A 54,072-nucleotide genomic window follows, 5' to 3' on the forward strand; every position below is an offset into this window, starting at 1 on the left:
CACCCGCGTGCGCTCGTGCCCGTTGCGCAGCCATACCTTTTGATAATCAAATAGTGAGTCTTTAAAGGCTTCAAACAGCTTGTCGCGTTGTTCTTCGCTGTAATCGTTCCGTGTCGGCTTTTTCTTTGGCCCGGCATTACGGTTTGCCAGCTTAGGATTCAAATCCACTTCATTGCCGCCAGGCGTTTCATACTTGCGCACGCGTGACGTTTGCACCACCTGGCGCATCAGCAAATCAATCTCTTTATAATCCCCGCCCGTTTTTTCTGTTTTGGCTATCAACTGAATCAGGCGCGTTTCCAGACATGATTCAAGCTTTTCTATCAGCGGCGTCTTGTCCCACTTTTCACGGTCACACCAACTCTGCACAGTCGTGCGCGCAATGTCCAAATGGCGAGCAATAGACGATATCCGCCAGCCTTGCCAGTACAAGGCCTGCGCTTGCTTTTTTATGTCGTAGGTAGGCGCGAAAGCCGCGCCATCAGCAAGCGCGTCTATCTCGTTTTCTGTTGAAGGTTCAGCGGTGATTACGTCATCAAGATCAGTCATACCGCCAGCTTAGGGGCATCGCGCACGCGAAGGCACTCCCAGCAAGTTGTTATCAAACTTAACAACTCCCTTGTCATTGATGGTTATGACAGCAAAGCAGAGTATGGGAACCTCACAGCCAAACCCGATTAAACCTTACACCACCAGATCATGACCAAAAAATTCAAATCAAAATTCTTTCGCGTGGCGCTGGAAGGCGCAACAACAGATGGCCGTCAAATTGAACGAAGCTGGATTCAGCAAATGGCTAAGAACTTCGACCCGCAAAAGTACGGTGCGCGCATCTGGATGGAACACATACGTGGCACCCTGGCAGATAGTCCATTCCGCGCCTATGGTGACGTGACGGCGGTAAAAGCCGAAGAAGTCACCATTGACGGCAAAAAGAAACTGGCCTTGTTCGCTCAAATCGAGCCTACAGACGATCTGATTGCCATGACCAAGGCCAAGCAAAAGATTTATACCAGCGTAGAAATCAATGACAAGTTTGCCGATACCGGCGAAGCCTATCTTGTCGGCCTGGGCGTAACAGACAGCCCCGCAATCCTGGGCACCGAAGTGCTGGCCTTTGCAGCACAAAACCCCGCAGCAAATCCTTACGCGTCACGCAAAGCCAGCCCCGGTAATCTCTTTTCTGAGGGCGCAGAAACCGTTTTGGAATTTGAAGAAATCGACACTGAAACGACCGGTCTTGCTACCAAAGTCAAAGACCTGCTGAAAAGCTTTGGCAGTAAAAAAGCTGGTGACGATGCCCGTTTTAACGACATGGGCCAGGCTTTAGAAACAATGCTGGAACACACAACAGACCAGGAAAAACGCTTCAGCGAATCGAACAAGCGCATTGCTGAACTCGAAAAAGACCTCAAAACAGTCACAGGAAATTTCAACAGCCTGAAAGAACAACTGGACAAGGAACCCGGCAAGCAAACCACCAGGCCAACAGCCACCGGCAGCAGCGGAGCGGAACAGACCGACTGCTAAATCTAAAGCCGACGCAAAAAACCGCAGTAAACAAACCTAATAAATTTTGGAGTTTCACGCATGAAAAATAATACCCGCCTTGAATTTAATGCCTTGGTTAAACGCCTGGGTGAAATCAATGGCATTGACAACGCCACGGAAAAATTCAGCGTCACCCCCAGTGTTCAGCAAACACTGGAAGACAAGATTCAAGAATCAAGCGAATTTCTGAGCAAAATCAACATCATCGGCGTCACAGAAATGGAAGGCGAAAAGCTGCACCTGGGCATTTCCGGCCCTGTTGCTGGTCGCACTGACACAAACACAAAAGACCGCCAGACCCGCGACCTGACTGGCTTGGACAGCAATAAATACAAATGCAGCAAAACCAACTATGACACCCATATTCCGTATGCAAAACTGGATGTCTGGGCTAAATTTAAAGACTTCCAAACGCGCATTCGTAATGTCATCATCCAGCGCCAGGCACTGGACCGCATGATTATGGGCTTCCACGGTGTCAGCATTGCCGCTGATACTGATATCGTCGCTCATCCTCTGCTGCAAGATGTGAACATAGGCTGGCTGCAACACATGCGCGAAGATGCACCACAGCGCGTCATGAACCACGGCGGCACACCAGGCAAAGTCAAAATTGGTGTCAATGGTGACTATGCAAACCTTGATGCCGCTGTATTTGACGCCATCGAACTGATAGACCCATGGTTCCGCGCAGATGCTGGCCTCGTCGTCATCGTCGGTCGTGAACTGATGCATGACAAATATTTCCCGCTGGTGAACACAAAGCAGGCACCTACAGAAACACTTGCGGCAGACATCATCATCAGCCAAAAACGTCTTGGCGGCCTACAGGCAATCAGTGTGCCGTACTTCCCGGCAAATGCATTCCTGATTACGCGCCTGGATAACCTGTCTATCTACTTCCAAGACAGCGCCCGCCGTCGTCAGATCGTCGATAACGCCAAACGTGACCGTATTGAAAACTATGAGTCGTCTAATGATGCCTACGTGGTAGAAGAATACGGTATGACAGCGCTGGTAGAAAACATTGAATTGGTCTGATTATGAAACCTACTAGCCCAGCTCAACGACACATGGCCCGCGTCCTGGCAGAAAAGGCGGCGGCCACATCAGTACACGGCGAACCAGTGCAAGGCAGCGCCTATGATTTGATGTGCGCCAAGCTCATTACAGATCGCCAGCGCCTGAAGCAAATTCAATCCATCAAAAAGAAAATCGAAGTAAAACGCGAAATTCTGCCGGATTACAACGAATGGGTAGAAAGCACCCTCAAGTATGGCAAAGGCGCGCAAGACACCGTACTGGTCACCGTGCTGGTTTGGTACATCGATACCGGCGACTATGCCCGCGCCCTGGAAGTCGCGCATTACTGCATGTTCCATAACCTGAGCCTGCCAGACCAGTACAACCGCAATCTTGCCACCATGCTGCTGGATGAAATCCCAGGCGAATACCTGGCTGGCCGGTTTGAAAACCCCAAAGAGGCACTTGCAACCCTCAAGGCCGTGCAATTGATGACGGTGGATGAGGATGTACCGGACCAGGCCATGGCAAAGCTGTACAAAGCCCTGGGATATGCACAAATCGGCAAGATAGGTAACGGCGATATCGAATTTGATCAGTTGAGCGAAGACGATACCAGCCGCGCCCTTGACTACCTTCGCAAAGCCCTGGACCTGACCGACGGCATAGGCGTCAAAAAAGACATTGAACGGCTGGAACGTCGTTTAAAGCAACTGGCTGACGCCAAGACACAAACACAGGCGCAAGCCTAACTGAGCACCCCAACGTGCCGGGCGGCGCGGGCTGATTGCCAGTGACTAGCCATCATGCAGCATGAAGCCCGCCCACCGCCCACTTTCTTATAGCGAAAATCGACCATGCCATCATTTAGCGCAAATCCACCCGGCGGCGGTACACCACAATCAATCCCAGTAACCAATGACGGTTTTTTTCCAGACATTGACCTGATCGCCATGCGCGACGCAATCCGACTTGATGGAACCGTGACAGACACGCGCCTGCGTGATGCCACTGTGGCCGCCATCATCCACGTCAACGGTGAAGTAAGAAGCCTCAAGGCATCAGCCACTAGCGCAGGCAATACACGCCTGGCGGATATCCTGGCTGACCAGGTGGACGGCAAAAGCATTCTCGTTGCCCACTACCTGCGTGCTGTCTACTGCACTGCAAAAGCAGACCTGATTGAACGCTACGCAGACTACGACACCACCGCCACGTCACTGGACGATAAAAAACTGGTCGGTTTCCTTGGCAATGGCCCGGATGAACAGCGCCGCAATGCGCAATGGGCTATTTCTGATCTGCTAGGCCGGCATCACGTCACTGTAGAACTGATCTAGCAATGATTGTCCGCGCCCAACAAAATGACACCTTAGACCTGCTTGTATGGCGGTATCTGGGCAGCACCAGCAGCATTGCCGCCGTGCTTGCCATCAATCCCGATATCGCCAGCCTGGGTGCGTTTCTACCCATGGGCAAAGCCATCAACCTGCCAGACCGCACACCGGCAGCGCCCGTGCTGCAAATGATTAATTTGTGGGATTAACAATGAATACCAACGTCATGGAACCTTTGAAAGCATCGCCCCCTGTAGCCATCAGCGCCATCACGTTGCTGGGCATCCCGCTGAATGAATGGGTATTCATCCTCACGATCATTTACACGGTCCTGCAAATCACCTTCTTTGTGCGTGACAAGGTAGTAAAGCCTTGGCTGCACCGTCGCGCAAATGCGCAGAAAGGAAAATCACAACAATGACTACAAGCATAAAGCAAAGATTGATTGCTGCCGGTATAGCAGCAGCATTGCCTCTCATCGTGTTATTTGAAGGCACCAGGCAAAACGCCTACCTTGACCCCGTAAAAATCGCCACGATATGCCGAGGCCACACCAGCGGCGTCAAAATGGGCCAGACAGCAACCATGGACGAATGCGATGCAATGACAATAGATGACTTGCTCATTGCTAAAGCTTCTATGGAAAGCTGCCTGAAAGTCCCGCTAAACGACAACCAGCGCGCCGCATTCACAAGCTTTGTCTACAACACAGGACCAGGCAAAAAAGGTGGCAAAGATGGTTTTTGTGTGCTGAAAGACGGCAGGCCGTCCACCATGATTACCAAACTCAACAATAAAGATTACACCGGCGCATGCAACCAGCTTCCATTCTGGAACACAGCTGGCGGCGTGGTCTACCCAGGCCTGACAAAACGCCGCGCCGCAGAGCGTGAACTCTGCTTGAAACCCATATAAACAGCAAAGGTGCATCATGCCCAAATTCTTGACCATGCTTGACCCACGCCCATGGATAGCCCTTGCAGTCGTTGCCGCTGTTCTCTTTTGTATCGTCAAATACAAAGACGCTATCAACGAAACAACCAAGCTCAAGGCACAAATATCCCAGGACCAGGCAGAAGCAACAGCCAACACACTGGAAAACGAAAGGCTGATGTCCCGCAGCCTGGCCGCCATAGCCTCCAACCACCAAAAGGAAATGCAAGATGAAAAGGATAAACAAGACAAATTTATTAGTGGCGTGCGCAATGGCACTGTGCGCCTGTCAATCCCCGTTAAAGCTTGCCCAACCAGTGCCGGTGCAAATTCCGCCCCTGGACCCGGCGATATCCCAGAAACGCGAGCCGAACTTACTCCAACGGCTGGAAATGCTCTTGCAGCCATCGCCACAGACGGCGACAACGCAATCAGGCAATTAAACGCCTGCATAGACAGTTACCAGGCCATCAGGACCGTCATCAATGTACAAGCCAAATAGTCTACGCAACCACCTCACAGCAGCAAATCCAGACCTCAAGCGCAACCCAGACAAGCTGCTTGTCTTTGCTGATGAAGGCCGCTTAATTGGCACCGGCACTGCTTCACGGTCATTTGAATACGCTTACAAGCTCAATGTCATCATTACCGACTTTGGCGGCGATGAAGACGGCTTAATGGTGCCATTGCTCGACTGGGTAGCGGTCCACCAGGCAGACTTGCTGGGCAACCCAGACAAGCGAGAAAAGGGCATTCGCTTTGTGGTGGACTTCAACAATCACGACTCTGTAGACATTTCGCTTGAACTGGAATTGTCTGAACGCGTCATCGTTAAGCAAAATCAAAACCGGCTTGATATCACCCACGCAGGCGAGATAGCCCCAGCGCCTGACTATGCCGCACCATATTGGCAACTGTTCAATGGTGACAATCTGCTGGCTGAATGGCAGGTACTCAAAACCGAAACAGCCCAATGAGCGACGACCTCAAAACCCTGGAACAATGGGCAAGCGTCCTGCTTGCCCAACTCGACCCCGCACAAAGACGTAAAGTGAATTTGCAGGTTGCCCAGGATTTGCGCCGCAGTCAGCAACAGCGCATCAAAACACAGATGACGCCGGAAGGCATCGCGTACACAGCAAGAAAACCGCGCAAGGATTTACGCGGTAAGAAGGGGCGAATCAAACGGCAGAAGGCCGCTATGTTCAACAAGCTGCGTACTAATACACATTTGAAAGTGAAAGAAGACGGTAATGAAATTGCTGTTGGATTTTTCGGGCGGGTGGCGAGAATTGCGCGAGTGCATCAGTTTGGGCTAGGTGATCGTGTTGCTAAGGATGGACCAGAAGTCAGATATGCAGAACGTCGTTTGCTTGGTTTTAGCACAGCAGATAGAGAAACGATACAAGACGCTCTGCTAAAACATATCAAATCATAAAGAGAATTGACGAATTCAAATTGGCGGCTGAGACAGACATCTGCGTTACGAGTTAATTTTTCATCATTTTTCAGGGTAGAATATGATCTTTTAAACATCTTTGTTTGAATGCGACTTTGCGCCCATTGAAGCACTCATCTATCTTACCCCTCCCGAAACATGAAAAAAAATCGGCTATTGGCCTTATTTGGTATTTTCTTTATTTGCAGCCTATTCTTTCAGAATAGTGCTTTAGCACAATCAACACCCAAAGTACCAACACCCCCATTCAATTATCTAACAGACCCAACCCTTGGTGATAAAGTCGTTTCGGTTACTGATAGTAAAGGCTTGCTTATTGAGTCATATGTATGGGCACCACTGCCCGACTGCGTATCCCTAATTTCTGTCAATGTGCTGCAATCCAATGGCACCTATAAAACACTGTACGCACACAATAATAATCCTTGTGGATCGCTCACGACATTGACCGATGATAAAGGCAACATAGCTGGCACACAGAATTTTGACGGATTTGGAAATCTGATCGACTCACAAGGCGCAACGGCTTCTGATAAATTCCCTATTTTGCTGGGTTACCGTCAAGAGCAGCACGATCCGGTTGCAGATTTAGTTTATATGCATGAACGGTGGTATGACCCTAAAACCGGCAGATTTATTAGTCCTGACCCCGATCCTGGCAAGAAAGAAAAGCCAGCCTCCCTGCACAAATATTCATATGCTCAAAATGACCCCATTAATAAATTCGACCCTACTGGTCGAATAACATTGATGGATCAAATTGTTGGAATGAATCAAAACGAAATGCAAACGGCAGGGATGTCGATGAAGCAAATCAGCAACTTAAATAAAATTATTCAGAATTTGTGCAAAACTACATCTGAGCTTGGAGGAACAGTTGGAAGAATAGCTGACCATCACACATTGCCGAAATTTGCGGGCGGCAAGGTCGCTGCCAAGCAATACGCGGAACTTCCGGAGCCTTTGCACGCAGCTATACATAGGCTCTTAGAAATCGCTTTTGTAGTCAATGGCTTTGCGCCGCCAAACCAAGGCAGAGAAGCTTTTAAATTGATTTTTCAAAACAAAGCCGCGAAGGTTAAATATCTAGAAGTCATCAGGGATGTCGCAGGCTATGTTGATAATGTCTGCAAATTAGAGCAAGCAAACGTCAAGGAAATAAAGCCAATATTTGACAAAATCGTGAATATCTACAAAGACTTTGATTTTTAGGAAATTCGATGCTCAAGACCCCTTTTTTAGAATTTGTTCGTGATAACGCGCCAGAGAACAAAAACTTTGTTGTAGGCCTGCCTGAACTGCACTCAGAAATTTCAAGTGATGCTGCGTCTGTGATTACTGACGATGAAGGAAGAACGATCATTCGTGACTTACTTCTTGATAATGTAATACGACCACTTATTAATGCTTCTTCAACAGTGAAATTCTTCCACACGAAATTTTCTGATGACAGTTTTGGGGGGGAAGGTGCAAATCTTAAGTTGATAATCAAACAAAATAAACAGTATTTCGATTTGATTCCAGGGGTTGACCCAATAGATAATTTTCGCAAATTCTGGGGGGGATGGCATGGAGAACCTGGTAACGAAAATTGCCGAGGATATGTTCTGTTTAAAATTGACGACCCTGATTATGATTTGAGGAGAATTTTTTCTTACTGCTATGACCCAGCAGTAAAAGCATTAAGCAGTCTTCGGTCATCAGTTGGATCCTCCAAACTAAATGGAATTTTAACGACCGTAGAAGAAAACCCTCAATCAACTTTAATCCTGCTTGGCCACATGGCGACTCTTAGCAGTCTAGTTGTATTCCCAGGCATGAGCATATTTAAGGAAAGATTAGAAGAGGCAATTTCATCAACAAGAACGTTCGTTCGAAAATAGAACTACCGTAACTAGAATCTTAAGATGGATTTATCTGTGCAATTTAACAAGTAAATTCTCAGCGTCGACTCAAATGGACCCTGGTCCTTAAATTTAAATAATCTTGATAACGTTCATACCATGTTAAAAATGTTTGACCCCAAAAAAAGCTTGTTGGAACTCAGGATTGTTCAATTAGCGTTTGTAATCCCGCTTATATTTTCTGTAGCAATTGCCATCGCCATTATCTGCAATACAAATCTATATTTTAAGTTTAGTGCAGACGGCTTTAACGAAATGTTTAATTTATTCAAAATCCCTTTTGGGTTTTTGGGCCTGATTATCCCTTTGGTTGCGTTGTGCGCGTCTAATCATCGTTCTGAACAAACAAAGGCTCAAATTAATCAATCAGCAGAACAAAATCACTTTTCAAACCGTTTTAAGCATCTTGAAGAATTCGAAAAACATTGCACAAAAAATTATTACGAAGAAAAAGAAAAAAATGAAAACAGTATAAAAACATCACCTCCCGCATTAGCTTCGTTTTCACGCAATATGGCACCTCACATTCATCCGAAATTTGTTAGAAAAATCTATGCAAAAATTTATGGCGAAAAACCTGATGTAGATTTTGTTATGAGAGAGAGTTTGCAAAATGAAATTAACGAATATATCCAAAATATTCTTGTGCAGACTGAGTCATTTAAGGGGAAAAACCAATACGAATGGCAAGATTCTATATCCAATTTATATTGGTTAAGAAAGGATTTTTCGGAAAAATATAATGTAACTTTGCCTCCTGAGCTTCAGAAAATTTTTATAACTCACAATGGATTTCATACGCCGTTTCCTGTTGATGAACTTTCCAGTTATTTGGACAATATCTTTGACGTAATCGAACCATTGGTAGTTGCGATGGAATTTGATACGCATTACAAACAAAGTTCATTAATACTACAGGCCCTGGAATTTCAAAAAGGTGTAGTACCTAAATGTAAAATTGAACCAAATGCAATCGTAGAAATAAATCAGTTTGATTTTGTTAATATATTTTGGCATGGAGATGATGAATATTTTGAAAAGATCAGGTCTGAGATAAGACATAATCACGAATAAAAAATAGGAGGTTGATAATCTACATATCAACCCTTAGACGCGTGACCTAAACCTCGCCAGCCGTCACCATAGACGGCATGAATTTCAATCTTGCCGACCTCTCTCGCCGCTTAGAAAACATCGTCCGCTACGGCGTCATTGCTGAAGTAAAGCATGGACGCGTACCGCTGGCGCGTGTCAAATTTGGCGACATTACTACCGCATTAATCCCAATTGCCGCCACACGTGCAGGCGCTACAAAAACATGGTGCCCGCCAACAGTTGGCGAACAATGCATCATCTTTTCGCCGTCTGGTGATCTGGCCGCAGGTGTCGTATTTCCCGGTGTCGCCAGCAATCACAACCAGGCACCAGACGACAATCCAGATAACCACCGCATTCAATACCCAGACGGCGCGACTGTCGATTACAACCACGCCGACCATCACTACATCATTACCTTGCCCGCTAATGGCAAGTTTAGTTTTGCTGTTGGCAATACCACTCTGGAACTGACCACAGAGGGCACCACGCTGCGCACGCCCAAATTTGAGGGCGTCAAGTCATGAGCCACGGCATTGCTGTTAAAACCCTCGACCGTGCAGGCGGGCCGCACCGTGCCGGTGGTCAAGACTTCTTTGCTGTTGATGGCTTGCCTGTCGTTGTCCTGGGTGACCGCATCGTCCCGCATGGCCCTGTGCCACACGCTAACCCTGTCATGGTTGAGGGTTCCACATGGATGACCTTGAACGGCATACCTGCATGCCGTGAAGGCCACCACGCAAGCTGCACGCATCCCAGCACAGGCCGTGACTGGTTTGTCATTCCAGACTGAAGCAAGGAATTTAAAAATCATGGCAGGCATGAATTTAAACACCGGAGAACGTATAGCAGGCCTGGCGCATTTGCGCCAAAGCATTGCCGACATACTGACCACGCCCATAGGTAGCCGCGTCATGCGCCGCGACTATGGCAGCTTGCTGTTTGAACTGATCGACCAACCAGACAACGGCGCGACACAAGTACGCCTGTATGCCGCCACGGCTGAAGCATTGCTCAAATGGGAACCACGCATCAAATTGACGCAGGTAAAAATGTACCGCACCGGCATACCAGGCAAAGTCATCATTGAATTGAAAGGCCAACTGGTGCGCGCATCAAAAGCCTTTAACCTGTCTTTGCCGCTGACCATCCGGGGGCAAGCATGATTGATCTAAAGGTTGACTTAACTAAGTTGCCACCACCGGCTATCATCGAAGAACTGGATTTTGAAGCCCTGGTCACGGCGCATAAGCAAGACTTTCTGCAACGCCAGCCAGGTGCGGCCAATGTGCTGGCCTTGCCATCTGAACCACTGGTCAAACAGATAGAAGCATTTGCCTACCGTGAAATGCTTTTGCGCAATCGCGTCAACCAGGCCGCACGCGCCAACCTGCTGGCATACGCCACCGGCACAGACCTTGACCACAAAGGTGCATTCTATGACCTGGCCCGTATGCCAGGCGAAGCAGACGACCGTTACCGCTTGCGCATTCAATTGCGCATTGCTGCCCTGGCTGGCAATGGCACCCCTGAGCAATACCGCCTGATCGCCATGTCTTCAAGCCCCAATGTAAAAGCCGCCAGTGTCAGCAGCCCCAGCGCAGGGGTGGTAAGTGTTGTACTGTGGTTGATCGATGTCAGCCTAGCGGAAACCACCAGCGCTGCTGTTTTGGCTGCACTCAATGCACCCAACGCCAGGCCGCTGGGGATACCTGTACTTATCGCCGTGGCCCAGCCCTTGGCCTTGAATGTGACAGCAACACTGTGGCGTGATGCCAGCGCCCCGGCTGATATCGTCACAAAAATTACCGCTGCTTTTACGGCATCGCTTTCAACTTATGCCAGCCTGGGCCGCAGTGTGCCGCTATCCTGGGTAACAGCACAATTGCAGCAACCAGGTATAAGCCGGGTGGAATTTCCAGTAAGCGGCCAGCCCGCAGGCAATACGGTGCTGGCTGCTGATCAATACGCCGTGGCCGGGGCCATACAGTTGACTGATGGCGGTGTCGCATGACTGCGCTTACAACTGCTATTGCGCAACTCTTGCCACCCAATGCCAGCGAACTGGAACGCAATCTGGTGCGCGTTGCCCCGCGTGCTGTCCTGGACACCGCAGCAGATGCACCGGCCAACCTGTTCACCAGCTTGCCCGCCAGCTTTCAGCCATGGCTTGCGGCAGAGTGGAATTTATCGCAATTCTCGCTGCACTTCGACAGCACAGCAGAATTGATCAATGCAGGCTTGCCCTGGTTGCGTGAACGCGGCAGCGCGGCCAGCGTCTTGCGTATCCTTGCTTGGATTGGCTACGACAATGTAACGATAGAAGAAGACGAGTTCTATATCCACATAGACCCAGGCACTACGCTGGCAGCGCTGGACCTGGCACGTATAGGCCAGGTGGTGAATGCATCCATACCAGCGCATAGCCGTTTTTATCGCCTGTATCACGGTCTTGACCTGCGCGCTGGCCGCTTTGATGGCACCAGCTTTGATCAGTGCTTGTTTGATGATGATTCTGGTATCTGGTCCGGTGACCCCGCTACAGACGGCGTAAAACTGTCTTTCGGTGAAACGCACACGGCCACCGTCAACGCGCCGCCAGCATTGGCACCCATTGCAGCACACCGCCCGCGCCAGTTAAACACCATCGTTGATGATTCAATGATGCAGTTTGATAGCTGGGTACTCGATAGCGAAATCCGCTTAAACAGCGTGGTAAGCATCAGTGACCTGTCCACTGGCCTTGTCAATCAACCGGCATTGCAGCCCCTGAGAAACGCGCATCACGCGACCTATTGCGCCGTATTGAACGCCCAGCAAATGCCAGCACCGATTAAAGCGATTGCGCCAGGTACAGCACTTAGCGTCTGCAATCCTGCATTGCCAGTGTATGGCTGGGCAGACCAATGGGCAAGCGGCTGGGCAGTGACCTACCCATTAATTGCTATTCCAACGAATCCACAATAAGGAACTGACATGGCAACCCTGCAAGACCAAGGCCGCATAGAACTGGCCGAACTTTTTAAAAATCGCCCATTGCATCTGGCCTGGGGCCGTGGCCTGGCTGCATGGGACGCCGCACCAGATTCTGAAGCTGTCACAGCCACAGCCCTGGTAGATGAGATAGGCCGCCGCCTGGCATCACAAAAGCAATTCGTGGTCCCAGAAACAGACCCCAACGCGGCCAACACCATCAAAGCGCCAGGCGGTGACCTGTACCGCATCGTCAATACACCATCCCGCTGGGTACTTGTTGAATTTGTTTTTGATTACTCAGACGGCACCGGCGAAAGCATCCGCGAACTGGCCTTGTTTGCAGGCACAGAAGTGGCCGCAGGCCTGCCAGTTGGACAACGCTATTTCACACCGGCGCAAATCACAGCACCGGGCCGCATCTACATGCTTGACCACATCCCGCGCCTCATTCGTTCCGGCGCTACTGAGCAAGTCTACCGTTATGTATTGCCATTCTGAACAGGGAACCCATGGACCAAAACATTAATTTAGCTGGCTACCTGAACCGGCACGACCCGGCCAAGCAGTTTGATACGGTGCTGTATCGCGCAGACAAAGTAATTCAATCTGATGAAATGAACGAAGTGCAAAGCCTGCTGCAGGCCCGCATAAAAGGGATTGCAGATGTACTGATGGCTGACGCTGCTGTTATCCGTGACGCCCGTATAGTCGTCAATCCGCTGACTGGAGCCACTACTTGCGAATCTGGCGCTTTGTACGTTGATGGCTCTGTACGTGGGGTAGCCCCGGCCACTTTCACTATTGCGATTGTCGGCCTGGTCACTGTTGGCGTTTACCTGCAACCGCACATCATTACCGAACTTGAAGACCCAAGTTTGAGAAACCGCGCCAAGAATGTACGCGGCGAAGACAAGCCAGGCGCAGGCCGCCTGCAAAAGCTGCTTGTATGGGGCTTTGCCGGTGATGGCAAGACAGGTGATTTTTTCCCAGTCTATACGGTCGAAGACGGCACAGTACGCAGCAAAGAACCACCACCGCAACTGGATGGCGTGACCCAGGCACTGGCCCGCTATGACCGCGATTCATCCGGCGGCAGCTATGTGGTGAACGGCTTGAACGTCAGCGCTGCAAATGACATACCGAGCGGCGAACAGGTCTATACAGTCAGCGAGGGCCGCGCCCGCGTGTCTGGCTTTGCGGTTGAATTACCCACCAGCCGCCGCCTGGTGCGCGCTGTTGCACCTGATTTGCGATTTATTGAAAATGAGCCGCACCAATCCACCGGGCCAGCCGCCCAGCGCGTGAACTTTGATCGCGCCCCGGCTGCGAATGTCACGCATGTGACCATCACAGCGCAAAAGACCATAGATGTGGCACACGGCGGCTTTACCGGCGCGCTGGACCCGCTGGAAGATGGCTCTGTCCTGGTCGTATTGTCAGTCAAACAAGGCGCAACCACTTACGCCAAGGATGTGGACTGGAAATTCACCGCCCAGCAGATAGACTGGTCTTTACCAGGTGCAGAACCAGCACCCGGCACCACCTACAAAGTAACGTACCAATACCTTGCCACAGTGCCAGCAAGCGTGATTGATGCCGACGGCTGCACAATCACTGGCGCGGTAGCTGGCACTGCTATCCTGATCAGCTATAACCGCATGCTGCCCCGTATAGATCGTCTTTGCATGGATAGCGCCGGTGCGCTGGTCTGGCTGTCTGGTGTCGCTGCTGACCGCAACCCACGCCCGCCCACCGTACCGGCCAACCTCTTGCCGCTGGCGTCAGTATTCCAAAATTGGCGCACCGGACCGCGCACTGTCATGACCGACAGCGTACGCGTAGTTCCCATGGATACCCTTGCTGCCTACGCAAAACGCCTTGATACGCTTAGCGAATTGATCGCACAGCAAACGCTTGTAAGCAATACCCAATTACGCGACGCCACTGCAAAACGCGGCATGCTGGTAGACCCTTTCATGTCTGACAGCGTGCGCGACCAGGGCTTAGCCCAAACCGCCGCCATCTTTGGCGGTGAACTGACCTTACCGGTGGCCGTGCAGCCTAACTTGCTATCCATCAGCCTGGCTGCGCCCCAGACACTGCCATTCAACCCGGTAACGCTGCTGGAACAGCCATGGCGCACCGGCAGCATGAAAATCAATCCATATGATGCGTTTGACCCGTTGCCATCAGACGTAACTCTAACGCCAGCAATTGACCGCTGGACAGACATAGACACGCAATGGAACAGCCCGGCCACAGAAACCATCACAGAAAACATCACTCGCCGCGTGGGCCTGTGGATTGTCGAAAACGGCGAAGCCTACGACACGACAAACGAAATTACCCGCGACATCAGCCACACCAGCAAGGCAGCGGAATTCATCCGTCAAATCAGTGTCGGCTTTACCGTGAAGGGTTTTGAAGCAGGTGAAACCATCCAGACTTTGCGATTTGATGGCATTGCCGTTGTACCCGGCAACGTAGCAACGCCAACGCCTGGCACGATTACCGGCACATTTCAGATCCCGGCCAAGGTGCCAGCAGGTAGCAAGCGCGTTGAATTCGTGGGTAGTCATGGCAGCTTTGGCGTTTCTATCTACAGCGGCACCGGCGTAGAAATTCAGGACGTGAAACAACTGGTGACCGTCCATGCATCCGGCTGGGTGACATTTTTGAAAGCAGACCCGCTGGCCCAGACATTCACCCTGGCAGCAGATCGCCAAATTGCCGGGCTTGACCTGTGGTTCACCGCCAGGGGCAATTCTCTACTGGCCGTGCAGATACGTGAAACCAGCGTAGGCATACCGAATCAAAAAGTAGTAGCCCAGGCACGTATTGCAGCATCCACCATCAACGTGGACGGCCAGGCCACAAGGATTAATTTTGATTACCCGGTAAGCTTGACCGGTGGTGTGGACTATGCCCTGGTTATTTTGTGTGACGATGCCACCACGGCCACCAGCATTGCCGAGCTGGGCAAGTATGACGACCACAAAGGCCAATGGGTAGCAAGCCAGCCGTACACCGTGGGCGTGCTGCTGTCATCGAGCAACGCCACTACCTGGACACCGCACCAAGACCGTGACCTGGCGTTTCGCCTGCTGGCTGCTGAATTTACGAACACTACGCGCACCATCGCCCTTGGCAATGCAAACCTTGCCAACGTCACGGACTTGATGCTGTTAAGCCTGGTAGAAACGCCAAGCGCACAGACCCGCGTTGAATATCAAATCACTTTGCCAGGTGGCAGCGTATTGAACGTGGACGACGGCCAGCCGTTACGCCTGGCTGCGCCTACTACCGGGCAATTCAGTGTTACGGCCAAATTAACCGGCGCTGCCAACTTGTCGCCGGTACTTCACCCAGGCGTCACGCTACTGGCCGGTACGGTGTCCAACCAGGGCAACTACATCAGCCCCTTGGTACCCGCTGGGCAAAACGTCCGGGTACGCATTGTGGTGGATTGCTATTTGCCAGCCGGTGCAGCATTGACAGTCGGTGTGGCACCAGAGGCGGCAGGCGCACCGGTCTACACAGCAGTGCCTTTTCTATCCAGCCGGGACATCGCTGCTGACTGGCACGAATTGACCTATGAATTGAACGGTGTCAATGCAGACCGGCTGCGCGCCAAGTTGGAATTAAGCGGCAACACAGCAGCACGGCCACGTCACCGCAACTTGCGTGTCATCGTCATTTGAGGATATCCATGATTGATCAAAAGACCGCTAACCGGCAATACCCTTTGCCCCACATCCAAAACCCCGGTGCGCAGGAGGTGGACCGCATGCGCACAGCCTTCACGGCGATAGATGCCGACGTGACCGCGCTGAATGCGGGGCTGGGTAACAAGGCCAGTAAAACCACCACCGACAACCTGCAAGCGCAGCTTGACGACCTGTCTACCCTTATTTTTGCAGGATTGATCTGATATGAGTTCAACTAATTTAGCCGACTTCCGTGACCAGTACATTGCCCGCGCTAGTACCCTGCTTAAAAGCGCGGATTTGGCACAAGCCAACATCAACACACTTGTGATTAATGGCGCGCTGTTTGGTGCCCTGGATAAAGTGATTAATGCGCCCCTGATAGGCCGCGACACACTGGCCTTGTTTGACGCCATGACCAGCGCAGATATCGATGTCTGGCTGACAGACGCAAGCCACCGCAGTGTATGGCAGCGCCTTTGCAGTGACGAAGCCAAGACCATACAAGTGGCGCTGCAAGACGACGTATTGCGCCCCAAGCTGCTGGGCAGTGCCTTGGCCTGGGAAGACATCATGGCATCCAGCGTTATGCAGACATGGATACAAACTAAAGCGGCCTATCTGGTTCCATACATCGCCGCGATACCAGGTTGCCTGACCCTGACAGTCGCCAGCCGCACCACAATGGACAAATTTGCCAGCGTCCAAGCCGCTATGACGTTGATCTATGCGTCTACCAACTGGTTAAACGCGGTTGCAGCCAACACACCGGCACAAGATGCAATAGGGGCAAGTCTGACGGCATTGCGCGAACTGGCTAAATCAAGTGTTGCTATGACGGCGCTGTACACCAAGTTGACCACGATCATGGCATATCTGTTTGCTGATGCCACCGCATCATTAGACGCCTGGAATTTTGTTTCAAGTGAAATCACCGCAGGCCGCACGGCAATGCCTACGGCGTTCTTTGCTGACGCAGGCATACGTAATGCACTGCATGGCAATACCGGCATTTCTACAGCCATGACCACCACGGCAACAGCACTGTATCAATGGCTATTCACCAACAAAATGACGGTGGTGCAACGTAACTACAACGCCACGACAGCACAACAAGGGGCTGGAATAGGTGGCAAGTTCTTAACACTGGCAATTGCAGGCACCTATAACAGCACGGCAGGCAATTTCTACCTTATCAGCACCACAACCCAATACACGGCTACCCCGAACGGCTCCACTTCGCTCACATTGACGACTGCCAATAAGCAAGTAGGCAGTCAAAACGGCGCGATGTACTTCACTGATGTAAGCACAGGCACTTTCTATATGTCTATCGGCTATCTCGCAATTTAAGGCACACCATGACACAACTGATTATTGACACTGCAAATCAAATCACTGGCTATTCACAAGACGATAGCCTGCAAGCCTGGGAAGGCGTGCGCCTGATCCCGGCACCAGAAGGCTTTAACCCGGCCTTGTTGGCTTTCTATACGGTCAAAGTGTCCAAAGGCAAGACCACAATCACCCTGGACAACAGCGCCGCCCTTGTGGACGCCAAAACCGCACGCTGCAAGCTGATTAAGGAAGAAGCAGCCAGGCTGATTGCTTCAACAGACTGGAAGCTGCAACGCGCCAAAGAACGCGATACAGCAGGCTGGGGCAGCCTGGCCGACATTGACCAGGTACTTGCCGAGCGTGAAGCGATACGCCGCAGCAATGACGCAGCAGAACAAGCCGTAAACGCCCTGACAGACATTAATGCAGTGCAAACCTTCACCTGGGCTGTAGACGTGCCTGTAGCGACTCCCAATCGTCTGACGCGTGGCGAATTCCTCGACCGCTTCACCAGGGAAGAAACAGCCGCCATCCTGGCCGCAGCAGATGCAAACGCCAGCCTGAAAGCCTGGGTAATGCGCCTGGAAAACTCAGACTGGATAAAAACAGCAGAAGCAACGCCAGGCCTGCAAGCCCTTGAAATTGCCGGGCTGATACAGCCAGGCCGCGCCGCAGCCATCCTGGCTTAATGATCAGCCTACCCATTGTTTCATCACCACAGGAGCATATAAACGATGTCTACAAACACTTACCACCACGGCGTTCGCGTCATTGAAGTCAACGAAGGCACGCGCCCGATACGCTCAGTGTCTACCGCCGTCATAGGCCTGGTTGCCACTGCTGACGATGCAGATGTAACAGTATTTCCCCTGAACACGCCGGTGCTGATTACCAACGTCCTGGCCGCCAAAGGCAAGGCAGGACACACAGGCACGCTGGCAAAGGTGCTGGATGCCATTTCCAAACAAACCAACGCCTTGACAGTTGTTGTACGGGTAGAAGAGGCAGACGACGAAGCAGCGCAAACCGCCAATGTGGTGGGCACAGTCACACCAAGCGGCCAATACACCGGCGCAAAAGCCTTGCTGGCTGCACAAACCAAGTTCGGTATCAAGCCGCGCATCCTTGGAGCGCCTGGCCTCGATACGCAGGCGGTCACCACAGAACTTGCCAGCATTGCCCAAAAGCTGCGCGCCTTTGTGTATGCCAGTGCCTGGGGCGCACAGACCAAAGAAGCCGCCATAACTTATCGTGGTCACTTCGGCCAGCGTGAAGTGATGGTGATCTGGCCGGACTTTGTGAACTTCGACACTGCCACCAATGCCAGCGCGTCAATACCGGCGGTAGCGTATGCCCTGGGCCTGCGCGCCAAGATAGACAATGACATAGGCTGGCATAAATCCCTGTCCAACATCGTCGTCAATGGTCCCACAGGCATTGCACGAGACGTTTTCTGGGACCTGCAATCACCGGCGACAGATGCCGGGGTATTGAATGCCGCCGGTGTAACAACACTGATTAACAAAAACGGGTACCGCTTCTGGGGTTCACGTACCGCTGAAGAAGCTGAATTTTTCTTTTTCGAGAACTACACCCGCACGGCCCAGGTGCTGGCAGACACCATTGCAGAAGTGCATTTCAGCTTTGTAGACAAGCCCTTGCACCCGTCCTTAGTGCGTGATCTGATTGAAGCTATCAACGCCAAATTCCGCGCACTCAAAACAGCCGGGCTGATCATTGACGGCAAAGCCTGGTACGACGAAGCAGCAAACGGCAAGGACAGTCTCAAAATCGGTTCACTGACGATTGACTACGACTACACGCCAGTGCCGCCGCTGGAAGACCTGGTATTGCAACAACGCATTACAGACAAATACCTGGCCGACTTTGCCAAGCGCATCAATACCTAAAGACTGAATCTCGCCCGCCGTAGTGGCTGGCCATCCACCAAACAACCTGGAGCAAACATGGGATTACCAAGCAAACTCAAAAATTTTAATCTGTTCAATGATGGTGCCTCATACATTGGCCTCGTCCCTGAACTGACCTTACCCAAATTGTCCCGCAAGATGGAAGACTATATTGCCGGTGGTATGTCTGGCCCTATCGAAATCGACTACCACAATGAAAAAATTGAACTCGACTGGACGGCGGGCGGCCTGCTGGTGGACGCGCTGGCGCAATACGGAGCAATTACCCACGACGCAATCATGCTGCGCTTTGCCGGTGCCTATCAAAACGATCAGGACGGCGCAGTAGACGCAGTAGAAATTGTTGTTCGTGGCCGCCATAAAGAGATTGAAATGGGTAATGCAAAAATGGCCGACAAGAGCGAACAAAAATACAAGACCACATGCAGCTATTACAAATTGTCCGTCAACGGTGAAGACATCATTGAACTGGATTTCATCAACGGCGTGGAAATTATCGGAGGCATTGACCGCACCGCAGAAATACGCGCCGCCATAGGCATGTAAGCAGCAAATCAACACCGGCAGTACAAACTATCCATTCCACACATTTAGAAAGTAGACAACATGAGCGACACTCAAACAACACAAGCAACAGCAGTTGCAGCCTCTTTTACAAAAGTCATCGTTCTGGATGAGCCGTTGAAACGTGGCGACAATGAAATCACTGAAATCACATTGCGCAAACCAAAGTCTGGCGAACTGCGCGGCGTATCCTTGATTGACCTGGGCAATATGAACGTAGTGGCCTTGCAACAGGTTTTGCCCCGTATCACCGCGCCTATCCTGACAGCACAAGACGTTGCCAACCTCGACCCGGCAGACCTGGTGGAAATTGCCTCGGAGGTGTCGCTTTTTTTAGTCAAGAAAGCGGACCGCATGGCATTCCCCCGCACATAGAAGACGCCATGGCAGACGTGGCGGTAGTGTTTCACTGGCCGCCTGCCGCCATGGATGATTTAGGTGTCTTGGAATTAATGGACTGGCGCGAACGTGCCAGAGTACGCAGCACAACGGAGTAAAGCAGATGTCTGAACGTGACCTGAAACTGCAAGTCGTTTTTAACATGATAGAGCGCATTACAGCGCCCCTCAAACGCATCATTGGCGAATCTACCGCCAGTAGCAAGGCCCTTAAGGCATTGCGTGATCGCTTGAAGGACCTGGACAGCCAGCAAAAAAACCTGTCATCGTTCAGGCATTTGCATACCGACATCAAACACACCGCTGGCAGGCTGGAAGAAGCCCGCCAGAGGGCAAAGAGTCTGGCTGAACAGCTACAGGCCACAGAAAACCCCACGCGCACCATGACGCGGGAATTTGACCGGGCAACCAAAGCGGCCCGGCTCATCAAAGAACAGCACCAGCAGCAAGGCCAGCAACTGCAAGCCCTGCGCGACAAGCTGAACGCCGCTGGTATCAGTACCAACAACCTGAGCAGCCATGAACGCAGCTTGCGCAGCAATATAGCATCCACGAATAGCCAGATAGATGCCCAAAAGCGAAAATTAGCAGAACTGGCCGCCGTCAATGACAAGGTAGCCGCTGCACAAAACCGCATGAAGAAAACACGCGGCACCGCTGGTGACATGGCGGTATCCGGCATGGGCATGACCATGGCCGGTACGGCCATGGGTGTACCCGTTATCAAAAGTCTGGACCAGGCCGCCCAGTTCCAGCAACAGACATCCCGCCTGCGCGCCCTGGGGATAGGTGAGCACATGGTGCAAGAAGGCGTCCAATTCGCCAAAGGCATGGACATCATGGGCAGCAGCAGTCTAGAAAACCTCAAGCTGTTGACTGAGGCGCAATCTATCTTGCGCGACTTCCACCATGCGCAAGAGGTCACACCACTGCTGGCAAAAATGAAATTCGGTATCGAGGGCGTCATGCAACAGCGCGGAGGCGGTGAAGGCCACGGCGAAGCAGCAGAACGCATGTTTATGGATTTAATCAAAGTTGCCGAGCTGCGCGGCGCGTTAAAAGACATGGACACCTTCAAACGAGTGCTGGATTTCTCTACCAAGGCTTATGTAGCATCGGGCGGCCTGGTCAAGCCGGAAGACCTGCTGAACATGATCAAGACTGGTGGAGTGGCTGCAAAACAATTGTCAGATGACAGTTTTTTCTTTGGCATGCTTCACAACATACAAGAGATGGGCGGCGACCGCACCGGCACATCCTTAATGAGCGCTTATCAGAATTGGGCAGTGGGCCGTACCACCCAACAAACTGCCGAAGAACTGCACAAAGATGGCCTGATAGACCCAAACTCCATCAAGTACGGCAAGACTGGCCACATCACCAAAATGCGGCCAGATGCCCTGATCAATGCCGATAAATACAAATCTGACCCCTTCAAATTCTTGATGGAAGATGTGTTACCTAAAATCCAGAAACCGGGCATGACAGACAACCAGGTCATCAGCAAAATCACAACCTTGTTCTCAAGCCGCAGCGCGGCAAACCTAATGTCATCCATGTATCTAGAGCGGACCAACATACAAAAGCACAGGGACGCGGCCAAGGGAGCTTATGGTATTGACCAGTTAAACAAAGAGTCAGGCCAAGGCGTCAACGGCCAATACCTTGCCCTGGTCGCCCGCCGCAACACGCTGGAACAGCAATTAGGTGAACATCTGCTGCCCTTGGTAAATAAAGGGCTGGAAATGCTGACCAGCACCATACAAAGCCTGACCGGCTTTTTTAACCGGCATCAGAGCGTAGCTAAAGCGCTGACCATCACGTTTGCCGGTTTGGCAGCAGTGCTGTTGGTAATGGGGACGGCCACCCTGGGCCTTGCCGCCCTGATAGGCCCGTTTGCCATGCTTCGCTTTGGCATGGTCATGCTGGGTATCAGGGGTGGCTTACTCGCTGGTACATTCGCCAGGCTGGGTGCGGCATTTGCGCGTATTGGTCCCTTCCTCGCCCGCGTGGGTGGCTGGCTGCGTGGCTTGTTGCCAGCCTTGCGCCTGGCTGGTAATGCCGTCATGTGGTTGGGCCGCGCCTTCCTTGTGGCGGGCCGCTTCTTGCTCATGAACCCTATAGGGCTGGCAATCACTGCCATTGCTGTGGCCGCGTATCTGATATACCGCAACTGGTCCAAAGTAAGCGCATTCTTCATAGGACTATGGGGGGAAATCAAGCAAGCCTTTAACGGTGGCATCGCTGGCGTAGGTTCTTTGCTGGTGAATTGGAGTCCTTTAGGTTTGTTTCATCGCGCCATGGCGGGCGTGCTGGGGTATTTCGGCATCGACATCCCGGCCAAATTTACCGAGTTTGGCAGCTTCATGATGCAAGGCCTGGTGAACGGCATCACTAGCGCGGCCAGCACCGTGCGCGACACCATCAGCAGCATGGCAGATAACGTGGTGACCTGGTTTAAAGAAAAATTAGGCATCCATAGCCCCAGCGTTGTGTTTGCGGAGTTAGGGCAATTCAGTATGGAAGGTTTGGCCGTCGGCATCGAGCGCGGCCAGTTGATGCCCTTAAACAAGTTGAACGCCGTCACCAAGCAAATGACAGCCCTTGGCACCGGCCTGGCCTTTAGCGCAGCTATGACGCCTGCTTTTGCAATGGACATTCCACAGCCACTGTTTAACCCGCAGCAAGTCGCCATGATGCAGTTTGCAGCACCACGCCAGGCAATAGAGGCAACGCGCCAGCCTGCACCTATCCAGTTTGACCGCCGCCCGCCAGTGGCTCAGGCTGGCAATGCTCCGGCAAATCAATACCACAGTGCAGACAGCATACAAATCATTATTAACCCACCGACAGGCATGGACCCGCAAGCCATCGCCAAAGCCGTGGCCGCTGAACTGGATAAGCGCGAACGCCAGAAGGCCCAGCAAAAACGATCTGCCATGCATGACTATGACGAATATTGATCAAGGACTATAAAAATGATGATGTGTTTAAGTCAGTTTGTATTCAGCATGTCTACAGCTACCTATCAAGATTTTCAGCAGCAAATAGAGTGGAAGCACCCTAACACCTCCCGCGTGGGGGAACGCGACGCCCATCAGTTCACCGGGCTTGGTGATAACACAATTAACTTAAGCGGCTGGATGGCACCGGCCTTTGCCGGTGACCCGGCTTCTTTGGATGATCTGGAAGAAATGGGAGACATTGGCGACGCCTATGTATTGGTGGAAGGTACTGGCCGCATCTATGGGCAATTTCTCATCACGCACCTGACAAAAGGCAAAAGCCTGTTTTATGCAGATGGCTTGCCACGCCGAATAGAATTTTCTATTAGTCTGAAGCGGTGCGACCTGGGCGACCAGGTAGACCCGCATGCAGGCGGCCCAGATCAGGGCGAAGAAGTTATTGACTGGGAAGACATCGACTTAGAATAATGAGAACTCCAAAACCTGCATTTGCCGTGACGCTGGACGGCCAAGACATCACCAGCAAAATATATTCTCGTCTGGTCAGCCTGACGCTGACAGAATCACGAGAAGACGCCGTGGACGAATTAAACATCACCATTGATGATAGTGATGGCCGTGTGGCGATACCCCGTAAAGGCGTCAAAATCACTTTACAGCTGGGCTGGCAAGGTAGCCCCATGGTGGACAAAGGCACCTTTGTGGTGGACGAAGTGGAACACGAAGGCGCGCCCGATATGCTAGTACTACGCGCCCGTAGTGCCGAGATGGCAAAGCAGGTACGCACCCGCAAGGACCGCAGCTTTGATCAAATAACAGTTGCCGACATCGTGGGCCAGATCGCCAAAGACAACGGCCTAACGACTCGCGTTAGCCAGTCGTTGCAAGGTAAGGTCATTGACCACATCGACCAGACTAACGAATCAGACGTGAATTTTTTAAACCGGCTGGGCAAGCGGTTTGATGCTGTTGCCACGGTCAAAAAAGATGCATTGCTGTTCCTGCCTATTGATGAAGGCAGCAACAGCAAAGGCGAAAGCTTGCCCACCATCACCCTGGAACGCCGCGACGGTGACAAGCACCGCTACCATACCGCCAGCCGAGACGCTTACACCGGCGTGCGCGCCCAATGGCATGACCCCAACGACGCGAAGGAAAAAAGCGAGTTGATAGGCGAAGACGACAACCCCAAACGCCTGCGGCACACCTATCCCAATCAGGAGGCAGCAGAGCAAGCAGCAAAGGCAGAAATGAACCGGGTAAAACGTGGCAAGGCAAGTTTGCAATTTACACTGGCGTTGGGCAGGCCAGACATTACCCCCATGATGGGCGTCACCATTCCAAGTCTAAAAGCGCCTATCGGAGACACTGACTGGATAATTGTCAAAACCACGCACAACATCACGGCACAGGGGTTTACAACCCAATTGGAGATGGAAACGAAAAAAAAGCAAGAAGAAAGCAGTACAAAATGAAGAAGTAAAATAAAAAAATGAAGTTACGGTTTCACAAATTCTGAAAAATGAGGGTGCTCTTTTATTCCCACATATACGTTATAGGAATAACCAATCCTGCCATCATTACCTCTGCCAATCAATTCTTTGTAAGAAGTAATAAATCCGGAGGACGTTTTCCAATTTCTAAAGTCCTCATAAACACCTCTTTGATCCAAATATTTATTGTAGATATTATTAATGCCATAGTATGAAGAAATATCTGCATAGTCTGATTCACTAATTTGACAGCTCACACCAATAAAATTGCTGTCCCGGTCAAAAGCAACACTCAAGACCGCCTTAGACTCGTATTTGGGAATTAAACAAATAGGAGTGCCCCCATTTTTTTTTAACGGAGAATTATCAGGGCTGATTTCTAGAACACAAATAGAAGACGTGCAATTATTGTGATACTTTCCTTCAAAGTCTGAAGAGTTGTTTGGACCATCATATATTGCGTAGTCGACTTGTTTTTTTACTTTAGCACTCGACTCCTTGCTAGAATTATCGTTTGTTCCACTACAACCAGATAAAGTGAAAGACAATATTGCCAATACCTGTATTGTGTTGAGTTTAGAATTTTTCATATTCTTGCACCAAAAAGTGAATAATTAACCAGTGTCTATGTCCCTGGAATAATCTCACCTGGGCCAACTATACGAACAACAATGTTATAGATTAGCTTTTGTGTACCAATCTCAATTTTTGCAGAGCAACTCATTCCTGAAAGCGCCCTAAAGTTGAGTTTTCTATCGAGAAAACAAAAACCTTCTATTCCATTGACTACTTGTGGAACCTTAGGATTACTTGCATGCGGAAGGTAAATTCGTTCAAGTGGCAAAGTTGTCAAATTAGGATTTATCTTAAGATCAAATCTAGAACCGGCAAATCCCAATGGGGTTAAATCACTCTTTTTATCAATTATGCTGATCATGATATTTCCATTTTTTGGCATGGAAACTACAACAGAATCACAGTTAATAGTGCGCCCATTTATTTTTGTTAAATCCTCACTCTGTTCACCTTGTTTTGAATATGATTTCTCGCAAGCGGCGGGGTAAAGATAATTTGCCGCACCTGCATTTCCAGAAATAAATACTACTGAAGCAATCACGACTGAGAATAGATTTTTCATACTTGTCCCTCTGGATTTATCGCTACAAGAAATTCATTCATATTCAGATTGTGGAGGTCTTTTTACAGGTGATCTAGAGACAGCCTTTTTAGTTTGCTCTAATTCTTTCCAAATTGAACTTCCATCAACTAAAACACATTGCATTAATGAACCGTCTGGATTTTTTACTTTACCGCCAATACTAAATCTATCGCCGGAGTGTTCGCAGACTTGAGTGCTGTTTTGCACTGTCTTGGCTTCGGTCGCAGTACGATCACTAAAAAATGCCCAGGCAAAACTAGATACAGAAACTGCCAACAACACAGCAAGAATTTTATTTGTTACCTTTATTTTTTTTAAACTAGCCTGCGACTGTTCACATTTTTTACATGGCTGCGGAACTGCTTTAATCTGGTGAACTACTGTTTGAGAAGAAACCAGCACAGAATCAGGTATTTTTTTGGTTTCAGGTATTGATATGTTAGTCGTTGATATTGACGGTTTGGAGTTAGAAACATCCGTATCTTCATCAATCTTTTTGCTGTCCAATTTTTGCTTTTTACTGAATTTTTCTATCTCAATATCGAGAAATTCACAAACTTCTTTATATTTTGAGACCGGCAAAAATTTAATTTTCTTTATTCCATAGCCACGTAGAAAATCATTGTAGATGTCAACTGTTTGTCGGTTTGTTAAGGAAGCTAATTCTTCTGCGCGTGCAAACATATTTTTCCGCTGAATACCGTTGACAGTTTCAATCTCCCTAGGTTCGTCTGGAGTATTAAAATTAACTGTAACTACATTTCCATTCGATGTCACGCTACTAGCGTCACCATTTGCTACCTGACCGACATTACCTCTAAATTCATTATTTGCTGTCATTTGAAAATTACGCTCATTCATTCCAACACTTTAAACGGTGTTTATCTAAAAAATTTTTGCTGTGCTGAACATGGGTAGAAAACGCCATGTTGTTTGTGGCGACAGTTTTGCCGCGCCTTTCAAAAATCAGCTTCAAATCAAATGGCCGGTAGTCGAACTGAAAACAGTTCATTGAATCGGAAGACCAAGTGCCTTGTATGCAAGCCCCAAAGCCATCGCTTCGTCAACGGCAAAACTTTCTGCTGTGGCGTTCATCCTTTTAACCTGTTCGATGTTCCCTTTTGATAATGCGGCTATCTTTGCTTGCATGGTCAGTGCCCATTTTTTATGAGCGTCAACTGCGTCAGTCATATAGCGTCTTGCATCAGCTTGAGTAACATCAGGCACTTTGATGCTATTTGATTTTTCTAACGTTTCGAGTATTTCTCCGAATGTCATATCAACGGGCTTAGTCCGCTCTAAATCAGGGACTTCCTTTTTTAAAAGGATACGTTGCAATACACCGGAAAAATCATCCATCTGCTGAGCAAATTTGTTTTCAATTGCACCAATTTCAGCATGGAGTCTCTGCAATTTGACTACATCCGAATCTTGCTGAGAAATCGTTGATGTGGCCTCACCAGGTGAAACTGCATATCCAACACCAGACAAGATCAACGCTACGAAAATAAAGGTGAAAAATATGCTTTTCCTTGTAGGAGCAGGCTGATCATTCTCCGCGAATTTTTTCGGGGAAATCATGCCAATAATCACCGCTATCAGTGAGAGGAAAGCAAATAAGAAGGCTATGCGGGATATAAACTCGCGCATTATTTATCCTTACCGATATTGAATGTCTGAGGCGCAGTAATATTGCCTTCGACGTTTTGACCAACGCCACCATGGAAAACATTTTTTGGTTTTGGTTCATGCGGGGTCATTCCGCTGATCAAAGCAAGGACACCTGCTTTGCCCCGTAGGTCTAGTGATCGCAGACCAGTAATAACATCGCGTTCATCATTACTTAAAGTGTTATCACTTCTCTTACCTGTAATAATGTAATAAATATCCGCGCCTAGCTTGTCCAAGCCTTCGAGATAAAGTAAATCTGGTTTGGTATCTTCTGACTCATATTTAATCTGCGTCATTGACGTTTTATCAAGAAAAGCAGCTACTGCTTTTTGTGTAAGCCCTAGCCGCTGACGCTCTGCCGCAAGCCTGGCCCCAAAACCAAACAATTCTTTAGTTTTTTCTGTTGACATCTAAATTATTCTTTACTATGATTGCGTTACTCGATAACGTAACACAATGATACATTATGTCAGTTGACACACGCACATCATTTAGACGCGCACCTAAAATTAAAGGTGCTACGCGCACCCCTATATCTCTTTCCTCGCATGAAGTGGCGCAGGCAAATATGTATGCCATTGCTGAGCAACGTTCCTTTGCCTTCTTTCTGCGCATGATGTATTTGCGCGGTCTCAAGGACTACGAGAATGAATTAGCCAACAACAAACAACCAGGATAGGACGCACCATGTATCCAGACCCTAAACGCCTAAAAAATAACAGACTCACAGTTCGTTTTGACGACTACGAGTTTGAATTGATCATTGCTATTGCCAAGTTTCAGGGCGAACAACCGGCAGCACTGCTGCGTGAATTGGTGCTGAAAGAAGCTGCCAAGCTTGATCAAAATGGCAACCTCATAGTAGCGACAAAGTAATTTTATTGACAGTCGCTAACAAGACACTTTAGAGCCGACAAAAAGATGCCTTCAATGAATTTGGATTTGAACGACGAAGAATTAGCCAAGCTGGAAGCGGTACGCGTTCAATGGGGGTTGCGTGATCTTGATGAAACGGCTGTCTTCCTGGCTAAACGTGTTTTGCGCGAGAGCATGAAGAGTATTACCGGTCGTGGCCGGGCAATGATTTTAGTTTCACTTGAAGATTTTGAAAGGACAACGGAATGAGAGTAATCGGTCTGCCATGCCCTCATTGCACGCAAAGTGTGCGCGCTATTAAAAGCCGCACGATGTCACCCATGTTTAAAGAAATCACATACCGCTGTCAGAACGTCGATTGCGGTCATGTCTTTATCGCAGGCCTGGAAGTGCTGCGCACAGTATCACTCTCTGCTGTACCTAACTATGACGTGAAGATACCTATTTCTAGGCACGTCAGGGCTTCAGCCTTGAATCAGTTGTCGTTAAACCTGACCGCTGCATGACGCTGATCTAGCCGCAGCAATTTAAACAATTTGTAGTTGCCAGCATGCCTGTTCCCCAGGCGTGAGGGACTTTTTTTATCTAAAACTTTAGAGGGGTAACCATGCGTTTGACATTTGCAACCCGTTTTGTCCTGGCGCGGGAAATTCACAAGCTTCTGGCGTCATCACGACGCGGGCCAACAATGAGCCGCCTGTATTGCCGTAGCCTGATAGGCGAAGTCATCCACGATCTGGGCGGCCTGGCCGGGGAGTGGTGATTATGAAACAGCCTGGCGATGAATTCACTATCGACATCTTCAACAAGCCTGGTCCTGGCCGTCCACGCAAAGCCACGGCCAAGAGTGCAGCCCAGCGCGCCAAGGAGTACCGCGACCGTCAGAGAGCGCGCAAATTCAACTTCTTACGAGGTAATCGCAATGAGGCTGCCTGATGACGTGTATGTGGCATTGCTGGGCGCGATTAGCACCGGCATTGCCGAAAGTTCCCGCTTGTTGGCGATTGCCATTCGCCTGGAAGATCTGGAAGCAGAAAGGGAATACTCAAGAAACATTAATCTGCTTGAAGAAGCCCGGCGATTGTTAAGCGTTGAACGGCATTATTTTCGTGACGCGTTACCAAAAACATGACCCTGCCACCGCCCACACAAGACGAATTGCGCATGGTGCATGCCGCTTTGCACCTTGAAGTGCCATTTGACCAGGCATCGCCCTTGATTCTGGCGACCCTAACAACGATTGCACATTGCTGGAGAGGCCGTATACCGGCGCATTTGTGGGGAAGGTCTGAAAGCCCGGCAAGCGCAAGGAAACAGCCACAGGGGCGCTTTGCTGGCTTTGGTGGCCATCCAGATGACAAACAAGCAGCAACAACCGATTTTAAACGCCGCGCAAGTGGTGATTTTGACTGAATGAATATGACTATTACACCCACCACAATAGATTTATCTGAGCGCGACCGCCAACCCATCATACGGATTGAAGCGTTTTTTTATCCCTGCGAGTTATATGCAACAAGGGACAAGCTCTTCAACATCCTGACCCAGATTGACGGAAATAACCCGGCAAATATAGATATATATCAAGGCTTATGCACGCTTAGTTACAGTCTCAAGCATGCAAACAGCGACATGGAAGCAGCGGCCAGAAGAGTTAAGGCGGGTGCGTAATGGATGCATCGTTACAGCAAGAAATACTTGGCCGTCTTCTGAAGGAATTCAGGTTTAAAAAAGAAATGAAGGGCTATTTGCGCGGCGGTGAGTGCCCGACCTGCAAGAAAAAAGAATTGTTTGTCCATGCGGGCAATCCCTGGGTAGTCCGTTGTGGCCGCCTGAATAATTGCGGTGAAACATGGCATGTCAAAGACCTGTATCCAGAATTGTTTGATAACTGGTCTGACCGTTACAAGCCACTGCCAGAGAATAACAACAACCCCAACGCAGCAGCAGACGCTTATCTGAGGATGAGCCGTGGCTTTGACCTGTCAAAAGTTCAAGGCATGTACACGCAAGAATCCTATTTTGATAGCAAGCTGAAGCTAGGCAGTGCTACGGTCCGCTTTCCATTTGCTAATGGATGGTGGGAAAGGCTGATAGATCAGCCGTACCGCTTTGGTAAGAAGAAAGCCAATTTTCAGTATGGCATGAAGTATTACGGCCATTGGTGGAAGCCTGACAATGTGGTCATTCAGTCGGTGAAAGAAATATGGCTTGTAGAAGGCATTTTTGACGCCATAGCACTGATGCATCACGACATACCAGCGGTAGCCCTGGGTAGTTGCAATAACTACCCAGAAGAGGCTTTACGCAATCTGGAGATATCACGCGGTAACAAAGACTGTACGCTGGTCTGGGCCTTGGACGGTGATAACGCTGGCCGTTCCTATACAAAGAAACACGTCGAGCAAGCCCAGGCAGCAGGCTGGAATTGCGTTGCAGCACAGATACCGCAAAAAGGCCGGGGCAAAATTGACTGGAACGATTTACACCAGCGCGATGGCCTGACCGAAAAGGACATAGAGGAATACAAGTATCACGGTGCTTTGCTGATCGCCAAGACAGCACAGGAAAAGGCCTTGCTGATCTATCGCCACGATGGTGACCAGACTGAATTCTATTTTGACTTTAGCAACCGGTTGTACTGGTTCCGCTTGGATTTGGAGCAATACAACAAAGCCAGGCAGATTCAGGAAGACTCTGAAGACAGTACAACAATGTCTGAATATGCATTGCGTGATCAAGCCTTAGTTACATCGAGCACGATACGTCAAATAGCCAATTGCATGCCAAGGGCTTTGTACTTTCAAGAGAACCTGATTACCAACGAAAGCTGGTACTACTTCCGGGTGTCATTCCCGCATGACGGTGCGCCGGTGAAAAACACATTCACTGCGGCCCAGATCGCCAGTGCAGCGGAGTTCAAAAAGCGTTTGCTAGGTATGGCCGGTGGTGCGATGTATAGCGGCAGCAGCATGCAGCTTGACCGCATCCTTGCTGACCAGCTTTACAACATCAAGCGCGTGGACACCATTGATTACATTGGTTACAGCATTGAGCATGAATGCTATGTGCTGGGTGACGTGGCAATGAAAGATGGCATGTTGAATGAAGTCAACAGCGAAGATTTCTTTGATATTGGCAAATTGTCGATTAAGTCACTGAACAAGTCTGTACATCTGACGATAAACCGCGACCGGGACGACTACCGCACAGACTGGATAAACATGCTTTGGACTGCATTTGGTGCCAAAGGCCTGGCCGCGCTTACTTTCTGGTTTGGTTCCCTGTTTGCAGAACAAATCAGGGCGTCTCAGAGTTCATACCCATTTTTAGAGGTGGTTGGCGAAGCCGGTGCCGGTAAATCAACCCTGATTGAATTTCTTTGGAAACTGTTTGGCCGCAATGGCTATGAAGGATTTGACCCCAGCAAATCAAGCCTGGCTGCACGCGCACGAAATTTCAGCCAGGTTTCCTGCTTGCCGGTGGTGCTGATCGAGTCAGACCGTGAACGCATGGGCGACGATAAGAGCCACGTAAAGTCATTTGACTGGGATGAACTCAAGACGGCGTATAACGGGCGCAGCACTCGCGCCAGGGGCATGGCAACGGGCGGCAATGAGACTTACGAGCCACCTTTTAGGGGTGCCATCGTGATATCGCAAAACAACCCGGTAAACGCGTCTGAAGCCATCCTTTCGCGCATTGTCCACCTGTATTTTGACCGTTCAACCCAGACAGCCGAGTCAGGCGAAGCCGCCGACGCACTCAAATACATGGACGTTGAAAACGTTTCTGGTTTCGTGCTGGCCGCCACCAAGCGAGAAAAATCCATCATGGAAATGATCAAGAAACAGACGCCGGTGTACTTGAAAGAATTGCGCCAAAACCCAGCCGTAAAGATGCCACGCCTGGCGGAGACGCATGCACAAATGCTGGCAATTGCCGATGCCCTAGCCCTGGTAATAAAACTGACTGATAGGCAGCTTGATGCTTTGAAAGATCAAATCCGGGCGATGGCAGCAGAGCGTCAGCAAGTCATCAATAACGACCATGTACTGGTACAGGAATTCTGGGAGGCCTTCGACTACCTGGACAACGGTGATATGTCCATCCTGAATCATTCCCGTGACCCTAACTTTATCGCTGTCAACTTGAACCACTTCATGCAAGTAGCCGCCGAGCGCCGCCAGCAGGTGCCGCAATTGCGCGACCTCAAAAAAGTGCTCAAAACCAGCAGCCGCCGCAAATTTGTAGAAACAAACAGGGTAGTAAATAGCGTCATCCGTGGCACGCAATCTCCCCTGGCCACACCGTCAACATCCGTTAAATGCTGGATTTTCCAGACAGAAAAATAAACCAAGAAAGGACGAAATATGAGCTTTCAAGTCAACGTAAGAACAGTCACCGGCAAGTACCAGTACATTGCCATCGCCCAGGATGCCTGCGCAGTGTTTGGCGCGGCCTATGACTTTTTCGGCGCATGCGGTGTCACCGTCAAACCATGGCGGGGTGACAAATGATTGTGCCAAAACACCGCATTTTGCAGTTATTCGCCATCACTTACGCCCCAGGCAAGGACGCTGCAAGCCGCTATAGCGAGGTCGCAGTAATGCTGGGTATCGATGCAGACACAGTAGCCGCAATCGTGGCTGAAACCGTGGGGGTGCAGTGAAATGAAAGCCGTAAAAATTACGTCATATATGAATGATGACCAAGCCCAGGCGCTGACACAATTTCTTAAGCGAGTCAGCTTTTCGGACTTCAAAAAGCTTGCTGTCAGTATGGATGAAGCCTTTTTGATGCAAGAAGGTGCAATGAAAGTTGCGGATGCACTGGCAGACAATGGCTACAACCCCAGGTAATTTACTATAATTCAGGAATGTTAAAGACTCAAAATCCGCAAGCCTGGCAGCAGCTAATCAAGCTGCTTGCCGAGCAGATCGCAGACAAAATTTTGTCCGAAGATGAGACGGGTGCCGACTTGCGTGATAATCTTTACAATCAAAATCATGCAGAAAATCATGCGCGCAACCATTTACGCCCGGTACTCAACCGATAAACAACGCGAATCATCCATAGATGACCAGGCCCGCCAATGTCGGCGTCTGACAGAATCAGAAGGTTTTACTGTCGTCTCTGTCCTTGGAGACGACGGCATTTCAGGAAGTACCCCCGTACAACAACGCCCCAACGGTGCAAGGCTTTTAGCTGACGCACTCGCTGGGCGCTTTGACGCCCTGGTAGTTGAGGGGCTAGACCGCTTATCCCGCGATCAGGTAGAGCAAGAACGTATAGTCCGCAGACTTGAACACCAGGGCATCATTATTCTTGGCGTGTCTGATGGCTATGACAGCCGAATGGGTGGCCGCAAAATCATGCGCGGCGTCCGGGGCCTTATCAATGAACTGTATTTAGATGATCTTCGACATAAAACCCATCGCGGCCAGGCTGGCCAGGTAGGCCGAGGATTTGTCGCCGGCGGGAAATCCTATGGCTTTGACATAGTGAAAACTGATGCTGGTAGTACCTACGTCATCAATGAACAGCAAGCCGGGTGGGTGCGCTTTATCTTTCAAAAACATGCTGAAGGCATCAGCGCACAGCGCATTGCAGCAATTTTGAATGAAAAAGGTGTCCCTTCGCCCCGCAATAGTTCCTGGGCAGTTTCTGCTATCTATGGGTGTGCAAATAAAGGTAGTGGTATTTTAAACAATGAACTTTATATTGGCCGTTACGTATGGAACCGTAGCCAATGGGTAAAAGACCCGGATACAGGCAAGCGTCAGCGCATCGACAGACCTAAGAATGAATGGACCATTACCGAGGTGCCGGAATTGCGCATCGTGGCCCAGGAAGTATGGGACAGTGTTCAGAGCCGCTTGTCTGGCCATCGCTTGCGTGGCGGTCGGGGTTCTGGTTCCCCAGCTCGTACTTTGTTTGGTGGCATGATGAAATGCCCTTATTGCGGCGGTGCGATGATTGCTATCAATACCAGGCTGTATGGATGTAACAACCGCAAAGACCGGGGCACGATCGTATGCAAGGGGCTGAGCATATCGAGGGAAAAGACAGACAAGCGTCTGCTGGGTGTCATCCGTGACGAATTGTTGTCCCCATCAGCACTTGATGAACTTCAAGGCCAGGTACAGAAAATCATATCTGAACGCAAGAAGCAAGAATCAGCCGGTTTATATTCCGGCAAAGCACGTATACGCGAATTGACTGAGGAAATTGCACGTCTGGTGGACGCTATAGCGGCCATAGGACTTTCTGACGCCTTAAAAGCGCGCCTGATCGCCGCAGAGAGCGAACAGAAGCGCATTCAAAAGGAAATAGAACAAGTAGCTGGGCCGACTGCACAGGCCAGCGCAAAAGATGTACAGTCACGTATCAAGCGTATTCTGATGGATTTGCAAAACACCCTGGACACTGACACACAGCGCGCCCGTAAAATTATTGGTGATCTGTTTGGCGATATCCAAATCCTGAAACACAACGACGGAATCTACGCTGAATACAACAACGCCACCGTATCGCTATTAATGCAAGCCGGTGGCGTGTCGTCAAAAGTGGTTGCGGGGGCAGGATTTGAACCTACGACCTTCGGGTTATGAGCCCGACGAGCTGCCAGACTGCTCCACCCCGCGTCTGAAGAATGAAACTATACATGATTTTGCTGCTCCGCGCAATTCTTTTATGGGATCAGGACTTTTGCCGCACTTTTGCGGACAGGTGTTACACTTTGCAGATTCGCCAATTTTGACTCTTTTTGCTCATGAAATTCTGTTCTGAATGCGCGTCCCCGGTGGTCTTGCAAATTCCTGTTGATGATACCCGCGAGCGTTTTGTTTGCCCGGCTTGCGGCACGATCCATTATCAAAACCCAAAGATGGTCGTAGGTTCTATTCCTGCTTGGGAAGAAGATGGTGTCACCAAGATATTGTTATGCAAACGTGCGATAGAACCACGTCTGGGCTTCTGGACCCTACCTGCCGGCTTCATGGAAAACAATGAGACCACTGCACAGGCAGCGCAACGCGAGACTGAAGAAGAAGCTGGCGCTAATATCAAATTGCATGAGCTGTTCTCTATCCTAAACGTACCGCATGTGCATCAGGTGCATTTGTTTTACCGCGCCACCTTGCTGGATTTGAATTACGTTGCAGGAGTCGAGAGTCTGGAAGTGGCGTTATTTTCTGAAGAGCAAATCCCCTGGGATGAGATCGCCTTCCCCACCATCAGCCACACGCTGAAATTTTTCTTTGAAGATTTGGCGGGAGTTAAAAATGGAGGACGCTTCCAGATACATGAGCATGATATTTTCAAGCCCATGCGAGATGGTTGAAGTCAGGCTAACATCAAAAATGGGCAAATTTTTATTTGCCCATTTTTTTTGCCATCACCAACTGGTTTCGCGTTCAGCAGTCGATGAGATTTTATGTATAGCCAAATCTGCACCTTCAAATTCCTCTTCAGGATCCAGGCGTATGCCCATGAGTTTTTTCAGACTCGCGTAAATGATATAGCCGCCGACAAAGGCAATTGCAACGCCCATGAAGGTGCCTAGCAATTGCGACATGAAGCTGACACCACCAAGACCACCCAGAGACTTCAAGCCAAAGATGCCGGCAGCTATGCCACCCCATGCGCCGCACAGGCCATGCAGGGGCCAGACGCCGAGTACATCATCGACCTTCCATTTGTTTTGGGTCCAGGTGAACATCCAGACAAAGATGGCACCCGCTATCCCACCAGTGACCAATGCACCCAGTGGATGCATGAGATCGGAACCGGCACAAACGGCAACCAGGCCAGCCAGGGGGCCATTGTAGACGAAGCCTGGGTCGTTCTTGCCGAAAATAAAGGCGAGCAGCGTGCCGCCCACCATGGCCATGAGAGAATTCATGGCCACCAGGCCATTCATTTTGTCCATGGTTTGTGCGCTCATGACGTTGAAGCCGAACCAGCCTACGGTAAGTATCCAGGCACCAAGCGCCAGGAAGGGGATACTTGATGGCGGGTGGGCTGCAATTGCGCCATTCTTCATATAGCGGCCACGGCGCGCGCCCAATAACAGTACGGCGGGCAAGGCCACCCAGCCGCCAAAGGCATGTACGACAACGGAACCGGCGAAGTCATGGAATTCTTCAGAAAATACGACTTTCAGCCATGCCTGTATGCCAAAACGATGGTTCCATGCTATGCCTTCGAAGAAGGGATACAAGACACCAACCAGCAAAGCTGTAGCGATAAGTTGTGGGTGAAATTTTGCCCGTTCGGCAATCCCGCCTGAGATAATGGCGGGAATGGCAGCGGCAAATGTCAGCAAGAAAAAGAATTTGACCATTTCAAAACCGTTTTTGGCAACCAGCACCTCGGCACCGGAGTAGAACTGCACGCCATAAGCGATGGTATAACCGACAAAGAAGTAAGCGATGGTGGATACGGCAAAATCAACCAGTATCTTCACCAGGGCATTGACCTGGTTTTTCTTGCGCACGGTGCCCAATTCTAAAAACGCAAAGCCCGCGTGCATTGCTAGTATCATGATTGCGCCAAGCAAGATAAATAAAGCGTCTGCGCTGCTATTTTGTGCATTCATGCAAAATGTCTCCCAATATAAGTGCAAATTTGTATCAAAGGTGCACTGATAAAGCAAAATACATTCCAATTTGGTGCAATATATAAGTAATTGATTTAATGCGATTTTTTAAACCAGGTTATTTAATGAGTAAGTTTGATGCACTGAAATATAGCGCTTTTTTAGTGCGACCTGTGTCGGAGGCTGCGTGATCCCCTGGCTGGAATCGAATAGCCCCTTCCCTCACCCCAGCACCGCACTGACAGAAAAAGATGGCGCTGCAGGTTTGCTGGCAGCAGGCGCAGACTTGTCTGCCGAACGTCTGCTATATGCATACAAGAATGGCATCTTCCCCTGGTTTTCTGACGGGCAACCTATCTTGTGGTGGTCTACCGACCCGCGTATGGTCTTGCAGGTGCAGGATTTCAAACTATCGCTCAGCTTGAAGAAGCGTTTGCGTCAGGTCAGTAAAGACCCGCGCTGGGAAGTGCGCTTTGATACTGCCTTTGAAGTCGTGATGCGTGCCTGTGCCGCGCCGCGCAAAGAAGGTACTGGCACCTGGATTTCTGAAGATATCGTGGCTGGTTATAGCGACTTGCACAAGCTGGGGTATGCCCATTCCATAGAGGTGTGGCTGGATGGGGAATTGGTGGGTGGTGCTTATGGCGTCTGCATAGGCCGCATGTTTTATGGTGAATCGATGTTTGCCAGGGTCACGGATGCATCCAAAATAGCCTTGGCACACCTGGTATTTTTCTTGCGTGAACATGGGGTGAAAATGTTAGACTGCCAGCAAGAGACGGCACATTTGGCATCTCTGGGCGCAAAAGCAATCAGCAGAACCGAGTTTTTGCGCTGGGTGGAACATGCCAGTGCCTTGCCCGCGATTAGCAATTGGAAAATAGTCAACAAGATCAGCCCGTGACCCAGCTTAACGAACTCCCCTTCGCCAGCATACAGTTTTATGCGACAGCGCCCTACCCTTGCAGTTATCTGGAAGGCTTGCAGGCGCGCTCGCAAGTGGCAACGCCTGCACATCTGATTAATGCCGATGCATACTCTGAGCTGGTGAAAAGTGGCTTTCGCCGTAGCGGCATTTTTATTTACCGGCCGCATTGTGATAACTGCCAGGCTTGCACACCGGTGCGTGTGCGCGTCAATGAATTTGAAACTAACCGCAGCCAGCGCCGCGCCTGGAAAAAGCATGGCCATCTGCATGCGCGCGTTAGCAGCCTGAGTTATGTGCACGAACACTATGAGTTGTATCAGCGCTACCAGGGTGAGCGTCATTCTGGTGGCGGCATGGACAATGACAGCCGCGACCAGTATGCGCAGTTCCTGCTGCAAAGCCGGGTGAATACACGCCTGGTTGAATTCAGGGATGACAACAATATCCTGCGCATGGTCAGTATCATTGATGTGCTCACGGATGGCTTGTCATCGGTGTACACCTTTTATGACCCGGATGATGCGACTGCATCCTACGGCACCTACAATGTGTTGTGGCAGATAGAGCAAACACGTTTATTGAAGCTGCCTTATGTCTATCTGGGTTATTGGATCGCAGCTAGCCCCAAGATGGCTTACAAAACCAATTTCCACCCCCTTGATGCCTTGATGCAAGGGCGCTGGCAGACTTTACGGGAGCTGTGAAGCTGTCCTTTCTGTTTGTGTCTCAAAATTTATTTTCAACTCTTCTTCACCACCTATTTACATGTCTGCAAAACTTCTTTACTCCCTGATCCGCCCTGCCCTGTTTGCCATGGATCCGGAAAATGCCCATCACCTGACCTTACCTGCGCTGCAGCGTGCCAATAAACTGGGCCTGGGTGGTTTGCTGGGCAATAAACCTGCAGAAGATGCGCGCACTGTCATGGGTGTGCGTTTTCCCAATCCAGTGGGTCTTGCTGCTGGTCTGGACAAGGACGGTGCGTATATTGATGGCCTGGCGACAATCGGTTTTGGTTCGATAGAAATTGGCACGGTCACACCGCGTGCGCAAGCGGGCAATCCCAAACCACGCATGTTCCGCCTGCCACAGGCTGATGCGATTATCAACCGCATGGGTTTTAATAATGGCGGCGTCGATGCCTTTGTCAAAAATGTGCAGGCTTCGCGTTTTTACCAGAACAAACAAGGCGTGCTTGGCCTCAACATAGGCAAGAATGCAGATACACCGATAGAACGCGCCGCCGAGGATTACCTGCATTGCCTGGCCAAGGTCTACCCCTATGCCAGTTATGTGACGGTGAATATCTCATCCCCCAATACCAAGAACCTGCGCCAGTTACAGGGGGCGACTGAGCTGGATGCCTTGTTGTCGCAACTGAAAGAAGCACAGCAAAAACTGGCTGATGAGCATAAACGCTATGTGCCAGTTGCCCTGAAGATCGCTCCTGATATCGACGCAGAACAGATCAAGACCATAGGTGAAGCTTTGTTGCGTCATAAGATAGACGGTGTCATTGCGACCAATACCACTATCGCCCGCGATTCTGTACAGGGCTTGCCGCATGCAGAAGAAACTGGCGGCCTTTCTGGCAAACCGGTGTTTGAATTATCCAACCGCGTGATCCGCGCCTTAAAGGCCGAGCTAGGGAATGAGATACCCATTATCGGCGTGGGCGGGATTTTTTCAGGCGCAGATGCAGTAGCTAAAATGCGGGCGGGAGCGGCGTTGGTGCAAGTGTATTCTGGCCTGATCTATCAAGGCCCTGCGTTAGTCAAAGACTGCGCTGATGCTTTGCGCGGACACAAATAATTTATCTATACGATCATGAAGAAAATTTTACTCGGCACTAGTCAACTGAATGTATCCACTATCTGCCTGGGCACGATGACCTTTGGTGAGCAAAACACTGAAGCAGAGGCGCACGCACAGCTTGATTATGCGCTGGAACGTGGTATCAATTTTATCGATACGGCAGAAATGTATCCTGTCATGCCGCGTGCGGCTACGCAGGGCAAGACAGAGCAATACATAGGCAGTTGGATAAAAAAATCCGGCAAGCGCAGCGAAATCGTGCTGGCCACCAAAGTCGCAGGCCCATCACGCGGCATGGGCTGGATACGTAATGGCGAAAATGACTTGAATGAAAAAAATATTCGCGCGGCCATTGAGACCAGCTTGCAACGTCTGCAGACTGATTATATTGACCTGTACCAATTGCACTGGCCCAGCCGCAATGCACCCATCTTTGGACAAAAGCAATTTGATCCAGCACTGGAAAAACCCTGTACAGATATCGCTGAAACAGTGGCAGTATTGAATAGCCTCGTCAAGGAAGGCAAGATACGCGCTTTTGGTGTATCAAATGAAACCTCATGGGGTGTCAGCGAATTTATCAAGCAGGCAGAACTGCAAGGCGCGGCAAACATCGCCAGTATACAAAATGCCTACAGCCTGGTGAACCGTTCATTTGAACAAGGACTGGATGAAACCTGCTTCCGCGAAAATGTCGGCTTGCTGGCCTATAGCCCACTGGCATTCGGGCAGCTTAGCGCCAAGTATATTGACGATGCCAAAGCTCCTGGCCGCCTGACGATATTCCCGCCAACCTGGAGCCCGCGCTACATGCGCGCCAGCGTATTTGACGCCAGCAAACGTTATGCAGTACTGGCGCGCGAACATGGTTTTACCCCGGCTCAACTGGCTCTTGCCTGGTGTTATTCACGCAGTTTTGTCGCCAGTACCATCATTGGTGCAACGAACCTGACACAGTTGAAAGAAAATATTGATGCGCTGGATGTGCAACTCAGTGATGAGCTCCTGCAAGGCATCAACCGCGTTCACGAGGAACTGAACAACCCTGGCCAATAGCACTGTAGCGATGGGACATCTATAAAATGACAGCTCCGGCAAGAAGTTTTCAACAGGCATAAAATACAAGCGCAATTGCAACAAATGCCTATTGATCCTTTTACCGGAGAATCGAGATGTCTCAATGGCGCATTAATATTTTCAAACCCTTCATCTGCTTTTTTTGCCACAGGTGCTCTGTTAGTCATTGTTCTACAAAAGCTCGTAGCCAATATTTCCACCTCACATACATTCCCTTATGTAGCACTGGGTATTTTTGTCTTTGTCTTTTCTTCGTATCTGAACATCCTCGTCAGAAGCGGCTTTAATCAACCGGGCATTAATAACGCCGCTATTGACCCAACCGGGTCTTGGCTTGCAGCGAATTCATCTGGACAAGTATCCATCATCAGTAGCAATAACCCCGCGACACTAACGCAAGATGTAAGCGGTTCCAGTTCAGTCTCAATTATTGCTTGCAGTATTGACATAGCCAACCCCTGCCCAGTATCAGGCATGGACAGTGCGAGCTATTAGTAACGTCTGTTAGAGCAAACATACGTGACGTCTGAACAGGGCATCACGTAGATCATGCCTATGATTACTTTTGTGGCCTGACCGGCAGCGGCACGTTACACAGGTCAATATGCCCTGCCGGCACCTTGTACCAGTCACCGCCACGGTTTCTTTGTGCTTCGATAATCGATTTGAATGCTGCAGTATCGGTGCGTATGATTTCCAGCTTGCTGCGTTCAGATTCTGGCACATCGGCGGCTATTTTCACGCTCTTGATGGGCGTACGCTCCTCGGCTTTTTCATAAAAGCCCAGAGGCCCAGTACCACGGGGCAAGGTGGTCAATAACTCCATGCCTTGCACGACACGGCCTACGACTGTGATATTTCTATCCAGCTGTCTTGGAGCTTGACCTGTCACTACATACAATGATGTGCCATCGCCGCTATTGGCATCCGTGCCACGAGCCACACCTACACTGGCATAGCAATGTGCCAGCCATGCTGTGCCCGCTTTAGGATCGCGCCCTGCCGGAAAACCATTTGCATGGCCCACTTGCGGCGCATAGCCATCGACATCTGGCAAGCGCGTAAACGGCAGGTTGGCGGGATATTTGACAGTGAATTCACCATTGAGTTTGCGCTTGGCTGTTTTGACTTCCCGTTTTTCGTCCGGGTCTGCCCACTGTGCTACATAGTTTTCTTGAGAGCGCACGATAGCCAGGCCATCAAAATAGCCTTCCCGTACCAGTGTCTTGATATTTTGTGCATGATGGGGGGCGAAATTTGGTGCAAGCTCTATGACAACACGACCTTTTTCCAGATTCAGATACAACGTGTTTTCAGGATCAAGCGGCCTCCAGTCAGTGGCCTTGGAATCTTTAAGGATATCACCAAGATTCAGTTTGGATGCCTGCACTGCCTTGACAGGCGGGTTCTTGGCTTTAGCTGCTGCAGCTTGTACAGTAGCAGACAAGCACAGGCCTGCGACCAGGCAAGCTATCAAGGATTTTCCAGCGGGCACAGCAACAAAACGTAAAGACATTATTCGACTCCGGTAAAGTGCACAAAAAACAGAAGACCATTGCCGCTCAGGCAAGAATGGGTGACCTTACGCGAATGAGTTAATTTTGTCCATATACCCCCAATATATCTAACCACCCAATTAACTGATTATTTGGTGTGAATATCTTATTTCCTGGCTCTTCTCATTGTAATATTGCAAAAATCCAGCGAATCCGGTAAAACCTGATTCAATCTTTTATTTCAAGGAGTCCCTGTTTGAAACCTCAACTTCACGCACCTACTGGTGCATTTGTGGGCGCATCATGGGCCGCATTGTTCATCGGTGCAGCCACTTATTTTGCTGGCGTCTGGAATGCAGAGATGCAATTGAATGAAAAAGGTTATTACTTCACCGTATTGATGTATGGCTTGTTTTCTGCGGTTTCCCTGCAAAAATCGGTACGTGACAAACTTGAAGGCATTCCTGTTACCGGCATCTACTTTGGTCTGTGCTGGCTGTCGCTGGGTTTATCTATCCTGTTACTGGCTGTGGGCTTGTTCAATGCCACTCTGGGCTGGAGCGAAAAAGGTTTCTTTGCCATGGCGTTTTTGCTGAGTCTGTTTGCAGCTGTTGCAGTACAAAAAAATGTACGCGATATCAATCTGCTCAAGCCAGATGTAGATACGTTGCCCATGCATGACGGTCATGAAAACTGATAGTTATGTTTAAAACTACTTACCACTTTTACTCATCGTGAATCACAATACCCCTGACAATGGTGATTTTGCCGCCTATCTGGGAAATTTGGAAAGGCAGAACAAAATGGGGTCGCCACCAAGTTCTGTGCAAGACCTGGTCATTGAGGATTCAACGGATAAAGAAAAGCAGCAGATTCAAGAATTGGCTGAACTGCCGTCATTATCTGATGATGAATTGATGGCGCAAGCCCTGGCATCAGAGGGCTATGGCAATGAGTACGACCTTGATGACAGTATAGAAAACGATATTGACGCCAAACTAGAGTCGACAGATGGCCAAGAAACTGGTGAAGTTCACTTGGCATTTTTAGGTGAGCATGCACTGGCATTGGCAGATCAAGCAACGCTTGAAGAGCTGAATGATATAGCACCCATCACTGACGAAGAGTTAGCACAGCAGGCACTGGCAGCAGATTCTGATGAGCCTGAGGCGAATGACACAGATGACGTGGATAAAGATACGGCATCAGCATAAACCGGGAGTAGCAAAGAAAAACATCTGCATTTGATCAGCAAATGCAGATGTTTTTTATCTGGCTTGAAATTTCTTAACCATAGGCCAGCGACAAATGACCGGCACGCACTGCCGCCGACGATTTGACTTCTGCCTGCATGCTGTTTTGCAGTGATGCAATAGAACCACCAGTACGGTACTGAAAACTGACTTGCAGCAGATCACCTTCTTTTACCGCAACCGGTTGCGCCAGTGGCAAGGCCATATAATGATTCAACCAATCTATGGTGGATGAGGTTTCCATCAATACAGCCAGGATATTTTTAGTCACAAAACGCAAGGCACTGACCGTACCTGCTTTTTCTATCGTGAAGCTGCCTTCCCACTTGATCTGCATATCATTGGGCTGGCTGAAGTCAATAATGCTGTATAAGGCCGGTTGTGCCAGTTCCACTGTGTCTGCGGAAAATACGCCCGCTTGCTGGAATTGGATGATCGGCGCCTGGTAGCCAGAAAAATCATAAGTTTGCTGCAAAGGCTGCACGGCCATGACAACAGCCTCTGGAATAAACACAGGCATGGGCCCTCCGAATTTGGCTGCATAGCGTTTTTTGAAATTCTCGATCACCTCCACCTGTTTTTCGCGCAGCATGGCAACATGAATCATCTCGCAGATAACTACATCTACTGGCTCTGGGGGAAGGTATTCAAAAGCGTCAGCGTGAATGACTTCAACTTTTTCACCATCACGATTCATGGCCAGCAAACGACGTGCTTCATCCACCATGTCAGGATTGAATTCTACGCAATATATCTTGGACGCAGCTTGTGCAGCAAACCAGGACAGCACGCCTGTGCCACCGCCAAGCTCCAGCACTTTTGCGCCTTCAAATACCTGGCGCCGTATCGCCGCCTTGAAATTATCCATGCGGTTTAAATCCATCAACATATTGTGATGGTATTGCAGGGGGATAAACTGTCCGAGGTAGCAGCTCTCTGCTTCACGTTCAATCAACATGCTCACTCCTTCATTTCCTGGTTTCATCATGTGGCTGCCATCTGAAAGTAATAGGACAGTCATCTCTCTCGCCATCAATTAAACAAATACTGTATTTGTTTAATGATGGCTCTGGAACCTGATTATCCTAGTGTTGCAAGGAAATGAATCAGGGAGTTGAACAGCGAATCTGTATCAATTCTTGCTTATGGTAAAGACAGGAGCCTGCAAGATAGATGTAATGTCAACTTATGCGAAGAAGCGCGTATTTGCAATACCTGTTTTGAAAAAAGAAGTTTCAAAAATCTTGCTCGCGATCCGGCAGATGCGGACCCCTCAGCCTTTTTTAAGGCGCTCGCAGCGAGCGTCAATATAAGCCTTCGGTTGCTGCTCCCACCCCTCGCCTGGCGAAGTTTGAGAGCAGACTACATGCGCATTGAGTTTGCTATGCCACTTATACCAGGCGGCAGGCTCGGCATGCACCAGAGTGACGACCAACAACATGGTCAGCATCAATACTTTTCTGAATATGTTCATGCTCGCCCCCTGATATCAATGCGCTCTATGTAAACTTAGAATACTACACAGCAGTAGATGCGCGATAGCTGGCTAATTCATCGATAGTGAGTATCACGATATCGTGGGTCACTGCATATTCTATGATTTGCGCGCCCTTCGCCATGCTGCCATCGGTATTCATCAATTCACATAATACGGCTGCCGGTGCCAAACCTGCCATGATGGCCAGTTCAACCGACCCCTCAGTATGCCCCCGCCTGCTGAGTACGCCGCCAGGCGCTGCACGCAAAGGGAAGACATGACCGGGCCGCGCCAGATCATCAGGCCGGGCATCTGGCGCAATTGCGGCAAGGATAGTGGTAACTCTATCAGCGGCAGAAACGCCGGTAGTCACGCCTTGTTTGGCTTCTATCGACACTGTAAAGGCTGTGCCATAGCGGCTTTCATTACGGCTGACCATCGGTGGCAAATCAAGTTGCTGCAACTTGTCGTCAGTCAGGCACAGGCAGACGATGCCGCTGCAGTCGCGGATTAGTCTGGCCATGGATTCAACGGAGATTTTTTCTGCTGCGACGATGAGATCCGCCTCATTTTCTCTATCAAAGTCATCCATGAGCAACACGGGGCGGCCGTTACGCAGGTCTGCCAATGCTCTGGACAGGCGCTGATCAAATGGCCTAAGGGAAAGTAATTCCAGCTGGTCGGAAGTGGTGGATGGGAAAGTAGTGCTAATAGTATTCAACATATTGAAACGCTCCGGCAAAAGTAAATGTGCAAAAGACGTTTCAGGGAGCAAAAAACGAATAGCCAGACGCAAGCGCCCCACGGCAGAAGCCAAAGGCGCTTTACATGAGGCGCATCTTCTCTCATCCGGACTATGACCGTCGGCCCTGGAATCTCACCAGATCTGCTGACCTTGCAAACCGCTGCAAATTGACTACAGCTATTTTTACTGCAAGCGCTCGCGGGCTTGTTCACTCGCATTACCAGGGCAATGCTGTGAATTTACCGCCGGTGGGGAATTACACCCCGCCCTGAAGACGTACAACCTACCGATATATTCGGCCAGTGAATTATACGCAAAAATAAAATGACTGCTTGAACAGGCTCAAGAGCAAACCTCAACTATCTCTAAATACGAAAAACATATATGAAAAGAAGAATTATCGAAATATTGTTTGAATTGCCTCGCATTTCCACAAGGCAACAACTATGCTTGTTTGTAAAGAAGCTTGCCAACTCCCTCACACATTTCGTCGCAATATGTTTCTGCTTAGATACGCGTAAATTTTTCAAGCAGTGTCAAGTCAATAAAAACACATCAAAAAGTGCAAGCTGCCTTGCATAAGTTAACTCTGAAACAATTAATTTTTATTTTACGAATTAAACTAAAGGCAATAGCAGTCTAGCGACTTTATATATATCAAATACGTATATAAGCAAATGAATACTAAGTAGTTTGGAATAAAGCCTGAATTCATTACGATGCACTTACTTTGCGCGAGGCGACATGACGTTAACCTATATATTTTCGGGATTTGCAGTAGGCACCCTGGTTGGTTTGACGGGCGTAGGTGGCGGCTCGCTGATGACTCCCTTGCTGACCTTGCTGTTTGGTGTATCACCAACAGTGGCGGTTGGCACCGACCTCGCCTTTGCCTCGATTACCAAGGCCGCAGGCACCTTCACACACAGATTGCGCGGTACAGTTGAGTGGCATGTGGTGCGCCTGCTTTGTTATGGCGCACTGCCCGCTGCCGTTGTTGCCACGCTATTCCTTAAGAATTTTGGTGCGCTGGATAAAGAAATTGGTCAACTCATACGCTATTCCATTGCTGTTTCAGTCTTGCTGACCGTGGTTGCTTTGCTGTTCAAGGGCAAAATGTTGAATTGGCTCAACAAGCATCCTGAAAAGCAATTGCAAGGAAGGAATCTGGCGATTGCGACCATAGTCTCCGGTGCGGTGCTGGGCACACTAGTGACCATTTCTTCCATAGGTGCCGGTGCAATAGGTGCAACTTTACTGGTCATGCTGTATCCACGCATGTCCGCTGCCCACATCGCAGGCACAGATATCGCCTATGCTGTACCTTTGACAGCCATTGCTGCTTTTGGTCACTGGTGGCTGGGCTCGATAGACTGGGTCTTGCTGGGCAGCCTGCTGATAGGCTCTTTGCCTGGCATTACTTTTGGCTCGATGGCGGCACGCGCCGTACCAGAAAAATTTTTACGTGGCCTGTTGGCAACCACTCTGACTTTGGTTGCTGCCAAGCTTGTCCTTTGACTCTATTTGCAATCGCGTACTTACAGACGCATTTTATGGATAATTAAAGATGTATCGTTACGACCAGCACGATCACCAAATCATCAAGGAACGTATTGCACAATACCGCGATCAGGTAACGCGTCGACTTTCCAATGAATTGTCAGAAGAAGAGTTTCTGCCTTTGCGTTTGCAAAACGGCTTATACAATCAGCGACATGCATATATGTTACGTGTTGCCGTGCCTTACGGCATGCTGTCGTCAGACCAGATGCGTAAATTTGCTTATATTGCACGCGTATATGATCGCGGCTATGGGCATTTTACGACGCGACAAAATATCCAGTACAACTGGATCAATCTGGAAGACTCGCCAAAGATTCTGGAAGATCTAGCGACTGTAGAAATGCATGCCATCCAGACTTCTGGCAACTGCATGCGCAATATCACTTCAGACGAGTTCGCCGGTGTGGCGGCTGATGAAGTGATCGACCCCCGCCCTTATGCTGAAATTTTGCGCCAATGGACTACCTTCCATCCGGAATTCGCCTATTTGCCACGTAAATTCAAGATTGCCATTAACGGTGCACTGGAAGACCGTGCTGCGATAGCTGTTCATGACATAGGCTTGACCGTGGTCCATAACGATGCCGGTGAAGTTGGCTTCAAAGTCATGGTTGGCGGTGGCATGGGTCGCACGCCTATTTTAGGCAGTGTGATTCGTGAATTTTTGCCATGGCAGCATGTGATGACTTATCTGGAAGCCATTCTGCGTATCTACAACCAGCACGGACGACGTGACAACAAATACAAAGCGCGCATCAAGATCCTTGTGAAAGCCATCGGTGCTGATGTGTTTGCCAAACAGGTTGAAGAAGAATGGGCCGATATCAAAGACGGCCCGGGCACATTGACACACGAAGAACTGCAAAGGGTAGCCTCGTATTTCAGTACACCAGCGTACCTTGATTTGCCAGCTAGCGATGCTGCCTTTGAACAGCACAAGACAGACAACAAGGCATTTGCCAACTGGGTCAAACGCAATGTCAAACCGCACAAGGTTGCTGGTTATGCCAGCGTGGTTTTGTCCTTGAAAAAACCTGGTGTTCCGCCTGGTGATGCGACAGCTGGCCAAATGGATTTTATGGCTGGCCTGGCAGATCGTTATAGCTTTTCAGAGCTGCGCGTCACGCATGAGCAAAATATCGTGCTATCCGACGTACAGCAATCTGCGCTATTCGCCTTGTGGCAAGAAGCGAAAGCACAAGGATTGGCAACGCCAAACATTGGCCTGCTGACCGATATGATTTGCTGCCCGGGTGGCGATTTCTGCTCGCTGGCGAATGCTAAATCGATCCCGATCGCATTGGATATTACGGACCGTTTTGCCGATCTTGATTACTTGCATGACATTGGTGACCTTGAATTGAACATGTCTGGCTGCATCAATGCTTGCGGCCATCACCACGTCGGCAATATCGGCATACTTGGCGTGGACAAAGATGGTAGCGAGTTTTACCAGGTATCCATCGGCGGTGCGCAAGGGAATAGTTCTGCCATAGGCAAGATCATAGGCCCCTCTTTTTCTGCGGGCCAAATGCCGGAAGTGATAGAGCGTATCGTTCAGGTCTATATCCGTGACCGTATTGAAAATGAGCGTTTCATCGATACTGCGCAACGCCTTGGTATCGCGCCATTTAAGGAATATGTTTACGCAACCCCGATCAAAACAACAGAGCATCATGGCGAAGACGCTGGCTCTGTAGTCAGTTATTGATCACCAGGGCTTATTGAGAAAGTGCATGATGCGAGAAATCATTAAAGACAAAACCATAGTAAGCGATGACTGGACAGTATTGCGCCTGGCAGAAGATGAGACACCGGATGCCATCGACGTACCTGCTGGCAAGATCATCGTGCCATTGAAGGTCTGGCTATTACAACGCGAAAGCCTGCTGAAACGCACTGATCTGGCTGTGTGGTTCAGCAGTGATGAACAAGCCAAAGATTTAAAGGAAGATATCAGCCGCTTCAGCATGCTGGCAGTAGATTTCCCTAAATTTTCAGATGGCCGTGGTTATTCTATCGCCTATAACCTGCGCTCACGCCTTAACTTCACTGGCGAATTGCGCGCCATCGGTGACGTTTTGCGCGACCAGTTGTTTTATATGCAGCGCGTCGGCTTCAATGCGTTTGCCACACGGGAAGACAAGAGTATCCACGACGCCATCAAGGGCCTGACTGACTTTTCTGAAAAATACCAGACCTCATGGGATGAAAAAAATCCCCTGTTCCGTCGTGCGGAGCGTAGTGGAGCTGAAGTATGAGTGATTTTCAGGAGCGTCTTGCGGCAACGCAGGCTATATTGGAAAGAATCGCCAACGACTTTGAGCCAGCCGTGTTTGCATCCAGTCTGGCAGCAGAAGATATGGTGTTGACTGACCTGATTTTGCGCAAGAAATTAAATATCACGATTTTTTCGCTGGAAACCGGACGCCTGCATGCAGAAACCCTGGGCATGCTCGATAAAGTCAAGGAAACCTATGGCACAGAAATCAAGCTGTTCAAACCGGATGCAGCCGCAGTAGAAAATTATGTCAGCCAGCATGGCCTGAACGCCTTTTACGACAGCGTGGAAATGCGCAAGGAATGCTGCCGCATACGCAAGGTAGAGCCTTTGAAACGCGCCCTGGCAGGCAACAAGGCTTGGGTCACCGGCCAACGCCGCGCACAATCGGCAACACGTAACGAGCTGGCGATCCAGGAAGACGATGCAACACAAGGGCTGCAAAAGTTTAATCCTTTGGCAGATTGGTCAGAAGATGACGTCTGGCACTATCTCAGGAGCAACAATGTGCCTTACAATCCTTTGCACGACAAAGGTTATCCATCGATAGGGTGTGAGCCCTGTACCCGTGCGATACAGCCGGGTGAAGATGTCAGGGCTGGTCGCTGGTGGTGGGAAAACCCGGATTCAAAAGAATGCGGCCTGCATGTCGTTGATGGCAAACTGATCCGAATTAAACAAGCTGTCTGAAGAAGAACAAATCATGAATACTGTCGTGGAAAACCATTTTATTGATGCTGCGAGCAATCGCCACCTGGATTGGCTGGAATCCGAAGCCATTCACATCATGCGCGAAGTCGCGGCTGAATGCAGCAACCCTGCCCTGCTGTTTTCCGGCGGCAAAGACTCTATCGTATTGCTGCGTCTGGCAGAAAAGGCTTTCCGCCCAGGTAAATTCCCTTTCCCGCTGGTGCATATTGATACTGGCCATAACTTCCCTGAAGTCATCGCCTTCCGCGACAAGCGCGTGGCGCAACTGGGTGAACGTCTGATCGTTGGTTCTGTAGAAGAATCGATACGCCGTGGCACAGTACGCCTGCGCAATCCGGCAACGGACTCACGCAATGCGGCGCAAGCCGTGACTTTGCTGGAGACCATCGCTGAGCATAAATTTGATGCCTGCATAGGCGGTGCCCGTCGCGATGAAGAAAAAGCCCGTGCCAAGGAAAGAATATTCTCTTTCCGTGACGAATTCGGTCAATGGAATCCGAAAGCGCAACGCCCGGAATTATGGGACTTGTACAACACCCGTGTTCACGCTGGTGAAAATATGCGCGTGTTCCCTATTTCCAACTGGACCGAGCTCGACGTCTGGCAATACATCGCCCGCGAAAAACTGGAATTGCCAGAAATTTACTTTGCCCATGAACGCCAGGTCATCCCACGCAATGGCTTGCTGGTGCCACTGACGGATTTGACTCCTCCGCGCGATGGTGAAACGGTAGAAACGCAGGTCGTGCGCTTCCGAACTGTGGGCGATATCTCCTGCACCTGCCCAGTGTCTTCTGACGCAGCGACGGTAGAAGCCATTATCGCAGAGACGGCAATTACTCAAATTACAGAACGTGGCGCCACACGCATGGATGACCAGACATCAGAAGCATCGATGGAAAAACGTAAAAAAGAAGGATATTTCTAATGAATGCCGTAGAACAATTGACTGCCGCAGTCGGTAAAGAACGTGGCCTGTTGCGCTTCATCACGGCCGGCTCTGTTGATGATGGCAAAAGCACTTTGATCGGTCGCCTGCTGTTTGACAGCAAGGGTATTTTTGCTGACCAGCTCGATGCCATTTCACGCGCCAAACACAAGCGCACGGTTGGCGACACTATCGATCTGTCCCTGCTGACAGATGGGCTGGAAGCCGAACGCGAGCAAGGCATCACCATCGACGTGGCCTATCGCTATTTCGCCACGCCGAAGCGCAAGTTCATCATTGCCGACACACCTGGCCATGAGCAATACACACGCAATATGGTGACTGGTGCCTCGACAGCGGATGCGGTAATCATTCTGATCGACGTCTCAAAGGTCAAGCTCAATGATGATGGTACTGTCGATTTACTGACGCAAACCAAACGCCACTCTACCATTGCCCATCTGCTGCAAATAGAGCATGTGATTGTTGCTGTCAACAAGATGGATCTGATCGACTATGACCAGACGGTGTATGACCGCATTGTAGCTACTTATCAGGCATTTGCAGATCAGCTTGGTTTGAAAAACATCCGCCCTATCCCCTTGTCTGCCCTGGCGGGTGATAATGTGGTGACCGCCAGTGACAAACTGGCCTGGTATAACGGTCCGACGCTGATAGAGTTGCTGGAATCCTTAAGCGTGTATGACGCCTGCCATGATGAGCCATTTCGATTCCCGGTCCAACTGGTAGCGCGCCACAATGGCCACGAAGCGAATGATTTCCGCGGTTATATGGGGCGCATAGAAGCAGGCAAGGTCAGCAAAGGCGATAAACTACTGGTGCAACCTGGGAGCCAAACCGCCACGGTCAAAGACATTTTGACACTGGATACATCACTGGCTACTGCGGTAGTAGGCCAGTCAGTGACGATCTTGCTGGATGAATATGTCGACATTTCACGCGGCGACATGCTGGTAGGTGTTGACCGCCCGGCGACGCTGCTGAAAACCGTGAAAGCAGATTTGTGCTGGCTGTCAGAAGATGCGCTGGATCTGCGTCGCAAATACTGGCTCAAGCATACCACCAGACAAGTTGCTGCCAGGGTCACTGGCGTAGATACACTGCTTGATATCAATACGCAAGAACGCCGTCCTGCCGACAGCCTTAAGCTTAATGATATTGCGACGGTCACGCTGAACGTAGCACAGGCACTGGCAGTCGATGATTATAAAGACCTGCGTTCTACTGGCGCATTCATCCTCATTGATGAAGTCACACACCAGACAGTGGCAGCCGGCATGATACATCTGGCCTAATACATGCAAGAGGCTCAGGGCAAGGTTTATCTGATAGGTGCAGGCCCAGGCGCTGCGGACCTGATTACGGTACGTGGCGCCCGTCTGCTAGCACTGGCAGATGTTGTACTATATGACGCCCTGGTCACAGCAGAGATGCTCGATCTTTGTCCGCAGGCGATGAAAATCTCTGTGGGCAAGCGCAGCGGGCAACGCTCTGCTGCACAAGAGCATATCAATCAGCAAATGCTGGAATGCGCAGCGCAATATGCCCTTGTAGTTCGCCTCAAGGGCGGTGACCCCATGCTGTTTGGCCGTGCCGATGAAGAACTGACTGCACTGGAGTCGGCAGGCATAGAGTACGAAATCGTACCTGGCATTACCACTGCACTGGCCGCTGCTGCCAGTGTCAGGCAACCGCTGACCAAGCGCGGCGTAGCACGCAGCGTCGCTCTATTCACCTCCAGCACAGCACCTGGTGAAAGCGCAGATACCCGCATTCCAGAATGTGACACCCTGGTACAGTATATGGGTGGCAAGGAAGCCACACTGACTGCGCAACGCATGCTGGCTGCCAATTTCCCCAAGGATTTGCCAGTCGTCATCATAGAAAATTGCAGCCGCCCTAATGAATGCAGCCAAGCGCTGAGTCTGGATGAATTATCTAAAGGTCTGCCCATCAGCACTGGGCCGGTATTAGTAATGATGGGTGAAGCAATGCGGGCTCGTACTGGCAAATCATCGTGAGAACAACGACAACCCACAGACCCCACAGACGAGGCTAAGGGGGCAACCGCACACCAAGCCTGCGTGCCATCAGTTGCAATATCCCACCATCCCGCAGTTGCTCATACAATTCGTCGTAACGCAGGCGTAATTGCTCACAATTGGCATTTTTACAGTAAGCCAGATAACCATCCTGCATATCCATAAAGGGTTCTAGCATTTGCAATTCATTGCTGATGCCCAGGGTCTTGATGATTGCTTCGGCATTGCGCATATTACCGGCCAGATAATCGACGCGCTTTGCCAGCAACATATTGAGGCCATTGGTCAGGGTATTCGCGACAACAGGTTTGATGGTGGCGCGCAGGTTCTCAAACTGGGGACCATATACCCAGCCGTTGATAACACCAAGTTTAAGACCGGGCATGCTGGCATAATTGCCATCCCAGTTCAGGTCTGAGCCTTTGCGTATATACAAGGCCATGATGTCGCGATAGAACGCACGTTTGGCAAAGCCATATTTACCTTCTCTTTCTGCGGTTTTATAAGGGCCAATCAGTATCTGCGCCTGCTCATGTTCGACCATCCATTGCGCTCTGGCCCAGGGGTAAATTTCGAATTTGACTTCATCCCCATTTTGTCTTGCAAGCGCACGGATGATGTCGGCACCCAGCCCAGTGAATTCGCCACTGGGAGTGCGTTCAAATACATTGGCGAATTCTGTACCGACAGCCAATACTTGGCCAGCGTGAGCCGACGTGACAGGCAGTGCGAAAACAAGTGCCAGCAAGGCA

73 protein-coding genes, 1 tRNA gene, 1 pseudogene and 1 riboswitch (2 of these 76 running past the window's edge) are annotated in these 54,072 nt (G+C 49.9%); of the genes and pseudogenes, 61 read left to right on the forward strand and 14 right to left on the reverse strand.

All coding sequences use genetic code 11. The features are described 5' to 3' along the window. Positions 1–549: the 5' end (the start) of a terminase ATPase subunit family protein gene (locus ACO0LG_RS01550; RefSeq protein WP_423022649.1), read on the reverse strand. It extends 1,281 nt beyond the left edge of the window; only the first 549 of its 1,830 coding nucleotides appear in the window; the start codon lies at positions 547–549; its stop codon lies off the left edge, out of view. A gap of 150 nt (positions 550–699) precedes the next feature. On the opposite strand from ACO0LG_RS01550, the gene ACO0LG_RS01555 reads away from it, so the two are divergent. From ACO0LG_RS01555 to ACO0LG_RS01700, 30 genes are all read left to right on the forward strand, one after another. Then, complete coding sequence (locus tag ACO0LG_RS01555) at positions 700–1,530, forward strand: GPO family capsid scaffolding protein (protein ID WP_423022651.1); 831 nt, start codon at positions 700–702, stop codon at positions 1,528–1,530. A gap of 60 nt (positions 1,531–1,590) precedes the next feature. Further along, positions 1,591–2,592, forward strand: a complete 1,002-nt coding sequence (locus ACO0LG_RS01560; protein ID WP_423022653.1) for a phage major capsid protein, P2 family — start codon at positions 1,591–1,593, stop codon at positions 2,590–2,592. A gap of 2 nt (positions 2,593–2,594) precedes the next feature. After that, positions 2,595–3,326 (forward strand): phage terminase small subunit, encoded by a 732-nt coding sequence (gene gpM, locus ACO0LG_RS01565; protein ID WP_423022655.1) that lies wholly within the window; start codon positions 2,595–2,597, stop codon positions 3,324–3,326. Positions 3,327–3,431: 105 nt separating this feature from the next. Then, positions 3,432–3,914, forward strand: a complete 483-nt coding sequence (locus ACO0LG_RS01570; RefSeq protein WP_423022657.1) for a head completion/stabilization protein — start codon at positions 3,432–3,434, stop codon at positions 3,912–3,914. 2 nt (positions 3,915–3,916) lie between these two features. Further along, the gene (locus ACO0LG_RS01575; RefSeq protein ID WP_423022659.1) at positions 3,917–4,120 is read left to right on the forward strand and encodes a tail protein X; all 204 of its coding nucleotides are present in this window, start codon (positions 3,917–3,919) and stop codon (positions 4,118–4,120) included. 2 nt (positions 4,121–4,122) lie between these two features. Then, positions 4,123–4,332, forward strand: a complete 210-nt coding sequence (locus ACO0LG_RS01580) for a hypothetical protein (protein WP_423022661.1) — start codon at positions 4,123–4,125, stop codon at positions 4,330–4,332. After that, the gene (locus ACO0LG_RS01585; RefSeq protein WP_423022663.1) at positions 4,329–4,826 is read left to right on the forward strand and encodes a lysozyme; all 498 of its coding nucleotides are present in this window, start codon (positions 4,329–4,331) and stop codon (positions 4,824–4,826) included. The genes ACO0LG_RS01580 and ACO0LG_RS01585 overlap by 4 nt, the downstream gene beginning before the upstream one ends. A 16-nt stretch (positions 4,827–4,842) precedes the next feature. Beyond that, positions 4,843–5,346, forward strand: a complete 504-nt coding sequence (locus tag ACO0LG_RS01590; protein ID WP_423022665.1) for a lysis system i-spanin subunit Rz — start codon at positions 4,843–4,845, stop codon at positions 5,344–5,346. Next, positions 5,330–5,821 carry a phage tail protein gene (locus tag ACO0LG_RS01595; protein WP_423022667.1) on the forward strand — a complete coding sequence of 164 codons (492 nt, stop codon included), beginning with the start codon at positions 5,330–5,332 and terminating at the stop codon, positions 5,819–5,821. Before ACO0LG_RS01590 ends, ACO0LG_RS01595 begins: the two co-directional genes overlap by 17 nt. Next, entirely contained in the window at positions 5,788–6,282 is a 495-nt protein-coding gene (locus ACO0LG_RS01600) for a phage virion morphogenesis protein (protein WP_423022669.1), read from the forward strand. The genes ACO0LG_RS01595 and ACO0LG_RS01600 overlap by 34 nt, the downstream gene beginning before the upstream one ends. 159 nt (positions 6,283–6,441) lie before the next feature. Further along, on the forward strand, positions 6,442–7,515 hold the full coding sequence (locus ACO0LG_RS01605; protein WP_423022671.1) for an RHS repeat domain-containing protein: 1,074 nt from the start codon (positions 6,442–6,444) through the stop codon (positions 7,513–7,515). A gap of 8 nt (positions 7,516–7,523) precedes the next feature. Further along, complete coding sequence (locus ACO0LG_RS01610) at positions 7,524–8,186, forward strand: hypothetical protein (RefSeq protein WP_423022673.1); 663 nt, start codon at positions 7,524–7,526, stop codon at positions 8,184–8,186. Positions 8,187–8,306: 120 nt separating this feature from the next. Next, positions 8,307–9,281 carry a hypothetical protein gene (locus tag ACO0LG_RS01615; RefSeq protein WP_423022675.1) on the forward strand — a complete coding sequence of 325 codons (975 nt, stop codon included), beginning with the start codon at positions 8,307–8,309 and terminating at the stop codon, positions 9,279–9,281. 77 nt (positions 9,282–9,358) lie between these two features. Further along, a complete protein-coding gene (locus ACO0LG_RS01620; protein ID WP_423022677.1) occupies positions 9,359–9,829 on the forward strand; it encodes a phage baseplate assembly protein V in 471 nt (156 codons plus the stop codon). After that, positions 9,826–10,095 carry a PAAR domain-containing protein gene (locus tag ACO0LG_RS01625; protein ID WP_423022679.1) on the forward strand — a complete coding sequence of 90 codons (270 nt, stop codon included), beginning with the start codon at positions 9,826–9,828 and terminating at the stop codon, positions 10,093–10,095. Before ACO0LG_RS01620 ends, ACO0LG_RS01625 begins: the two co-directional genes overlap by 4 nt. 19 nt (positions 10,096–10,114) lie before the next feature. Further along, positions 10,115–10,468 carry a GPW/gp25 family protein gene (locus tag ACO0LG_RS01630; RefSeq protein ID WP_423022681.1) on the forward strand — a complete coding sequence of 118 codons (354 nt, stop codon included), beginning with the start codon at positions 10,115–10,117 and terminating at the stop codon, positions 10,466–10,468. Next, positions 10,465–11,316: a baseplate assembly protein gene (locus ACO0LG_RS01635; RefSeq protein WP_423022683.1), complete on the forward strand. Its 852-nt coding sequence runs from the start codon at positions 10,465–10,467 to the stop codon at positions 11,314–11,316. Before ACO0LG_RS01630 ends, ACO0LG_RS01635 begins: the two co-directional genes overlap by 4 nt. Then, entirely contained in the window at positions 11,313–12,269 is a 957-nt protein-coding gene (locus ACO0LG_RS01640) for a phage tail protein (protein ID WP_423022685.1), read from the forward strand. The genes ACO0LG_RS01635 and ACO0LG_RS01640 overlap by 4 nt, the downstream gene beginning before the upstream one ends. Positions 12,270–12,278: 9 nt before the next feature. After that, entirely contained in the window at positions 12,279–12,776 is a 498-nt protein-coding gene (locus tag ACO0LG_RS01645; protein ID WP_423022687.1) for a hypothetical protein, read from the forward strand. An 11-nt stretch (positions 12,777–12,787) separates the two neighbouring features. Next, a complete protein-coding gene (locus ACO0LG_RS01650) occupies positions 12,788–15,979 on the forward strand; it encodes a DUF4815 domain-containing protein (RefSeq protein ID WP_423022689.1) in 3,192 nt (1,063 codons plus the stop codon). Between the two features lie 8 nt (positions 15,980–15,987). Continuing rightward, positions 15,988–16,209 carry a hypothetical protein gene (locus ACO0LG_RS01655; RefSeq protein ID WP_423022691.1) on the forward strand — a complete coding sequence of 74 codons (222 nt, stop codon included), beginning with the start codon at positions 15,988–15,990 and terminating at the stop codon, positions 16,207–16,209. Position 16,210: 1 nt separating this feature from the next. Beyond that, positions 16,211–17,338: a hypothetical protein gene (locus tag ACO0LG_RS01660; RefSeq protein ID WP_423022693.1), complete on the forward strand. Its 1,128-nt coding sequence runs from the start codon at positions 16,211–16,213 to the stop codon at positions 17,336–17,338. An 8-nt stretch (positions 17,339–17,346) separates the two neighbouring features. Continuing rightward, positions 17,347–18,012 (forward strand): hypothetical protein, encoded by a 666-nt coding sequence (locus ACO0LG_RS01665; RefSeq protein ID WP_423022695.1) that lies wholly within the window; start codon positions 17,347–17,349, stop codon positions 18,010–18,012. 45 nt (positions 18,013–18,057) lie between these two features. After that, complete coding sequence (locus ACO0LG_RS01670) at positions 18,058–19,233, forward strand: phage tail sheath protein (protein ID WP_423022696.1); 1,176 nt, start codon at positions 18,058–18,060, stop codon at positions 19,231–19,233. A gap of 57 nt (positions 19,234–19,290) precedes the next feature. Then, positions 19,291–19,800, forward strand: coding sequence for a phage major tail tube protein (locus tag ACO0LG_RS01675; protein ID WP_423022698.1), 510 nt, complete (start codon positions 19,291–19,293; stop codon positions 19,798–19,800). A gap of 60 nt (positions 19,801–19,860) precedes the next feature. Continuing rightward, positions 19,861–20,193 (forward strand): phage tail assembly protein, encoded by a 333-nt coding sequence (locus ACO0LG_RS01680; protein ID WP_423022700.1) that lies wholly within the window; start codon positions 19,861–19,863, stop codon positions 20,191–20,193. Between the two features lie 8 nt (positions 20,194–20,201). After that, positions 20,202–20,315 (forward strand): GpE family phage tail protein, encoded by a 114-nt coding sequence (locus ACO0LG_RS01685; RefSeq protein ID WP_423022702.1) that lies wholly within the window; start codon positions 20,202–20,204, stop codon positions 20,313–20,315. Between the two features lie 5 nt (positions 20,316–20,320). After that, on the forward strand, positions 20,321–23,179 hold the full coding sequence (locus ACO0LG_RS01690) for a phage tail tape measure protein (protein WP_423022704.1): 2,859 nt from the start codon (positions 20,321–20,323) through the stop codon (positions 23,177–23,179). 15 nt (positions 23,180–23,194) lie between these two features. Then, complete coding sequence (locus tag ACO0LG_RS01695) at positions 23,195–23,650, forward strand: phage tail protein (RefSeq protein WP_423022706.1); 456 nt, start codon at positions 23,195–23,197, stop codon at positions 23,648–23,650. Then, on the forward strand, positions 23,650–24,657 hold the full coding sequence (locus ACO0LG_RS01700; protein ID WP_423022708.1) for a contractile injection system protein, VgrG/Pvc8 family: 1,008 nt from the start codon (positions 23,650–23,652) through the stop codon (positions 24,655–24,657). Before ACO0LG_RS01695 ends, ACO0LG_RS01700 begins: the two co-directional genes overlap by 1 nt. 23 nt (positions 24,658–24,680) lie before the next feature. On the opposite strand, the gene ACO0LG_RS01705 is transcribed toward ACO0LG_RS01700, so the two are convergent. The 5 genes from ACO0LG_RS01705 to ACO0LG_RS01725 form a co-directional block, all read right to left on the reverse strand. Continuing rightward, complete coding sequence (locus ACO0LG_RS01705) at positions 24,681–25,265, reverse strand: hypothetical protein (protein ID WP_423022710.1); 585 nt, start codon at positions 25,263–25,265, stop codon at positions 24,681–24,683. A 35-nt stretch (positions 25,266–25,300) separates the two neighbouring features. After that, positions 25,301–25,813, reverse strand: a complete 513-nt coding sequence (locus ACO0LG_RS01710) for a hypothetical protein (protein WP_423022712.1) — start codon at positions 25,811–25,813, stop codon at positions 25,301–25,303. Positions 25,814–25,846: 33 nt separating this feature from the next. Further along, the gene (locus tag ACO0LG_RS01715) at positions 25,847–26,695 is read right to left on the reverse strand and encodes a hypothetical protein (RefSeq protein WP_423022714.1); all 849 of its coding nucleotides are present in this window, start codon (positions 26,693–26,695) and stop codon (positions 25,847–25,849) included. Positions 26,696–26,842: 147 nt separating this feature from the next. After that, on the reverse strand, positions 26,843–27,484 hold the full coding sequence (locus ACO0LG_RS01720; RefSeq protein ID WP_423022716.1) for a hypothetical protein: 642 nt from the start codon (positions 27,482–27,484) through the stop codon (positions 26,843–26,845). Then, entirely contained in the window at positions 27,484–27,915 is a 432-nt protein-coding gene (locus ACO0LG_RS01725; RefSeq protein ID WP_423022718.1) for a helix-turn-helix domain-containing protein, read from the reverse strand. Before ACO0LG_RS01725 ends, ACO0LG_RS01720 begins: the two co-directional genes overlap by 1 nt. Before the next feature lie 56 nt (positions 27,916–27,971). Between ACO0LG_RS01725 and ACO0LG_RS01730 the strand changes: the two genes are divergently transcribed. The 15 genes and pseudogenes from ACO0LG_RS01730 to ACO0LG_RS01800 all read left to right on the forward strand — a co-directional run. Further along, entirely contained in the window at positions 27,972–28,184 is a 213-nt protein-coding gene (locus ACO0LG_RS01730) for a hypothetical protein (protein ID WP_423022720.1), read from the forward strand. A gap of 8 nt (positions 28,185–28,192) precedes the next feature. Continuing rightward, complete coding sequence (locus tag ACO0LG_RS01735) at positions 28,193–28,381, forward strand: hypothetical protein (protein WP_423022722.1); 189 nt, start codon at positions 28,193–28,195, stop codon at positions 28,379–28,381. A 66-nt stretch (positions 28,382–28,447) separates the two neighbouring features. Then, on the forward strand, positions 28,448–28,630 hold the full coding sequence (locus tag ACO0LG_RS01740; protein ID WP_423022724.1) for a hypothetical protein: 183 nt from the start codon (positions 28,448–28,450) through the stop codon (positions 28,628–28,630). Then, positions 28,627–28,887: an ogr/Delta-like zinc finger family protein gene (locus tag ACO0LG_RS01745; protein ID WP_423022726.1), complete on the forward strand. Its 261-nt coding sequence runs from the start codon at positions 28,627–28,629 to the stop codon at positions 28,885–28,887. The genes ACO0LG_RS01740 and ACO0LG_RS01745 overlap by 4 nt, the downstream gene beginning before the upstream one ends. Positions 28,888–28,988: 101 nt before the next feature. Continuing rightward, a complete protein-coding gene (locus ACO0LG_RS01750) occupies positions 28,989–29,144 on the forward strand; it encodes a hypothetical protein (RefSeq protein WP_423022728.1) in 156 nt (51 codons plus the stop codon). 2 nt (positions 29,145–29,146) lie between these two features. Further along, positions 29,147–29,317: a hypothetical protein gene (locus ACO0LG_RS01755; RefSeq protein ID WP_423022730.1), complete on the forward strand. Its 171-nt coding sequence runs from the start codon at positions 29,147–29,149 to the stop codon at positions 29,315–29,317. Further along, on the forward strand, positions 29,304–29,513 hold the full coding sequence (locus tag ACO0LG_RS01760) for a hypothetical protein (RefSeq protein ID WP_423022732.1): 210 nt from the start codon (positions 29,304–29,306) through the stop codon (positions 29,511–29,513). Before ACO0LG_RS01755 ends, ACO0LG_RS01760 begins: the two co-directional genes overlap by 14 nt. Continuing rightward, positions 29,510–29,794, forward strand: coding sequence for a hypothetical protein (locus ACO0LG_RS01765; protein ID WP_423022734.1), 285 nt, complete (start codon positions 29,510–29,512; stop codon positions 29,792–29,794). Before ACO0LG_RS01760 ends, ACO0LG_RS01765 begins: the two co-directional genes overlap by 4 nt. Positions 29,795–29,800: 6 nt before the next feature. Then, positions 29,801–30,052, forward strand: coding sequence for a hypothetical protein (locus tag ACO0LG_RS01770; RefSeq protein WP_423022736.1), 252 nt, complete (start codon positions 29,801–29,803; stop codon positions 30,050–30,052). Next, entirely contained in the window at positions 30,052–32,736 is a 2,685-nt protein-coding gene (locus tag ACO0LG_RS01775) for a toprim domain-containing protein (RefSeq protein WP_423022738.1), read from the forward strand. The genes ACO0LG_RS01770 and ACO0LG_RS01775 overlap by 1 nt, the downstream gene beginning before the upstream one ends. Before the next feature lie 18 nt (positions 32,737–32,754). Further along, the gene (locus ACO0LG_RS01780; RefSeq protein ID WP_422977950.1) at positions 32,755–32,901 is read left to right on the forward strand and encodes a hypothetical protein; all 147 of its coding nucleotides are present in this window, start codon (positions 32,755–32,757) and stop codon (positions 32,899–32,901) included. After that, a complete protein-coding gene (locus tag ACO0LG_RS01785) occupies positions 32,898–33,053 on the forward strand; it encodes a hypothetical protein (RefSeq protein ID WP_423022739.1) in 156 nt (51 codons plus the stop codon). The genes ACO0LG_RS01780 and ACO0LG_RS01785 overlap by 4 nt, the downstream gene beginning before the upstream one ends. Before the next feature lies 1 nt (position 33,054). Further along, positions 33,055–33,243: a DUF7706 family protein gene (locus ACO0LG_RS01790; RefSeq protein WP_423022741.1), complete on the forward strand. Its 189-nt coding sequence runs from the start codon at positions 33,055–33,057 to the stop codon at positions 33,241–33,243. A gap of 17 nt (positions 33,244–33,260) precedes the next feature. Next, positions 33,261–33,440 carry a hypothetical protein gene (locus ACO0LG_RS01795; protein ID WP_423022743.1) on the forward strand — a complete coding sequence of 60 codons (180 nt, stop codon included), beginning with the start codon at positions 33,261–33,263 and terminating at the stop codon, positions 33,438–33,440. Then, positions 33,403–33,777: pseudogene (locus ACO0LG_RS01800) on the forward strand (recombinase family protein); the annotation flags it as partial. The gene ACO0LG_RS01795 and the pseudogene ACO0LG_RS01800, both read left to right, overlap by 38 nt. A gap of 15 nt (positions 33,778–33,792) precedes the next feature. Here ACO0LG_RS01800 and ACO0LG_RS01805 read toward each other — a convergent pair. Then, positions 33,793–33,963 (reverse strand): hypothetical protein, encoded by a 171-nt coding sequence (locus ACO0LG_RS01805; RefSeq protein WP_423022745.1) that lies wholly within the window; start codon positions 33,961–33,963, stop codon positions 33,793–33,795. Here ACO0LG_RS01805 and ACO0LG_RS01810 point away from each other — a divergent pair. After that, positions 33,940–34,995: a recombinase family protein gene (locus ACO0LG_RS01810; RefSeq protein WP_423023272.1), complete on the forward strand. Its 1,056-nt coding sequence runs from the start codon at positions 33,940–33,942 to the stop codon at positions 34,993–34,995. The two genes, ACO0LG_RS01805 and ACO0LG_RS01810, sit on opposite strands and share 24 nt — an antisense overlap. Here ACO0LG_RS01810 and ACO0LG_RS01815 read toward each other — a convergent pair. Further along, positions 34,952–35,028 (reverse strand) — tRNA-Met (locus ACO0LG_RS01815). The genes ACO0LG_RS01810 and ACO0LG_RS01815 overlap by 44 nt on opposite strands. Positions 35,029–35,156: 128 nt before the next feature. On the opposite strand from ACO0LG_RS01815, the gene ACO0LG_RS01820 reads away from it, so the two are divergent. Further along, positions 35,157–35,726, forward strand: a complete 570-nt coding sequence (locus tag ACO0LG_RS01820) for an NUDIX hydrolase (protein WP_423022747.1) — start codon at positions 35,157–35,159, stop codon at positions 35,724–35,726. A gap of 54 nt (positions 35,727–35,780) precedes the next feature. Here ACO0LG_RS01820 and ACO0LG_RS01825 read toward each other — a convergent pair whose 3' ends face one another. After that, entirely contained in the window at positions 35,781–36,983 is a 1,203-nt protein-coding gene (locus ACO0LG_RS01825) for an ammonium transporter (RefSeq protein ID WP_423022749.1), read from the reverse strand. A gap of 187 nt (positions 36,984–37,170) precedes the next feature. Between ACO0LG_RS01825 and aat the strand changes: the two genes are divergently transcribed. The 5 genes from aat (at position 37,171) to ACO0LG_RS01850 (ending at position 41,298) form a co-directional block, all read left to right on the forward strand. Then, positions 37,171–37,887, forward strand: a complete 717-nt coding sequence (gene aat / locus ACO0LG_RS01830; RefSeq protein WP_423022751.1) for a leucyl/phenylalanyl-tRNA--protein transferase — start codon at positions 37,171–37,173, stop codon at positions 37,885–37,887. Beyond that, positions 37,884–38,615 (forward strand): arginyltransferase, encoded by a 732-nt coding sequence (locus tag ACO0LG_RS01835; protein ID WP_423022753.1) that lies wholly within the window; start codon positions 37,884–37,886, stop codon positions 38,613–38,615. Before aat ends, ACO0LG_RS01835 begins: the two co-directional genes overlap by 4 nt. 61 nt (positions 38,616–38,676) lie before the next feature. Continuing rightward, on the forward strand, positions 38,677–39,723 hold the full coding sequence (locus ACO0LG_RS01840) for a quinone-dependent dihydroorotate dehydrogenase (RefSeq protein WP_423022755.1): 1,047 nt from the start codon (positions 38,677–38,679) through the stop codon (positions 39,721–39,723). A gap of 15 nt (positions 39,724–39,738) precedes the next feature. After that, a complete protein-coding gene (locus tag ACO0LG_RS01845) occupies positions 39,739–40,782 on the forward strand; it encodes an aldo/keto reductase (RefSeq protein ID WP_423022756.1) in 1,044 nt (347 codons plus the stop codon). Positions 40,783–40,866: 84 nt separating this feature from the next. Continuing rightward, positions 40,867–41,298 (forward strand): hypothetical protein, encoded by a 432-nt coding sequence (locus ACO0LG_RS01850; RefSeq protein WP_423022758.1) that lies wholly within the window; start codon positions 40,867–40,869, stop codon positions 41,296–41,298. Positions 41,299–41,362: 64 nt separating this feature from the next. On the opposite strand, the gene ACO0LG_RS01855 is transcribed toward ACO0LG_RS01850, so the two are convergent. Continuing rightward, complete coding sequence (locus tag ACO0LG_RS01855; RefSeq protein WP_423022760.1) at positions 41,363–42,319, reverse strand: peptidylprolyl isomerase; 957 nt, start codon at positions 42,317–42,319, stop codon at positions 41,363–41,365. A gap of 236 nt (positions 42,320–42,555) precedes the next feature. Here ACO0LG_RS01855 and yiaA point away from each other — a divergent pair, with 236 nt between their 5' ends. Together yiaA and ACO0LG_RS01865 are read left to right on the forward strand one after the other, a co-directional pair. Next, positions 42,556–42,996 carry an inner membrane protein YiaA gene (yiaA, locus tag ACO0LG_RS01860; protein WP_423022762.1) on the forward strand — a complete coding sequence of 147 codons (441 nt, stop codon included), beginning with the start codon at positions 42,556–42,558 and terminating at the stop codon, positions 42,994–42,996. Positions 42,997–43,033: 37 nt separating this feature from the next. Beyond that, positions 43,034–43,513, forward strand: a complete 480-nt coding sequence (locus tag ACO0LG_RS01865; RefSeq protein ID WP_423022764.1) for a hypothetical protein — start codon at positions 43,034–43,036, stop codon at positions 43,511–43,513. A 73-nt stretch (positions 43,514–43,586) separates the two neighbouring features. Here the strand turns inward: ACO0LG_RS01865 and ACO0LG_RS01870 are convergent, their stop codons facing one another. The 3 genes from ACO0LG_RS01870 to ribB form a co-directional block, all read right to left on the reverse strand. After that, positions 43,587–44,510, reverse strand: coding sequence for a methyltransferase domain-containing protein (locus tag ACO0LG_RS01870; RefSeq protein ID WP_423022766.1), 924 nt, complete (start codon positions 44,508–44,510; stop codon positions 43,587–43,589). Between the two features lie 315 nt (positions 44,511–44,825). Next, positions 44,826–45,026: a hypothetical protein gene (locus ACO0LG_RS01875; RefSeq protein ID WP_423022768.1), complete on the reverse strand. Its 201-nt coding sequence runs from the start codon at positions 45,024–45,026 to the stop codon at positions 44,826–44,828. Positions 45,027–45,069: 43 nt separating this feature from the next. Next, the gene (gene ribB / locus ACO0LG_RS01880; RefSeq protein ID WP_423022770.1) at positions 45,070–45,753 is read right to left on the reverse strand and encodes a 3,4-dihydroxy-2-butanone-4-phosphate synthase; all 684 of its coding nucleotides are present in this window, start codon (positions 45,751–45,753) and stop codon (positions 45,070–45,072) included. 109 nt (positions 45,754–45,862) lie between these two features. Continuing rightward, positions 45,863–46,054: riboswitch (FMN riboswitch) on the reverse strand. Between the two features lie 464 nt (positions 46,055–46,518). Between ribB and ACO0LG_RS01885 the strand changes: the two genes are divergently transcribed. Genes ACO0LG_RS01885 through cobA form a run of 7 tightly spaced genes read left to right on the forward strand, consistent with a single transcriptional unit; the run spans position 46,519 to position 53,299 of the window. Next, the gene (locus ACO0LG_RS01885) at positions 46,519–47,292 is read left to right on the forward strand and encodes a sulfite exporter TauE/SafE family protein (RefSeq protein ID WP_423022772.1); all 774 of its coding nucleotides are present in this window, start codon (positions 46,519–46,521) and stop codon (positions 47,290–47,292) included. Positions 47,293–47,341: 49 nt separating this feature from the next. After that, positions 47,342–49,048 (forward strand): nitrite/sulfite reductase, encoded by a 1,707-nt coding sequence (locus ACO0LG_RS01890; protein WP_423022774.1) that lies wholly within the window; start codon positions 47,342–47,344, stop codon positions 49,046–49,048. A gap of 28 nt (positions 49,049–49,076) precedes the next feature. Continuing rightward, positions 49,077–49,598, forward strand: a complete 522-nt coding sequence (locus ACO0LG_RS01895) for a DUF934 domain-containing protein (protein WP_423022776.1) — start codon at positions 49,077–49,079, stop codon at positions 49,596–49,598. Continuing rightward, positions 49,595–50,308: a phosphoadenylyl-sulfate reductase gene (locus tag ACO0LG_RS01900; RefSeq protein ID WP_423022778.1), complete on the forward strand. Its 714-nt coding sequence runs from the start codon at positions 49,595–49,597 to the stop codon at positions 50,306–50,308. The genes ACO0LG_RS01895 and ACO0LG_RS01900 overlap by 4 nt, the downstream gene beginning before the upstream one ends. Positions 50,309–50,321: 13 nt before the next feature. After that, a complete protein-coding gene (gene cysD / locus ACO0LG_RS01905; protein ID WP_423022780.1) occupies positions 50,322–51,257 on the forward strand; it encodes a sulfate adenylyltransferase subunit CysD in 936 nt (311 codons plus the stop codon). Beyond that, on the forward strand, positions 51,257–52,573 hold the full coding sequence (locus tag ACO0LG_RS01910; protein ID WP_423022782.1) for a sulfate adenylyltransferase subunit 1: 1,317 nt from the start codon (positions 51,257–51,259) through the stop codon (positions 52,571–52,573). Before cysD ends, ACO0LG_RS01910 begins: the two co-directional genes overlap by 1 nt. A gap of 3 nt (positions 52,574–52,576) precedes the next feature. Continuing rightward, positions 52,577–53,299, forward strand: a complete 723-nt coding sequence (gene cobA / locus ACO0LG_RS01915; RefSeq protein WP_423022784.1) for a uroporphyrinogen-III C-methyltransferase — start codon at positions 52,577–52,579, stop codon at positions 53,297–53,299. A gap of 34 nt (positions 53,300–53,333) precedes the next feature. Here the strand turns inward: cobA and ACO0LG_RS01920 are convergent, their stop codons facing one another. Further along, a protein-coding gene (locus ACO0LG_RS01920) for a substrate-binding periplasmic protein (RefSeq protein ID WP_423022786.1) crosses the window boundary here: on the reverse strand, positions 53,334–54,072 show its 3' portion. Its footprint extends 29 nt past the window's final position; 739 of the gene's 768 nt are visible here — the last part of the coding sequence; its start codon lies off the right edge, out of view; it ends in the stop codon at positions 53,334–53,336.

Origin of the sequence: Undibacterium sp. Ji42W, from assembly GCF_049340405.1 — a bacterium.
GTDB lineage: Bacteria > Pseudomonadota > Gammaproteobacteria > Burkholderiales > Burkholderiaceae_D > Undibacterium.

Coding starts and splice junctions, on each gene's coding strand:
- ACO0LG_RS01555 (WP_423022651.1), top strand. CDS start 700: ATGACCAAAAAATTCAAATCAAAATTCTTTCGCGTGGCGCTGGAAGGC.
- ACO0LG_RS01560 (WP_423022653.1), top strand. CDS start 1,591: ATGAAAAATAATACCCGCCTTGAATTTAATGCCTTGGTTAAACGCCTG.
- gpM (WP_423022655.1), top strand. CDS start 2,595: ATGAAACCTACTAGCCCAGCTCAACGACACATGGCCCGCGTCCTGGCA.
- ACO0LG_RS01570 (WP_423022657.1), top strand. CDS start 3,432: ATGCCATCATTTAGCGCAAATCCACCCGGCGGCGGTACACCACAATCA.
- ACO0LG_RS01575 (WP_423022659.1), top strand. CDS start 3,917: ATGATTGTCCGCGCCCAACAAAATGACACCTTAGACCTGCTTGTATGG.
- ACO0LG_RS01580 (WP_423022661.1), top strand. CDS start 4,123: ATGAATACCAACGTCATGGAACCTTTGAAAGCATCGCCCCCTGTAGCC.
- ACO0LG_RS01585 (WP_423022663.1), top strand. CDS start 4,329: ATGACTACAAGCATAAAGCAAAGATTGATTGCTGCCGGTATAGCAGCA.
- ACO0LG_RS01590 (WP_423022665.1), top strand. CDS start 4,843: ATGCCCAAATTCTTGACCATGCTTGACCCACGCCCATGGATAGCCCTT.
- ACO0LG_RS01595 (WP_423022667.1), top strand. CDS start 5,330: ATGTACAAGCCAAATAGTCTACGCAACCACCTCACAGCAGCAAATCCA.
- ACO0LG_RS01600 (WP_423022669.1), top strand. CDS start 5,788: ATGGCAGGTACTCAAAACCGAAACAGCCCAATGAGCGACGACCTCAAA.
- ACO0LG_RS01605 (WP_423022671.1), top strand. CDS start 6,442: ATGAAAAAAAATCGGCTATTGGCCTTATTTGGTATTTTCTTTATTTGC.
- ACO0LG_RS01610 (WP_423022673.1), top strand. CDS start 7,524: ATGCTCAAGACCCCTTTTTTAGAATTTGTTCGTGATAACGCGCCAGAG.
- ACO0LG_RS01615 (WP_423022675.1), top strand. CDS start 8,307: ATGTTAAAAATGTTTGACCCCAAAAAAAGCTTGTTGGAACTCAGGATT.
- ACO0LG_RS01620 (WP_423022677.1), top strand. CDS start 9,359: ATGAATTTCAATCTTGCCGACCTCTCTCGCCGCTTAGAAAACATCGTC.
- ACO0LG_RS01625 (WP_423022679.1), top strand. CDS start 9,826: ATGAGCCACGGCATTGCTGTTAAAACCCTCGACCGTGCAGGCGGGCCG.
- ACO0LG_RS01630 (WP_423022681.1), top strand. CDS start 10,115: ATGGCAGGCATGAATTTAAACACCGGAGAACGTATAGCAGGCCTGGCG.
- ACO0LG_RS01635 (WP_423022683.1), top strand. CDS start 10,465: ATGATTGATCTAAAGGTTGACTTAACTAAGTTGCCACCACCGGCTATC.
- ACO0LG_RS01640 (WP_423022685.1), top strand. CDS start 11,313: ATGACTGCGCTTACAACTGCTATTGCGCAACTCTTGCCACCCAATGCC.
- ACO0LG_RS01645 (WP_423022687.1), top strand. CDS start 12,279: ATGGCAACCCTGCAAGACCAAGGCCGCATAGAACTGGCCGAACTTTTT.
- ACO0LG_RS01650 (WP_423022689.1), top strand. CDS start 12,788: ATGGACCAAAACATTAATTTAGCTGGCTACCTGAACCGGCACGACCCG.
- ACO0LG_RS01655 (WP_423022691.1), top strand. CDS start 15,988: ATGATTGATCAAAAGACCGCTAACCGGCAATACCCTTTGCCCCACATC.
- ACO0LG_RS01660 (WP_423022693.1), top strand. CDS start 16,211: ATGAGTTCAACTAATTTAGCCGACTTCCGTGACCAGTACATTGCCCGC.
- ACO0LG_RS01665 (WP_423022695.1), top strand. CDS start 17,347: ATGACACAACTGATTATTGACACTGCAAATCAAATCACTGGCTATTCA.
- ACO0LG_RS01670 (WP_423022696.1), top strand. CDS start 18,058: ATGTCTACAAACACTTACCACCACGGCGTTCGCGTCATTGAAGTCAAC.
- ACO0LG_RS01675 (WP_423022698.1), top strand. CDS start 19,291: ATGGGATTACCAAGCAAACTCAAAAATTTTAATCTGTTCAATGATGGT.
- ACO0LG_RS01680 (WP_423022700.1), top strand. CDS start 19,861: ATGAGCGACACTCAAACAACACAAGCAACAGCAGTTGCAGCCTCTTTT.
- ACO0LG_RS01685 (WP_423022702.1), top strand. CDS start 20,202: ATGGCAGACGTGGCGGTAGTGTTTCACTGGCCGCCTGCCGCCATGGAT.
- ACO0LG_RS01690 (WP_423022704.1), top strand. CDS start 20,321: ATGTCTGAACGTGACCTGAAACTGCAAGTCGTTTTTAACATGATAGAG.
- ACO0LG_RS01695 (WP_423022706.1), top strand. CDS start 23,195: ATGATGATGTGTTTAAGTCAGTTTGTATTCAGCATGTCTACAGCTACC.
- ACO0LG_RS01700 (WP_423022708.1), top strand. CDS start 23,650: ATGAGAACTCCAAAACCTGCATTTGCCGTGACGCTGGACGGCCAAGAC.
- ACO0LG_RS01705 (WP_423022710.1), bottom strand. CDS start 25,265: ATGAAAAATTCTAAACTCAACACAATACAGGTATTGGCAATATTGTCT.
- ACO0LG_RS01710 (WP_423022712.1), bottom strand. CDS start 25,813: ATGAAAAATCTATTCTCAGTCGTGATTGCTTCAGTAGTATTTATTTCT.
- ACO0LG_RS01715 (WP_423022714.1), bottom strand. CDS start 26,695: ATGAATGAGCGTAATTTTCAAATGACAGCAAATAATGAATTTAGAGGT.
- ACO0LG_RS01720 (WP_423022716.1), bottom strand. CDS start 27,484: ATGCGCGAGTTTATATCCCGCATAGCCTTCTTATTTGCTTTCCTCTCA.
- ACO0LG_RS01725 (WP_423022718.1), bottom strand. CDS start 27,915: ATGTCAACAGAAAAAACTAAAGAATTGTTTGGTTTTGGGGCCAGGCTT.
- ACO0LG_RS01730 (WP_423022720.1), top strand. CDS start 27,972: ATGTCAGTTGACACACGCACATCATTTAGACGCGCACCTAAAATTAAA.
- ACO0LG_RS01735 (WP_423022722.1), top strand. CDS start 28,193: ATGTATCCAGACCCTAAACGCCTAAAAAATAACAGACTCACAGTTCGT.
- ACO0LG_RS01745 (WP_423022726.1), top strand. CDS start 28,627: ATGAGAGTAATCGGTCTGCCATGCCCTCATTGCACGCAAAGTGTGCGC.
- ACO0LG_RS01750 (WP_423022728.1), top strand. CDS start 28,989: ATGCGTTTGACATTTGCAACCCGTTTTGTCCTGGCGCGGGAAATTCAC.
- ACO0LG_RS01755 (WP_423022730.1), top strand. CDS start 29,147: ATGAAACAGCCTGGCGATGAATTCACTATCGACATCTTCAACAAGCCT.
- ACO0LG_RS01760 (WP_423022732.1), top strand. CDS start 29,304: ATGAGGCTGCCTGATGACGTGTATGTGGCATTGCTGGGCGCGATTAGC.
- ACO0LG_RS01765 (WP_423022734.1), top strand. CDS start 29,510: ATGACCCTGCCACCGCCCACACAAGACGAATTGCGCATGGTGCATGCC.
- ACO0LG_RS01770 (WP_423022736.1), top strand. CDS start 29,801: ATGACTATTACACCCACCACAATAGATTTATCTGAGCGCGACCGCCAA.
- ACO0LG_RS01775 (WP_423022738.1), top strand. CDS start 30,052: ATGGATGCATCGTTACAGCAAGAAATACTTGGCCGTCTTCTGAAGGAA.
- ACO0LG_RS01780 (WP_422977950.1), top strand. CDS start 32,755: ATGAGCTTTCAAGTCAACGTAAGAACAGTCACCGGCAAGTACCAGTAC.
- ACO0LG_RS01785 (WP_423022739.1), top strand. CDS start 32,898: ATGATTGTGCCAAAACACCGCATTTTGCAGTTATTCGCCATCACTTAC.
- ACO0LG_RS01790 (WP_423022741.1), top strand. CDS start 33,055: ATGAAAGCCGTAAAAATTACGTCATATATGAATGATGACCAAGCCCAG.
- ACO0LG_RS01795 (WP_423022743.1), top strand. CDS start 33,261: ATGTTAAAGACTCAAAATCCGCAAGCCTGGCAGCAGCTAATCAAGCTG.
- ACO0LG_RS01805 (WP_423022745.1), bottom strand. CDS start 33,963: ATGTTTTTGAAAGATAAAGCGCACCCACCCGGCTTGCTGTTCATTGAT.
- ACO0LG_RS01820 (WP_423022747.1), top strand. CDS start 35,157: ATGAAATTCTGTTCTGAATGCGCGTCCCCGGTGGTCTTGCAAATTCCT.
- ACO0LG_RS01825 (WP_423022749.1), bottom strand. CDS start 36,983: ATGAATGCACAAAATAGCAGCGCAGACGCTTTATTTATCTTGCTTGGC.
- ACO0LG_RS01840 (WP_423022755.1), top strand. CDS start 38,677: ATGTCTGCAAAACTTCTTTACTCCCTGATCCGCCCTGCCCTGTTTGCC.
- ACO0LG_RS01845 (WP_423022756.1), top strand. CDS start 39,739: ATGAAGAAAATTTTACTCGGCACTAGTCAACTGAATGTATCCACTATC.
- ACO0LG_RS01850 (WP_423022758.1), top strand. CDS start 40,867: ATGCCTATTGATCCTTTTACCGGAGAATCGAGATGTCTCAATGGCGCA.
- ACO0LG_RS01855 (WP_423022760.1), bottom strand. CDS start 42,319: ATGTCTTTACGTTTTGTTGCTGTGCCCGCTGGAAAATCCTTGATAGCT.
- ACO0LG_RS01870 (WP_423022766.1), bottom strand. CDS start 44,510: ATGTTGATTGAACGTGAAGCAGAGAGCTGCTACCTCGGACAGTTTATC.
- ACO0LG_RS01875 (WP_423022768.1), bottom strand. CDS start 45,026: ATGAACATATTCAGAAAAGTATTGATGCTGACCATGTTGTTGGTCGTC.
- ribB (WP_423022770.1), bottom strand. CDS start 45,753: ATGTTGAATACTATTAGCACTACTTTCCCATCCACCACTTCCGACCAG.
- ACO0LG_RS01885 (WP_423022772.1), top strand. CDS start 46,519: ATGACGTTAACCTATATATTTTCGGGATTTGCAGTAGGCACCCTGGTT.
- ACO0LG_RS01890 (WP_423022774.1), top strand. CDS start 47,342: ATGTATCGTTACGACCAGCACGATCACCAAATCATCAAGGAACGTATT.
- ACO0LG_RS01895 (WP_423022776.1), top strand. CDS start 49,077: ATGCGAGAAATCATTAAAGACAAAACCATAGTAAGCGATGACTGGACA.
- ACO0LG_RS01900 (WP_423022778.1), top strand. CDS start 49,595: ATGAGTGATTTTCAGGAGCGTCTTGCGGCAACGCAGGCTATATTGGAA.
- cysD (WP_423022780.1), top strand. CDS start 50,322: ATGAATACTGTCGTGGAAAACCATTTTATTGATGCTGCGAGCAATCGC.
- ACO0LG_RS01910 (WP_423022782.1), top strand. CDS start 51,257: ATGAATGCCGTAGAACAATTGACTGCCGCAGTCGGTAAAGAACGTGGC.
- cobA (WP_423022784.1), top strand. CDS start 52,577: ATGCAAGAGGCTCAGGGCAAGGTTTATCTGATAGGTGCAGGCCCAGGC.